This is a genomic window from Methyloceanibacter sp. (assembly GCF_050726195.1).
Taxonomy (GTDB): Bacteria; Pseudomonadota; Alphaproteobacteria; order Rhizobiales; family Methyloligellaceae; genus Methyloceanibacter.
This window is the reverse complement of record NZ_JBOHJC010000023.1, coordinates 1-45,586: the sequence shown is the minus strand read 5'-3', so window position 1 is coordinate 45,586 and position 45,586 is coordinate 1. Positions and strand designations below refer to the sequence as shown.

Sequence of the window (45,586 nt, the reverse complement as noted above, 5' to 3'; positions counted from 1 at the left end):
TAAAACGCTGAACGCCGTGGAGGACAAGGGTGACCTCGGCCTTGGCTACGGGAAAGTCGCCGTTATCTTGCGAAAGCAGAGAACCCCATAGCTTGGGGCTCACTGAGCCAAGTATATTAGTGCCCTCGCGAGGACGAGCGCGGCGGCCAAGCCATCGGCGGCCAATTGCTGGGCGATCACCGCGCCCATGGAATGACCGAGCAGGATGGGCTGCGGCGGCAGCGTCTTTAGAAATGCCGCCATCCGGGCGCGGTAGTCGGCCATGCCGGCATGCGCGAGGACGGCGTTCGCCTCGTCCTTGTCGGCGCCATGGCCGATGAGGTCCGGCGTATGGCAGGTGAAGCCGCGGGCCTCGAATACGGCTGCGAATTTCTCGAAGCACCAGCCGCCGCAATTGGCGCCATGCAACATGACGATGTCCCTGGCCATGGCCCGATCCCTGCCCTCATGAGGCGTCTCGGCCGCGCGGGCCGAGCGTCCCCCAAGCACCGGTAGCACGGCGAGGCCATTGCCGGAGCCCCCACCCTCACCCGCAGATTAAGCCCGCCTTTACCGTAGTCCGCCAGCATGAGGCCGTCCCGCCCCAGAAGCGGGCGCGTTCAGTTCTTGCGTAACAAGAGTGGTGACATGGGTGTGGGGGACACCGGGGGGGCGCGCCTTCCCCGCAACAAGATCATTGTCGGCGATTGCGTCGAAGAGCTATCGCGCTTGCCGGAGGCAAGCGTCGATCTCGTGTTCGCCGATCCGCCGTACAATCTTCAGCTCGCCGGCGAGTTGTTCCGCCCCGACAACAGCCGGGTCGACGCGGTCGACGACGACTGGGACAAGTTCGCGAGCTTCGCGTCCTACGACGCCTTCACCAGCGACTGGCTTGCCGCGTGCCGCCGGGTGCTGAAGCCCGCCGGCAGCCTGTGGGTGATCGGCTCCTATCACAATATCTTCCGGGTCGGCACCATCCTCCAGGATCTTGGCTTCTGGGTGCTCAACGACGTGATCTGGCGCAAGACGAACCCGATGCCGAATTTCAGGGGGCGCCGCTTCACCAACGCGCACGAGACGATGATCTGGGCGTCGATGGGACCCAAGGCGCGCTACACGTTCAATTACGAGTCGATGAAGGCGCTGAACGAGGATTTGCAGATGCGCTCCGACTGGCTGTTGCCGATCTGCTCCGGCGCGGAGCGGCTCAAGCAGGACTGCGGACGCAAGACCCATCCCACGCAAAAGCCGGAAGCGCTGCTCCATCGCGTGATTCTCGCCGCGAGCCATGCCGGCGATGTGGTGCTCGACCCGTTCCTCGGTTCGGGCACGACGGCGGTCGCGGCCAAGCGCTTGGGGCGCGCGTTCATCGGCATCGAGCGCGAAGCCTCATACGCCGAGGCAGCGCGCGCGCGGCTCAAGGATGCGGCCCCGCTCGATGCCGCTTCGCTCGAAGTCGCCAAGGGCAAGCGCGCCGAGGCGCGCGTTCCGTTCGGCGCGCTGGTCGAGCTTGGCCTGATCTCGCCGGGCACGGCGCTTTACGATCCCGCCGCACGCCACGAAGCGAAGGTGCGCGCCGACGGCTCGATCGCCTGCGCCGGGGCGCAAGGCTCCATCCACAAGATCGGTGCGCACGTACAAGGCGCGCTCGCTTGCAACGGCTGGACCTTCTGGCATTACGAGGCCGATGGCGCGCTCAAGCCGATCGACCATTTGCGCGAGGCGGCGCGGGCGAAGCTTTCGCCGCAATAACATTCGACCCCTCTATTTGGAAAACGCGTGGGCCAGCACTTTGCGCATGAGGCTCGGCAGCGCCGCATCGGCAAGATCGCGACGCATGAGCCAGCGGCAACGCTCCGGCTGAGCGGCCTCGGTTAAGGCGGCATCGGCGCCGACTTCGGTGCGATAGACGGCAAGCTCCAGGTGAAAATGCGTGAAGGTGTGCGTGACGAGACCTGGCACCTCCTCCCAATTTGCCTCGACCGGCGCGTGTTCGAGCGCCGCTCCGTTCGGTGCGGCCTCCACCCACGGCGTCGACGGCGTCTCCAGCATGCCGCCGAGCAGCCCGCGAAGCGGCCGCTCGCGCAGAAGCACCGCGCCGTCTTCGCGGAGCGCGACAAAGGCGGCGCCGCGTCGCACCGGCCGCTCACCCCTCTCTTCTTTATGGGGCAGCGCCTCGGCGAGCCCTGTCGCAAGCCCAAGGCAATCAGGCCTGAGCGGGCACAGCCCGCAAGCGGGACGGCGCGGCGTGCAGATCGTGGCGCCGAGATCCATCATGGCTTGCGCGAAGTCGCCAGGGCGGTCTTTCGGCGTCAGGCTCTCGGCGAGCGCCTCGATCTCGGACTTGGCGGCAGGGAGTGGCGTCTTAACGGCGAAGAGCCGCGCGACCACGCGCTCGATGTTGCCGTCGACCGGAGTGGCGCGTTCGCCGAAGGCGATTGCCGCGATCGCCGCCGCGGTGTAGCCGCCGATCCCTGGGAGCTTGCGCAACTCCGTCGCGGTCGTGGGGAATTTCCTGTTGTGCTCGCGCGATACGACGCGGGCGCAGGCATGGAGATTGCGGGCGCGGGCGTAGTAGCCGAGCCCGGCCCAGGCGGCGAGCACGTCACCAAGGGGTGCCGCGGCCAGCGCCATCACGTCGGGCCAGCGGCGCAAAAAAGCGGCGTAACGGGGAGCCACCGCCTTGACAGTGGTCTGCTGGAGCATGACCTCGCTGAGCCACACTTTATAAGGGTCGGGCTTCGTCCCCGGCGCGGCGCGCCACGGCAGGTCGCGGCGTTCGCGGTCGTACCAAGCAAACAGCGTCTCGGCGAGCCCGGTCCGGTCCCGCAGCGCACGCGCGCTCCCGCTCCTCTGCATAAGTTCCACTCCGGCCGCCCGTCACCCTGGCGCATGGTGTAGGCTCGGCCCACGCCAAGGCAAGAGAGCGGCGGAAGCTCTCCACCATTTGCGCGAGAGGACATGAACGAGAACCAGCGAAGGTTCGCCAAGGCCGGCGCGCGGGCGATCGGCACCTATGTGGCAAAGGCGCTCGATCCAGCGGCAAGGGCCAGGGGCTTCGCCACCACGGCGCTGCTCAGCGACTGGCCGGCCATTGTCGGGCGGGAGCTTGCCCAGTTCACCATGCCTGACCGGGTGATCTGGCCGCGGCGGCTGAAGGAGGCCGAGCTCGACCGTCCGAAGGAAGGGCGGCGCGCCGAGGGCGCTACCCTGGTGCTCAGAATCGAGGGCCCGCGCGCCATCGAGGTGCAGCACCGCGCGGGGCCGATCCTGGAGCGGATCAACGCCTATTTCGGCTACCGCGCCGTGACGGAGATGCGTTTCCTGCAGGCGCCGATTGCCCGCAAGGCCAAGCGCCCCAAGGCCCCGAAGCCGCCGCCGGGCCCCTTTGCCTTGCCCAAATCGGCCGGCATCGAGGACGAGGGCTTGGCCCGGGCGCTTTCGCGACTTGGCGCCGGCGCGAAGCGGGTCACGAGAGGTTGAGACATCTGGTCTCTTCCCGCTCTTGCCCGATTGAGGTCTATCAACGATGGTAGGCCGCGCGACGCGCCCCACGGCCCTAACGCAAAATCTCAAGCGGAGTAAATAATCGTGGCGAAACCCGAGAAAAAACCGACCGAAGCCTCAACCGTCGAGGCCGGAAGCAGTAAGACAGGCTTGATCGTCGCCGGCGCGGTTGCGGCGTTGGCGATCGTGGCAGGCGTCATCTATTTCGCCGGCTTCGGCACCGCCGATCCCAACGCGCCGAAGGGAGACCCCGACACCGCCGCGCTGATGCAGGAGGGGCCACTCAAGGACATCGTTATCGGCGAGGCTGACGCGCCCTACACCATCGTCGAATATGCCTCGATGACGTGCAGCCATTGCGCTCACTTCCACACCGACGTCTTTCCCGAGTTGAAGGAGAAATACATCGACACCGGGAAGGCGCGTTACATGTTGCGCGAGTTCCCCCTGGACGGGCTCGCGGTGGCGGCCTTCATGCTGGCGCGCTGCGCCGGCGACGACCGCTACTATCCGCTCGTCGGCGGCATGTTCGAAACACAGGAGACCTGGGCGGTCCCCGGTGATGAGGGCAAACAAAAGCTCCTGCTCATTGCCAAGCAGGCCGGCTTTTCTCAGGAAGCGTTCGATAAGTGCCTGGCCGACAAGGAACTTTTCGACAAGATCGTCGAGGTCCGCAAGCGCGCCCACGAGGAATTCGGCGTCGACGCCACGCCTGCCTTCTTCATCAACGGCAAGCGGCTGAAGGGCGGATACGAGCTCAAGAATTTCGAGGCCGTGATCGACGGCGGAAGCGCCGAGGACACGCCGCCCAGCGGCTAGGCAGCGCTGATGGCTCTTTCGCGAGCAGCAACGACGATCCTGATTGCCGCGGCGATCGGCCTTTTAGGCTGCGGCGGCGTGGTGGGGCCTTCGGACACGGTCAAAGACGTGCTCGACGCTCCGGTCAGAGAACAGGTGCTGCAACCCGGACCGCTTGGCGAACGGGAATACGGCAATCCGAACGCCCCTGTTACGATCGTCGAATATGCCTCCCTCACCTGCCCCCATTGCCGCAACTACCACGCCAACGTGTTCCCCAAGGTGAAGCGGGAGTACATCGATACGGGCAAAGTCCGGTATATCATCCGCGAATTCCCCATTGGGCGGACGGCAGGCACGGCGGCGATCGTCACGCGCTGCGCCCCCGAGGCGAAATATCTCTCTCTAACCGAGGCCTTTCTCGCCCGGCAAAGCGAATGGGTGAGCCAGGAAGTCCGCCCGGACGCCATATATTCGGTGGCAAAGTCGAGCGGAATGAGCCGGGAGACGTTTGACAAATGCCTATCGAATCAAGCCATTATCGACGGATTGACAGAGGTGAAGGAGCGGGGGCGGAAATACGGCGTCATCGGTACGCCGACCCTCTTTGTCAACGGCCGGAAAAGACAAGGTGAAGTCACCTTCGAGGAGATCAAGGCGCTGGTCGAGCCCCAGGCGTTTTGACCTGTTTGCGTTTACCGAATTGCGTCGAACCACTGCCAAGTTCCCGTATGAAAGTCCCCGTCCTAACCCGCGCGCGTAGCTCCACTTGAGGATCGCCACGTGAAGATCACCAGACTCCGCCTTCTCGGATTCAAGTCGTTCGTCGAGCCCACCGAGCTCCTGGTCGAGGAAGGATTGACCGGCGTCGTCGGCCCGAACGGCTGCGGCAAGTCGAACCTGCTCGAGGCGCTGCGCTGGGCCATGGGCGAGACCTCGTACAAGAGCATGCGCGGCGGGACCATGGAGGACGTGATCTTCGCCGGCTCACAGGACCGGCCGGCGCGGAATATGGCCGAGGTCACGTTGTTCATCGACAATACCTCCCGGAAGGCCCCGGCCGAGTTCAACGACTCCGACCTGCTCGAAGTGACCCGCCGCATCGAGCGCGAGGCAGGCTCGGCCTACAAGGTCAACGGCAAGGACGCGCGGGCGCGCGATATTCGCCTCCTGTTCGAGGACGCGGCAACCGGCGCGCGGTCGCCAGCCTTGGTGCGCCAGGGGCACATCGGCGAGATCGTCAATGCGCCGCCGCAGGAGCGCCGCAGGGTACTCGAGGATGCGGCAGGCATCGCCGGTCTGCATAGCCGGCGGCATGAGGCGGAGCTTCGGTTGAAGGCGACGGAGGCCAATCTCGCCCGCCTCGCCGATCTCATCGGTCAGATCGCAGCGCAATTGCAGGCGATGAAGCGCCAGGCCCGCCAGGCCCAGCGCTACCGCGAGCTTTCCGGCAAGATTCACGCGATGGAGGCGTTGCAGCATCATCTCCATTGGACTGCCGCTTGCGCGCAGGTCGAGCACGACGAGGCGGCCTTCCAGGAGGCGCTCGGTGCCGTGGCGCAAGAGACGAAGGCGGAGGGCGAGGCGCTGCGCCAGCAGGCGGAGGCGGCCGAGAAGCTCCAGCCCTTGCGCGACGAGGAGGCGGCGCGCGCGGCGGTGCTGCACCGCCTGAGCGTCGAGCGCGACGCACTCGAGCGCGAGGAGGCGCGGGCCAAGGCGCGTCAGGCCGAGCTTGAGACGCGGCTCGCCCAAGCTTCGCGCGACCTTGCACGCGAGGAGGAGCACATCGCCGAGGCCGAAGGCATGTTGCGCGGGCTCGGCGAGGAGAGTCGCAAGCTGGAAGCGGCCAGCTCCCGCGACAAGGAGGAGCCGCAGCTGCGCGCCGCCTCGGCCAAAGCCGCCGAGGCGCTTGCAGCCGCGGAAGCAGCTCTTCGCCAAGCCACCACTGCGCTCGCCGAGGCGAAGGCCGAACGCGGCCGCCTCGACGGCGAAAAGGCGAGGATCGCGGCGCGCATCGCGCAGCTTGAAACGCAAGGCGGCGAGATCGAGCAGGAGCTTGCCAAGTTCGAAGCCGAGAGCGGGCAAGGCAACCTCGCCAAGCTGAACCAAGACCTTGCCGAGGTGGTCGCCAGAGCCGAGCAGGCAGGGGCGCAGCTCTCCTCGGCGGAGGCCGAGGAGGCGCAAGCGCGCGCGCATGAGGCCAAGCAGCGCGATCTGGCCGCAGCTGCCAAGCTCAAGTCGCAGGAGCTGGAAACCGAGCTCGCCACCTTGAAGAAGCTGCTGGCGCCCGCCCATGACTGGGCGCCCATCGTCGAGCAGGTGAAGATCAAGTCCGGGTACGAGCAGGCGCTCGGCGCAGCACTTGGCGACGATCTCGACGCCGCACCCGAGGAGACCGCACCAGCCCATTGGCGAAAAGTCGCCGGCGGCACGGACGATCCGGCGCTGCCAAAGGGCGCGACCCCGCTCAGCAAATATGTGGAGGCGCCGGAGGCGCTGGCCCGCAGGCTCGCACAGATCGGCGTGGTGGAGGCCGGTAAGGGCAAGGAGCTGCAAGCGAAGCTGCAGCCGGGACAGCGGCTCGTGTCCACGCACGGCGATTTGTGGCGCTGGGACGGCTATAGCGTGAAGGCGGGGACGGCGACCGCGGCAGGCGCGCGCCTCATCGAGCGCGGCAGGCTTGCCGCCTTGAACGCCGACGCCGCCGAGGCCGAAATCCGCCTCGCCTCCGCCGAGACGGCGCTCGCCGAAGCTGCCCGCGAAACGCTCGTCAGTGGCGAAGCGCTGAAAGCCATTCGGCAAATCGTCAAGGATACGCACGCCGAGCTCGACCGCACCCGCGAGGCGATCGCCAGGGCCGAGCACGAGACGCAAGCCAACAGCAAGCGACTCGGCGCGCTGGCCGAGGCGCTGAGCCGTACCAAGGCCGCGCTCGCCGAGGCCAGCGATCTCAAAACGCAAGCCGAAGCGGCGCTGCTCGACTTCGCCGATCTCGCCGGGCTGGAAGCGGCACTCGAAGCGGCGCAAGCCGAGGCGGCGGCGGCGCGATCCGGCGCCGCCCGCGCCGAGGCCGCGCTCGAAGGCTTCGAGCGCGAGGTGCGCTTGCGGCAGGAGCGCGTGCAGGCGATCGCCGCCGAACAGGAGCTGTGGCAGAAGCGCATCGCCAATTCGCGCGAGCAGATCGAGACCTTGCGTGCCCGCAAAGAGGAAACCAGCGCCGACCTCGAGGCGCTTGCCAATCTTCCTGCCGAGATCGAGCTGCGGCGCGCCAAGCTGCTCGACGCCATCGCCGATGCCGAGCGCGAGCGCGCCAAGGCGGCGGATGATCTCGCCGTGGCCGAGACGGCGCTGAAGGCCCAGGACAAGGCCTTGCGCGCGGCACAGGAGCGGCTTGCGGAAGCGCGCGAGGGGCGCGCCGGCTGCGAGGCGCGGCTCGAAGGCGCGCGCGAGCGGCGGAGCGAAGTCGCCCGGCTGATCCGCGAGCAGCTCGACTGCGCGCCGGAGGAGTGCCTGGCGCGCGCCAATCTGAAGGCCGGCGCCGAGATTCCCGACCTGGCCGAAGTCGAGGCGCGGCTCGTCAAGCTCAAGGGCGACCGCGAGCGGCTCGGCGGCGTCAATCTCAGGGCCGAGGAGGAAGAGGCCGAGCTTTCGACGAGGCTCGAAGACATGGAGCGCGAGAAGGCCGACGTGGAGCAGGCGATCGCCAGGTTGCGTCAGGGCATCTCAAACTTGAACCGCGAAGGCCGCAAGCGGCTGCTCGACGCCTTCGAGTCGGTCAACGGCCATTTCGGCCGGCTGTTCAAGACGCTGTTCGGCGGCGGCACGGCCGAGTTGAAGCTCGTCGATTCCGACGATCCCTTGGAGTCGGGGCTCGAGATCTTCGCTCAGCCGCCCGGCAAGCGCACGCAGGCGCTAACCTTGCTCTCGGGCGGCGAGAAGGCGCTCACCGCGCTCGCCCTGATCTTCGCCGTGTTCCTCACCAACCCATCGCCCATCTGCGTGCTCGACGAGGTGGATGCGCCGCTCGACGACGCCAATGTGGAGCGCTTCTGCCGGCTGATGGAGGAGATGGCGAACGAGACCGACACCCGCTTCCTGATCATCACCCACCACCCGCTGACCATGGCGCGCATGAGCCGGCTGTTCGGCGTGACCATGGCCGAGCGCGGCGTGAGCCAGCTCGTGTCGGTGGACCTGGAGACGGCGGAGCGCCTGCGCGACGCGAGCTAGGTATCCGCCTCCTTCAGCCTAGTCCGCCAGCCTCTTGGCTCTCGATGTAGATGCGTTACGCCGAGCACAAGGATGATATCCGCCTGGCAGGCATAAATGACCGCGTAGGGGAAACGGTGCAGAAGGCATCTCCGAATGCCAAGCTCCAACTCCTGCCAAGCGTGGGGCTGGCCGGCCACACGACTGAGAGCTGAATCGACTTCGTCCAGGAAATTGAGGCCAAGTCCGGGAGAGACGCCTTCGTAGTAGGCAATTACCGAATCGAGCTCAGCCTCGGCAGCCGCCGCAAAGCGGATTGTCACGGTCTTTGATACTTCTTGAGTATCTCTTCAAAGGGCCGCGCCTTCAGCTCGCCGCGGCGATAGGCGTCGAGGCGGTCGCGCGCCTCTTCAGCCCAAAGCCGGTCGATCTCCGGATCGGTGGGATGGAGGCTGCTAAGCAGGTCCTCGACAAGCTCAAGCCGCTCTTCGAGCGTAAGCTGGCGGGCCTCTTCGCTCAGGGCCTTGACCTTTGCGTTCATCGTGCGCGCCTCTGAGTTCGTTTGGCACGTATAGCATAGCTGACGGGGCGCGTATTTTCTGCCCATTCCTGCGAGCGCGCACAGTGTGCCTCGCGGGCGGCTCCAACCGGAGCGATTCCTTTGAAATCCGAACATCGTTCGGCTGAAGCCGCCCTGGCCCAGGGGAGAGAGTGGCCTGTTAGGCCCTGGGCCAGTCCTGCCTTATAGTCGGGACGGCGGCGCGGCTCTGAGCTAGGTCAAGCCAGCAAAGAGCGTTGGCGGTCGAAGCTCACCGAGAAGCCCGGCCAAAGGCCACGGGCCGGGCTCCTCGTACGCTTTACTACGCCTCACTTCTCTTACGCATCTTACGCAGAATGGCGGCGCGTCGGGTGGCACCAAGGTACCCTCGCCCCGGACGCACCAACTCTCCAACGTCATGGAACTGCCATGGTTCCAGCCCGCTCGCGGCCGGAAGAAGGGCTCGTCGGAGGACGTTGCCGGCCTTGCGTTTCCCGGGTTTCCTGCGGCGCCTTGACTTCCTTGACAGGGGCGAATCCCCAACTAAAGTGCGCGCCAAGCTTGAGGACCAGCCGGTCCTTTAGGGCTCTCCCGGAACTTGAGCAGTGCCATGGCCGGAGCCGAAAAAGAGTCCGGCCGCCGCGCCAGTGGCCGCGACACGCAAGAGATTCGGCAGCGGCTCGACGCGCTTCACGGCAAGCTCGCCAAGGCGCAAGGCCGGAGCGGGCCGCCGCCCGAGGAGCCCGAAGGCCGCGGCAAGGCGATGGGCCAGGCGCTCAGGCTCGCGACCGAAATGGTCGCAGGGGTTGCCGTAGGGGGGTTCATCGGCTGGGCACTCGACCAGGTGTTCGGCACCGCGCCGTTCCTGATGGTGGCCTTTCTGTTCTTGGGCGGGGCCGCCGGCATCATGAACGTGGTGCGGACCGCCAAATCCATGCAGGGCGAGCCGATGCCGGGGCATCACCTGCGCCAGAAGGCGACGGACGACGACGACGATGACTAGGGGCATTTCGAAGTGATCGGGAGAGCTTACGCCGCGGAAGACGCAGAGCATCACGGGGGTGGCGGGACCGGCCTGCCCGACCCCATGCACCAGTTCGAGATCAAGCGCATCTTCGATCTCGAGCTGCTCGGCTTCGACGCCTCGTTCACCAACTCGGCGCTGTTCATGGTGATCGCGGCCTGCCTGATCACCCTGTTCACACTGTATGCCATGCGCAAGGGCGCGCTCGTGCCGAGCCGCCTGCAATCCACCGCTGAGATCTCCTACGAGTTCGTGGCCAATATGGTGCGCGACAATGTGGGCACCGCGGGGATGAAGTATTTCCCGTTCATCTTCACCCTCTTCATGTTCGTGCTGGCGCTGAACATGCTCGGCATGGTGCCCTACGCCTTCACAGTGACGAGCCATATCATCGTTACGTTCGCGCTCGCCGCTTTCATCTTCATCGGCGTCACGCTGATCGGCTTCTGGAAGCACGGCATCAAGTTCCTAAAGTTCTTCGTGCCGTCGGGCGTGCCGTTCGTCATGCTGCCGCTGCTCGTGGTGATCGAGGTGATCTCCTATCTGACGCGGCCGTTGAGCCTGTCGGTGCGCCTGTTTGCCAACATGATGGCCGGCCACACCATGCTGAAAGTGTTCGGCTCGTTCGTGGTGGCGCTCGGGCTGCTCGGCGGCTGGGCGGCGCTTGCCTTCATGGTGGCATTCACGGGCCTCGAACTGCTGGTGGCGTTCCTTCAGGCTTACGTGTTCGCCATCCTGACGTGCATCTATCTCAACGACGCACTTCACATGCATCACTAACCTCACTCTATCGTTCCAAGGAGAAACGTCATGGGACCAGAAGCAGCAAAGCTGATCGGGGCAGGACTTGCCTCGATCGCCCTCGTCGGCGCCGGCGTCGGCATCGGCACCATCTTCGGCAATTATCTGCAAGGGGCGCTGCGCAACCCGTCAGCCGCACCCTCGCAGTTCGCGAACCTGTTGCTCGGCTTCGCGCTGGCCGAGGCCACCGGCCTGTTCGGCCTCGTGGTGGCGCTGATCATCCTGTTCGTGTTCTAGTCAGAGCCGTAGGGCTCCGCTTAAGGACGCGACCATGCCGCAACTCAATCCGCTCGATTGGGCGCCACAGCTGATCTGGCTGGTGATCACGTTCGGCGTGCTCTACCTGCTGATGATGCGAGTGGCGCTGCCGCGCATCGGCGCGGTGATCGAGGCGCGCGCGGCGCATATCGCCAAGGACCTCGCCACGGCCGACAAGCTCCGGCGCGACACCGAGGAGGCGATCGCCGCCTACGAGCAGGCGCTGGTCGAGGCCAAGCAGAAGGCGCACGCCATCGTCGAGGAAGGCCGCGCCAAGCTGAAGGCGGAGACCGAGGCCGAGCGGGCGAAGCTCGACAAGGAGCTTGCGGCGCGCAGCGCCGAGGCGGAGGCGCGCATCGACAAGGCCAAGGCTTCGGCGATGAAAGACGTGAACGCCGTCGCCGCCGACGTCGCCGCCGATATCGTGCGCCAGCTGATCGGCACGGCGCCCGCCAAGGGCGAGATCGACCAGGCCGTCGCCGCGGCGCGGAAGGCGTGAGCGTCATGGATATCCTCGCCACGCCGGAATTCTGGGTCGCCGTCTCGTTCTTCTTGTTCCTCGGGCTCGTGTTCTATTTCGGGGTACACAAGAAGATCGGCACCGCACTTGATGCGCGCGCCGCGGCAATCGCCAAGGAAATTGCCGAGGCGAAGGCGTTGCGCGAGGAAGCAGAGAAGGTGCTCGCCGACTATCGCCGCAAGCAGGGCGACGCGGACAAGGAAGCGCAAGACATCATCACGCTTGCCGGCAAGGAAGCCGAGATGTTCACCGCCGAGACGCGCCGTTCGATGCAGGAGCATTTCGAGCGGCGCATGAAGCTCGCCGAGGACAAGATCGGCCGCGCCGAGGCCGACGCCTTGCGCGAGGTGCGCGCCGCCGCGGCAGAGGCGGCGGTCGCCGCGGCCCAAGCCGTCATCACCGCAAAGCTGACGCCGGAAATGGCCGACAAGCTCGTCAAGCAGGGCATCGACGCGCTGAAGAGCAAGCTGAACTAGGCCCTCCTACTCCACCACGGCAATGATGGGGCCATAGCCGCCATGGGATGGCGGGTCGTTGCGCCCGAGCTCGGGCGCGTAGAGGCCAGGCGCCGTGCCGCCATCCAAGAACAGCGCATTCTTGACGCCCAGGCCATCGCGGAAGAAGCGAGCAAATTCGTAGAAGCTCACGCTGCCGCGCGTGATGACGAAGTGAACCTGGTTTGGGCCAGAGACGCCGACTCCGTTCCTGGGCTTCAAGTCCTTCGAGTTGACGATGAAGGATGGATGAATGTCGCCGTCGATGACGAGCATGGGGCCGGACTGGGTTGCATATGCGGCCTTAGGTTTGCGGGCGAGGAACCGCTCGGTCGTCAACACCCCTGCCCTCCCCCCTCCGAGATAAAAGACGCCGTTCGGCTTCTTGTAGAAGTTCGGAATCTGGCCCGGTGGGCCTTTGACGGTCGCCGTATTGGCCTTGGCCAGCTCCTTGCCGTTCTCGACATGGAGACCGACGGGGCGCAAGTCCTCCTCGTACATCCCGCCATTCATGGCGAAGCGCAGCGATCTGCCGTTGTTGGCTTCAAGCGCGGCGGCAAGAGAATCGAAGGTGCGGTAGGGTTCGCCATCGGCGCCGCGCCAGACGATGCGCAAGTCGTCTTTGGAGGGATCGAAGCTACAAACGATGTAGGACGCGCCGTTGAAGGATTCGCTGCGGCACGGCCCGGCTTCCGCGGCCGTGGACAGCGCGAGACAGAGCGAAATCACAAAAGAGAGCAGGATCGAGTTGGCGGTCATCGGGTGATCCAGCGGGTCGAGGCGCCTGCAGCCTACCAGCTGACGCGCATTCCCGCCCGGGCGCCGACGCCTTCGAGGTCCTCGCCAAACGTAACGTCGACCTTGGCGAACACGGCGGTGTTGGCGCTCGGGTTGAAGAGGTTCACGCCGGCCGAGACCTCGCCCCATATTTCCTCGGGGTCGTCCTCGAAATTGAAGGTCTCGCCGCTCGAAACAAGTGTGGCCTCACGCGCGTCGCCGAGATCGCTCCACAGGCTGGCGATGAGGAAGGGCTCCAAAGTGACGCCGGTCCAGGGTTGATAGCCCGTACCGACGCGCAGGCCGACGCGTCCTCGCCAGTTGGGATCGTCGCCGAAGGACACCTGGTTGCCGCCAAGGGCAAAGTCCTCCAACTCGCTCCACACCACGCCGATCGTTGCCAGTGGCTCGATGAAAGGACCACTGCGGAAGCTGCCAAAGCGATAACCGGCGTCGGTGCGCACGCCCAAGCTGGTCGCGTCGAAGCCATCCGGGAAGCCGAGCAGGTCCTGCTCATGGTCGAGGATGTCGGCCTTGAACAGAGTGTCGACGAACAGTCCGCCCCGAAGATAGGTGGCGTATGCGCCGACCTGAGTACCGTCCACGTCGAAATGCCGGGCCACGGCATCGTATTCGAGATCGGATTGCACCCACCCGCCGAGAATGCCGAACACGAGCGCGTCGCCCGGCGCCAGGAGATCGCGACTGCCGAGGTCGAGGCCCATCTGAAAGCCCGTGATCCTGGCGTCGCGGTGGAGCTTGTACTCATAGGTGCGGCTGAAGGCTTCCGCCGTCTCCGTGGCCTCCCGGCTGAGCCAATCGCCCGAGCCGCGCGCCCACACCGCGGGGGTCAGGCCGCGGCCCGGCGACCCGTCCGCATGTCGGCCCTCAGGGTCGTAGGCGGCGGGGGGGGGCGCCCCCGTTGAGCAGCACGCGCAAGTCCGCGGTGCGGTCGAACCAGGTGTCCGTCGTGGTGAAGAAGATATCGTGCGTGTTGCTCACCAGGTGCGGCAGGATATGGGCGCTCGGCGCGGTCACCGTCCTCAGCTCGAACACACCGCTGCCGGTGGGCCTGAAGACGAGGTCGTAGGCGAAGAAGCCGGTGTCGATCGGTTGTGCGAGGAAGAAGGCGTCACTCTTCACTTCGCCGTTGACGAACACCACCGCGATGCCAGCGGGATGGTGTACGCCATGTTGGGGATTTGTGTTGCTCACCTTTAGCGCGGTGCGTCCCGACACGTTGCCGTCGATGATGAATCTGTCCGCGGCCGAGCCTGGCCCGCCAAGGAAGGCGTCAACAGCGAGTGTGGACTGGCCTGAGGCAACAAATTTGAGGTCCGCACCGCCGGTGATATTGGCGATATGGAAGACGTCCCCCGCGCCGCCGTCCTGGAGCGAAATCAGACCGCGGTTCTCGAAGCGCTCGAGATTGACGAGGGAGGTGAACTCGGCGGCATTGCCTTTGCCGGCGGCATGCACGGTGCCCCCGGCCTGGTTGCGGAACAGGTCGTTGCCGGGTCCGAAATCGCTGGTCAGCCGCGCTTCGAAAGTGCCTCCGTCCTGATTGATGAAGGCGTCGTCGGCGTCGAGCACCACAAAGCCCGTGATCACCCCGGAATTGGTGATTTGTGCGTTCCCCGGCCCGTAGCTGTGGATGGCGAGAAGGGACTCTGCCGATAGGGCACCCGAATTGTTGATGGTCGTCTTGTTGGGGCTTGTGACATAGACGCCGGTCGTGCCGCCAAAGACGCTGCCTGAATTGACGATCTGCACGGTGCCGCTGCCGCCGTCCACGACCGCACGAACGCCATCGCCGGCAACCATGATCGTGCCGCTGTTGTCGATCGTAATCGAGCCGCTGTCGCCACCCGTGCCGGCGCCTCCGCTCCCGCCGTCGGCTCGCCCAATGCCGCCGGCGCCGCCCGCCGCAGGTGGAAAGCCCGATGTGCCATTTACCGCAGCGCCATCGGCGCCGCCGGCGCCGTTGATACCAGCGCCAGTGGATGTCCGCGCGTAAATGCCGTGGGCGCCAGCGCCGGAGGTCCAGATGTGGTCGCTGTTGACTATTGAAATTTTGCCGGCGTCGCCACCAATTCCATTGCCCCCGTTACCGCCATTGGCGCCGGCATTTCCGCCGTCGCCGCCGATGCCGCCGGCATCGGCGTAAGCAAGCCCGCCGCCATTGCCGCCCGTCGCGGTCCCACGAGCGCCACCGTTGCCGCCGGTGCCGTCTCCGGCAAAAGCACTAACGTAGATCGCATGGGCGATACGTCCGGCGGTTGTGACATGTCCTTGGTTGATGACGACGACATCGCCACCAGCGCCGCCTATGCCGGCGCCGCCGGCGCCGGCATTGCTGCTGGCATTCCCGCCGTCCCCGCCAAAGCCGGCGGCTTGAACATTAGCGCCGTCGCCCGCGGCCGCGATACCGCCATCTGCCCCGCCACCGCCCGTACCGCGACCGGCGAAAGAGCGCACGCGAATGCCGTGGGCATTATCGCCGGCCGTGACGATATGACCGTCATTGGTGACAGTCGTCATGCCGCCAGCGCCGCCCACGCCGTCGCCGCCCGCGCCGCCCTCGATTCCGGCATTGCCACCTGGGCCGCCCGCGGCGTTCGTGTAGTAGCCGAAATTGTAGCCGCCATAACCGCCGGTCGCGGTTCCACCAGCGCCGCCGGCGCCGCCTATGCCAGTTCCACCAGAGCTGTTGACGACGATGCCGTGAGAGTAACTCCCGGAGGTGGTAATGCGACCGGAATGAGTCACGCTAACATCACCGCCGCCTAGGCTCTCGGCATCGCCGCCCGTTCCGCCATCGGCGGTGGCAGAACCGCCCGCCCCTCCGTAGCCGCCATAATCCGCTCCACCGCCGGCCCCGCCCGTTGCTTCGCCCCCATTGCCGCCAGAGCCGCCTAAGGCCGCGCGGGACCGGGTGCCGACCTCAATGCCATTCGCGTAAGTGCCTTTCGTTACAATGTCGCCGCGATTTACGATTTGGACCGTTCCATTGGCCCCGCCGTAAGCATCTCCGCCCGCGCCGCCGGCGCTGCGTGCGCTGCCGCCGTCGCCGCCGCTATAGCGGCTGTACCCATATCCGCCATAGCCGTACCCATATCCGCCGGCGCCACCGAGTGCGACCCCCCCATTGCCGCCGTTGCCGCCAGCGACAGCCGAGCCATCGACAGCAGCATAGATGCCAGCGGCAAATGTTGCGCCGGTCGCGATTTCGGCTCTGTTGATGATAACGACGCCACGGCCCGGTCCACCGAACCCATTGCCGCCGGCACCGCCGTTGGCACCAGCATTGCCGCCAGCGCCACCATTGGCGCCGTAGTAGCCGGTGAAGTCGGCGTCACCCCCGGCACCGCCCGTCGCGTCGTTGCCATTCCCGCCACCGCCGCCTTGGCCGCCGCCATTGAAAGACTCGGCAAGAATGCCAATCCCCGAATTACCGGATGTGGTGATGCTGGCAGCATTGACGATGCGGATCCCGCCGTTCCCCACACCGGAGACCGCTGCACCGTCAGCCCCATTGTTGTAGACGCTGAGGCCATCTGCCCCGTTTGTGGTGCCGCTCGCATCACCGCCTGGGTCGCCGTTAGCAGGGCCGCCACCGCCGCCGCCGCCGGTTCCCCCAGGGACCGTCGTATAGGCTCTGATGCCTTCGGCCGCGTAGCCATTGGTCGTGATCGCGCCGGAATTGCTGATGAAGATGGATGCGGCAGGCCCGTAGGTCGCAGCGATAATGCCGCTATTGGCGTATCCGGACGTGGTAAGCGGACCGCTATTGTCCAGGTTGATGTCATTGCCGCCGCCGGTCGTAACAAGAACGATTGCGCCACTTACGACCCCGACGCGGGGCTCGGCGTTCACGCAGATGATCTCGTCGGCGACGTTTAAGATGATCGGGTTGGGTGAGGCCGGTTGAGGGCAAACGAGGGCACTGGCGGGCACCGGCGCAACCACGCTTGCAAACAGCATCGAAGATACGAGCGCCGTACCGGCAAGCAGCGCTTTTCGGTCGGCACATTTGAGCGGCAGAGCTAGCTGAGACTTCGGCGGATGGAGCTGCCCGGAACCGGCCCGGCGCGCGGTACGCACAGGCGCGAACCCCCGTCGACGTTGCGCCCGTCTCACTGGTCGACTTCCCTGGGTGGCGCGCGGCACTGGGCCTTGCGAGCTCAGCATTCCTTTAAGTGCATCAGGAGTTTAGAGGTTTACCGGCAACAGAGGCTAGTGCAGTGCGGCCACAGGCTCCGGGAATCGGGGCGGCCGTCCCTAACCTTATTTGGCGAGGCCGACGAAGATCTTATAGTCCTCGGGCCGCGTGCCGATCTGGATGGGGAACGAAATCTCCCGCACCATGGAGAAATAGCCGACCGGCTGGCCTTGGGGGATGGTCGCGGTGATCGACATCCGGTCGGTGGCGAGGGTTTGCTTGTCGGCGCCGGCGGCGCGGATGGTGACCGGCATGGTCACGGTGCCGGGCTTGCCCTTGGGTCCGAGCAGCACGCGGCCGGCGAAGCCGTATTTGACGACGACCTGACCCGAGAAATACTGGCACTCACGGGACAGCTTGGTGATCTCGCCGCGATGGACCACCGACATGGTGTCGCCGTTATGGCCCTCCTGGTAGACGGTGAGGAGCCGCTCATTGGGCCAGGCCACCACCTGTGGACAGCCGCGAACGCTACCACCGTGGGTGGGACTGCTGGTCTCAGCTGAGGCCATCTCCGGCAGCCTATCGTCGTCGGCCAGCGAGGAGGCGCTCTCCTCGCTGCCGGCCCCGAAGGGATTGGACAATTTGGGAACGCCGCAGCCCAAGACGAGGACCGGGCTCACGAGGAGCGCGCTTAAGGCGCAAGCGCGCAGCCATCGAAGAACAGCGATACGCCTCACCTCACCCCCGTCCTCGGCTTGACATGCCAGGCATCCCCGCCTGATATGCCCGGGCTCGATGCGAAAAATGGCTGAAATGCCACGAGCTTCCGGACCCTCGATGGGGCCAAACTATCCGCCGTGGATAGGCCCGACAAGGCCAGACTTGAGCCCGTTGCGGCCCGGAAAGAGCCGATTCTGGAGCGTCGATGACCGGCATGGACTACGCCCAAGGGCGGCATCGCCACCGTCCTCCTCTCACCATCTATCTCGCCAGCCCACGCGGATTCTGCGCAGGCGTCGACCGGGCCATCCAAATCGTCGAGCTCGCGCTCGAGAAATACGGCGCCCCGGTCTATGTCCGCCACGCCATCGTCCATAACCGTTACGTGGTGGAGACGCTGAAGGCGAAGGGCGCCATCTTCGTGGAGAAATTGGACGAAATCCCGGATACCGGCGCGCCGATCGTGTTCTCGGCCCACGGCGTGCCGAAGGCCGTGCCGCAAGCGGCGCGGCACCGGCGCCTGTTCGTGCTCGACGCCACCTGCCCGCTCGTCTCCAAGGTACATATCGAGGCCGAACGGCTCCACGGCGAAGGCCGCGAGATCCTGCTAATCGGCCATGCGGGGCATCCGGAGGTGATTGGCACGATGGGGCAGCTCCCGGCGGGCGCCGTGCGGCTGATCGAGACGATCGGCGACGCCCTCGCCTTCACGCCGAAGAACCCCGACAAGCTCGCGATCATCACCCAGACCACGCTGTCGGTGGACGACACCAGGGAAATCCTAGACGTGCTCAGGGCCCGCTTCCCGCGCATGGCCGTGCCGCGCAAGGACGACATCTGCTACGCCACGACGAACCGGCAAGACGCGGTGAAGCGAATCGCGCCAAAATGCGACCGCATGATCGTGGTCGGCTCACCCAACAGCTCAAACTCGCTCCGCCTCGTGGAAGTGGCCGAGCGCGCCGGCTGTCCTTACGCCCTGCTGGTGGAGCGCGCGGGCGAGATCGACTGGGCCCAGTTCGATGGGATCAGCCGGCTAGGCATCACGGCCGGCGCCTCGGCGCCCGAGGTTCTGGTCGACGACATCATCGACGCGTTCAAGGCGCGCTTCGACGCCCACGTCGAGACCGTTACCACGGCGGAAGAGAGCATCGCCTTCAAGCTCCCGCGTGAGCTCAGAGACATGCCGGCGCTCTAGATGGCGGTCTATACGGACGTCTCTGACGAGGAACTCGAAGCCTTCATCGGAAGCTACGCGATCGGCGCGCTGACCTCGTTCAAAGGCATTGCCGAGGGCGTCGAGAATTCCAACTATCTGGTCCATACCGAGGCAGGACCCTTCATTCTCACTCTGTACGAGAAGCGGGTGCGGCGCGAGGACCTGCCCTATTTCCTCGCGCTGATGGAGCATCTCGCCGCGCGCGGCATTTCCTGCCCGCTGCCGGTGCATGACCGCGATGGGCGCACCTTGAAGGAGCTCGCCGGGCGGCCGGCGGCGTTGATCAGCTTTCTCGAAGGCTTGTGGGTGCGGCGCCCCGGCATCGCACATTGCGCCGGACTTGGCCGGGTGCTGGCGCAATTTCATCTCGCCGGCCAGGATTTTTCCATGAGCCGTGCCAACGATCTGTCGCTGCCCGGATGGCAGGCGCTTTACCGCGACGTGAGCGCCAGCGCCGACGAGGTCATCGCGGGTCTGAAAGACGAAATCGGGCGCGAGCTTCAGCATCTCGAGACGCATTGGACGACGGACCTGCCGAAGGGCGTGATCCACGCCGATTTGTTTCCCGACAACGTGTTCTTTCTCGACGACAAAGTGTCGGGCCTCATCGACTTTTATTTCGCCTGCAACGACATGCTCGCCTATGACGTTGCGGTTTGCCTCAACGCCTGGTGCTTCGAGCCGGATGCCTCGTTCAACATCACCAAGGCGCGGGCAATGCTCCAGGCCTACGAGCAGGAGCGCAAGCTGACCGACGCGGAGCTTGCGAATTTGCCGATGCTGGCGCGCGGCGCGGCGCTCCGTTTCCTGCTGACCCGCACCTACGACTGGCTCAACACCGACGAGAACGCGCTGGTGAAGTTCAAGGACCCGAACGAGTACCTGCGCAAACTCAGGTTCCATCAGCGGGTCAAGTCGTACCGGGACTACGGGCTCGGGAAGCACTGACCATGGCCGACCGACCCAAGGTGGTGATCCATACCGACGGCGCCTGCTCGGGCAATCCGGGGCCAGGCGGCTGGGGCGCGATCCTGGAATCGGGCGCGCACCGCAAGGAGATCAAGGGCGGCGAGGCCATGAGCACGAACAACCGCATGGAGCTGACCGCGGCTATCGAAGCGCTGGAGGCGCTGAAGGCGCCGTCCGACGTCGACCTCTATACCGACTCGAATTATTTGCGCGGAGGCATCACCAGCTGGATCAAAGGCTGGAAGCGGAACGGCTGGCGGACGGCGGAGCGAAAGCCGGTGAAGAACGCCGAGCTGTGGCAGCGGCTGGAGCAGGCCGAAGCGCGGCACAAAGTGCGCTGGCACTGGGTCAAGGGCCATGTCGGCCATGATGACAACGAGCGGGCGGACGAACTTGCCCGCGAGGGCATGGCGCCGTTTCTCACGCGCCGCTGAGGCGACTAAACGTCTATCCCATACAAGTTTGCTTGACGCTGAACTTGTAACTACATTATTGTAGTTACAATGCGCTGGACGTGGGACCCGGACAAGGCTGCGGGAAACCGTGCCGAGCATGGCGTGTCGTTCGAGACAGCAAAGGCCGTATTCGACGACCCGCTCCACCTTTCGATACCGGACCCATATCCAGACGGCGATCGTTGGCAGACAGTCGGAAGAGTTGGGCCAGCGCTGCTTCTTGTAGTTCACACATGGCCCGAAGGTGACGATCCGGTCGGGCGGATCATCAGCGCGCGAAAGGCCACCGCGCACGAAAGGAAAGCCTATGAAGAAGAAGACTTCTAGATCGCTGACTCGTGAACAGCTTGCGGAATTGAAGGCGGTTGCTGCGCTCGCTGACAGCGCTATCGACACGTCCGACGCGCCGGAGGTTGCCGATTGGTCAGATGCGAAGCGGGGTCTCTTCTACCGCCCCGTGAAAAAGCAGATAACTCTTCGACTCGATGCGGATTTGGTTTCTTGGTTCAAGAGCCATACCAAGTCGGTGAAGGGTTACCAGACACGAATTAACGAGGCGCTGCGCGAGTACGTGCAGTGGAAGGAAAAAGGGACTCGACGCCGGGCAAGCTCCTAAAGCTCCTCGAGGACCTTGGCGGCGGTCGAGACGTCGGCGACGCCGGGCGACTCTTCGGTGTTCAGCACCTTGACCACGCCGTCGTCGACGAACATGGCGTAGCGCTTGGAGCGGGTGCCAAGCCCGATGCCCGAGCCGTCGAAATCCATGCCGATGGCGCGCGTGAACTCGGCATTGCCGTCCGACAGGAACAGGACCTTGCCCTTGCCGCCGGATTTTTCCTCCCAGGCGGCGAGTACGAAGGGATCGTTGACGGCGACGCAGGCCACAGTGTCGACGCCCATCTTCTTGAACTTGCCGGCGCTCTCGATGAAGCCGGGGAGATGCTTGAGGTGACAGGTGGGCGTGAAGGCGCCGGGGACGGCGAACAGCACCACCTTCTTGCCGGCGAACAAATCGTCGGTGGTCAACGTGTCGATGCCCTCCGGTCCCATGACCCTGAAGGTGGCCTCGGGCAGGCTGTCTCCTTTGGCGATGGTCATCGGCGCCTCCTCGCTTGCGGTCTCGCGCCGGCACCATAACGGCTTCCCCTGCCGGGGCCAAGCCGGACGCCAAGGTGGAACCACTGTGCGGGCCGCTACGTTCCGACACTGGACGCAGGAACCTCAGGGGGCATCATGAAGGGAATTGCTGCCATGGCCGCCGTGACGACCGCACTCCTTGTTGGAGCTTGCACGACGACGCAGCAGCGCGTCAGCGGCGCGGCGGTTGGCGGAGTGTTCGGCGCTGCAGTGGCCGGTCCGGTCGGCGCGGCGGCAGGCGCCGCCGCCGGGGCTTGGAGTGCGCCGAGTATCGCCCGCTAGGCTCCAATAGTCAGTCGACGGTCCAAGTGGTCTCCGTCGTGCCTTGGTCCGACACGAGGGTGAAGAGCAGCGGCTTGCCCTTGATGGCGGCCGCCTCCTCGGGCGACATGAAAGCGACCGTGAAGCGCTGCCTGCCGCCGTCGAGCGGCCCGAGCGCCTTCGGTACCGGTACGGGCACATCCGGGCTGCTGACAAACAGGTCGGTCTCCGACGCGCCGTGTGGAAACAGTGCCTCGACCTCGAGCCCGGGCGCAGGACCGTCGAGAGTTGCGGTGACGCGTTCGATGCGCGGCAGCGCGTCGAACGCGGCGGGAAGCGGAACTTGGGCGAGCGCCGTATCGAGCAAGGCCGCATCCCCTTTGCCCAGACCGGGCGGAAGCGCCGCGCGCAGTTCCGCTTCGTTCGGGATGCACAGATCCTTGCACAGGCCGTAGTCGAAGTTGAGGGCAAGCTCCACGGGGTCGCCTTCTCGCTCCGGCGTGATCCTCACGGGGAACACCACCTCATCGGAGTATCCGATCGCCGTGCCGCCGGCATCGACAAAGCGGTGGGGTGCGGGGTACAGCACGTCGGCGCTCTTGAGATTCTTCGAGCCCGACCAATCGAAGGTAGGCGGCACGCCGGAGTCGCCGGGGTTGCGCCAATAGGTCTTCCAGCCCGGTGCCATACGCAGCTGCACGCCGGCAAACGGGGCGGGGTTTCCCGCGCGCTCGACCGTGCCGCTGACGAGTCTCACCTTGGAATTCGTCTGATCGACCCAGGGCGATTCGCCGACGGGCGTGGCAAGGCCCGCGCCACCAGACACGATGCCCAGCAAAGCGCCGATTGCCAGCCAGGTGGGAACCGTCACAATTCGGCGCTCGCAAATTCTCCTCACGTTCACTCCGTCCTGCTCATGCAATGAATGACTCTTAGCGGCAAATCTAGTGGCGAGCCCAGCCCGGCGCGACCTCTTGCAAGCGCGTCGTGGGTCACTCTTTTGTGAGCCCACGGGAGTTAACCCGGCACTGCCTTAATTCATCGCTGCCCCTTCCCTCATAGCAGAGTTGCTGTAGCATGGACCAATGGCAGGTCGAACACGCCTAGAGGACGAAGGCTATCTCGATGGCCAACTCCTCATCGCCATGCCGGCGATGGGCGATCCGCAGTTCTCGCGATCGGTGATTTATCTCTGCGCCCATTCCTCCGAGGGCGCCATGGGCATCATCATCAATCAGCGAGCGCCGAACATCAGCTTCACCGAACTTCTCGAGCAGCTCAACATCGTGCCGCCGCAGGATCGCATCGCGCTGCCCACCGGCTTGAGCGCCATGGCCGTGTATCTCGGCGGCCCGGTCGAGACCGGCCGAGGCTTCGTGCTGCACAGCGCCGACTACTTCAAGGCAGAGAGCACGCTCCCCATCGACGAGAGCGTCTGCCTCACCGCCACCATCGACATCTTGCGGGACATCGCCAAGGGCAGCGGACCCGACAAGGCGCTGCTCGCGCTCGGCTATGCCGGTTGGGCGCCGGGGCAACTGGAAAACGAGATTCAGGCCAATGGCTGGCTCAACTGTCCTGCCGATCCCGATCTGATCTTCGATCCTGAGGTCGACAGGAAGTACAGCCGCGCGCTGAACAGCCTCGGGATCGACCCGATCCGCCTCGTCAACGACTCAGGTCACGCCTGAGTCAGGGGACAGAAATCAGAAATCAGAAATCAGACCTCTCGTGTCTGACTTCTGATTTCTGATCCCTGATCACGCGGTGCTTGGCCCGGTAAGCGCGGGCAACGCCGGCTGGCTCGGCGCATTGACTTCCAGACCTGACGGCGCTTGCGGCTCGGCTGGCGCTCGGGCCCGCTCGCGCTGCTTGCGCTTGCGGTGGCTCGCAAGCGCGGCAAGCAGAGTGGCCACGTCCTTGGCCGACATCGGCTCCCCATAGTAGAAGCCCTGGCCGAATTCGCAGCCGATCGAGCGCAGGTAGCTCGCGTCGGCCGCCGTCTCCACGCCCTCGGCCACCACCTCCTTGCCGAGCTCATGGGCAAGCGCCACGACAGAACGAAGGATGAGCGGCGTCTGGCCGTTGAGCGTGCTTTCGCGGACGAGCGAACGGTCGACCTTGATGACGTCGAACGGGAAACGATGCAAGTAGCTCAGCGAGCTATAGCCGGTGCCGAAATCGTCGAGCGCAAGGCCTGCGCCGAAGGTCTTGAGCCAGGTGAGGATCTCGACGGCGCGCTCTGGATTCTCCATGACCAGCGACTCGGTGATCTCGAGCTTCAGGGTGCCGCGCGGCACGGCCTCCCGCGCCAGCATCAGCCTGATCTCCTGCACCATGTCCTGGCGGAACAGCTGCCGACTCGATACGTTGACACTGACGAACAGAGGATCGCGATCGCGGGGCAGGACCTTGTGCCAGCTCGCCGCCTGCTCCAAAGCCTGGCCCAGCACATAGCTGCCAAGCTCGACGATCAGCCCCGACTCCTCGGCAAGCGGGATGAAATCCTCAGGCGCGAGCCGACCGCGGGTCGGATGGTCCCAGCGCAGAAGCGCCTCGAAGCCGGCGAGCTGGTTCGACGCAAGTCTCGTAATCGGCTGATAGAGGACCGATATTTGCTGCCGGTCCAACGCCATACGGAGCTCGCTCTCGAGCGGCAGGCGGCTCTCGTCCTCGCCGCGCATGGCGGGGTTGAAAATCTCGATGCGGTCGGCGCCGCCGCGCTTCGCCCTAAGCATGGCGATCTCGCCCTCGCGCAGCATGTCCTGCGCCGTGGTCTGGCTGCCATCATGGACAACGATGCCGATCGACGCGGTGAGGATGATCTCCTTGGCGCTGATCTTCATCGGCGTGCGAAGCGCCCGCCTGACCCGCTCGGCGAGGGTCGCCACGTGATGCGGGTCGCTCTCGGAGATGAGCAGGATGGCGAACTGATCGCCGCCGAGGCGGGCGAGGGTGTCTTGCGGGTTGAGGTGGCGCCCGAGACGTCGCCCGAGCGTCAGCAGCATCGAGTCGCCGATGACGAGGCCGAAGCTCTTGTTGACGTTCTTGAAGCGGTCGATGTCGATGAACATCAAGGTGGGGCGGTGGGACTGACCTTCGGCGGCGCGGGTGATGGCGCCTTGCAGGCGGTCCATGAACAGCTCGCGGTTTGGCAGTCCGGTCAGGCTGTCGTGCACCGCGTCGTGCATCAGCCGCTCATGCGAACGCTTGAGGCTGGTCACGTCGCGCATCAGCCCGACGCAGCGCAACAGCCGAACATTCTCGTTCGGCGCGGCATGCGCTTTGAGGTCGTACCAGAGATAGGTGCCGTCGTGCCGCCGCAGGCGGAAATCGATCTGGAGGTCACCGCCCTGCTTCTCCTGCAGCGACCATAGCATGAGGCGGAAGCGCTCGCGGTCGGAAGCGTGCATGTGTTGGAGGAATTCATCGACCGGCACGCTGAGGCTGCCAGGATCGAGGCCGAGCTCCGTTTCGACCTCGCTCGCAACGGTGATCATGTCCCTGCCGGCGTGCCACTGAAACACGTGTGTGCCCGAGCCGTCGACGGCGAGCGACTTCATCTGCACGAGGCTCGGCGGCCCGAGACTGACGGCGCCGCCGCCGGTGCGGAAGGCGAACTGGGTGACGGTGAAGCCGAGCAGCACGACGATAAGCACGAGGCCGGCGACGAGGCCCGAAACCACGACCTCGCCAGAGAGTTTGCCGATCACGATCATGGAGGCGCCGAGCAGCCAGACGATGAGCAGCATCCAGCTCGGGATCAGTGACATGGCGCGGTCCTGTCCGCGCAGCGCGAAGTAGGCGATGAGGCCGGTGCCGACGCCGGCGATCACAAGAGTGGAGGCGCGGGCCAGCCCCGCGGCGGTCTGCGGGTCGATGATGGCAACGGCGACCAGTGCGAACTGCGCGGCGATCCACACCCAGAAGGCGGTCTTGATCCACACATGCCACAGCCCGATGCGCAGGAAGGTGTAGAGAAACAGCACGAGGCTCGCGGCAAGCCCGGCCTCAGCGGCGGCGCGATAGACCGCGGTGCGGTCCGGTCCCACTGGGAACAGCTTGTTCCAGAATCCGAAGTCGACGCAGAAATAGACGAGCGCGGCCCAGGCGACCAGGGCCGTGGCGGGAAAGATGGCGCGGTGGTTGGCGGCAAAGATCGCGGTCAAGAAGATGGCGAGCAGCCCGGTGATGCCTAGAAGCACGCCGTTGAACAACATGCGGTCCTGCTGCTTCGCCTGATAAATGTTGGGATCCCAGAGCGAGAGCCGCGGCACGTGGGCGGAACTCAGTTCCGCCGCGTAGGTGACCGTCTGCCCGGGCTCCAGATTGAGACGGAACATATCGGCGCGGTCGCTCTTTAAGGGTTCCGGGCGGAAGCCGAGCGAGGGCGTGACCGCGGCGATGCGCGGCGCGTCGAGCTCGGGCCGCAGCACGCCTGAATTGGCCAGGGTGTAGCGCGGTGCTACGAGCCAGCGCACGATGCGCTCCTCGGTGGGGTTCGACAGGGCGAAGACGAGCCAACCCGGATTGGTGCCGGGGGTTGAGGCCTGAACGGCCATGCGGCCGATATAGCCGTCGGGTCCCGGCGCCGTCTCGATCTGCAGCCGGTCGCCACGTCCTTCGTAGAGCTCGCCCTTGGTGGTGATGTCGATCCTGGGCTGATCCGGCTCGACCGGGATCGCTTCGATGGCGCGGGCGAGCCCCGGCGCCATCATGGCAAGGACGAGAAAGACGACGCAGGCAACGCGGAATCCGGCGCCGGGGCGTTTCCGCCAAAAGGCAGCCGCTTCTTCCCGTGATGCGGCGTTCGTCTTCGCCATTCCTCCCCCGTCCAGCCGTTACCGAGCCGCCGCTAACAACGCGGGTCCGTGTCGAGCAGCGCGTAAAGCAGATGATCCTGCCACACGCCGTTGATCCGCAAATAGCGGCGCGCCAATCCTTCGCGCTTGAAGCCCGTCTTCTCCAAAAGCCGTATCGAGGCCGCGTTGGTCGGCAGGCACGCCGCCTCGAGCCGGTGCAACTCGAGCGTATCGAAAACGAAGGGTTCGACGGCGCGGACCGCAGCCGTCATATAGCCTTGCTGCGCATATTTGGCGCCGATCCAATAGCCGAGCGTGCACGATTGGGTCACGCCGCGGCGCACGTTGCAGAGCGTGAGGCCGCCGACCAGCGCGCCTGAGGCGGCGGCATAGATGAACAGGGCATAGCCGACGTCCTCGCGGAGATCGCGCTGATAGTGGCGCACGCGGCGCCGGAACGAGGCGCGAGACAATTCGTCGGTAGCCCAAAGCGGCTCCCACGGCATCAGGAATTCGCGGCTTGAGGCCCTGAGCTCGGCCCAGGCTGGGTAGTCGGACATTTGCGGTGTGCGCAGCATGACCCGCTCCGACTCGATGACCGGCCCAAAGTCACTCGCGGATGCAGTTCGCAACAACGCCATCGACGAAGACCCCCTTTAGGCCGCTTTGCTCGCCGGAACGGTGAATTTTTCAGCCACGGCCTCGAACCTTGCAACATGAAGAATGGGCCCTACCGTGGCAAGGCTAAGCGGCGAGACCAATAGGCACTCAACCAGCGATTGTAGATCGGCGGCCTCGACCGTTTCCACCTTGTCGATCAGCTCCTCGGTGGTCAGCACCCGGCCATGAACGAGTATCTGCCGGGCGAGCTGCTCGGCACGCATGGCGGAGCTTTCGAGCCCGGCGAGGAGCCCCATCTTGAGCTGGGCCTTTACTCGGGCAAGCTCCTTGGCGTCAAAACCCCCTTCGGCGGCGCGCTCAAGCTCGACGCGGATCACGGCGAACAGGTCGTGGGCTCGGTCGGGCGCACCGGCCGCATGGATCGCGAACATGCCGGTGTCGGAGAGGCCGGTCGAAAAGGCGTAGACCGAGTAGCAAAGCCCGCGCCGCTCGCGCACCTCTTGGAACAGCCGCGACGACATGCCGCCGCCGAGCGCGCCCGCGAGGATCTGCGCCGCGAAATAATCCGGGTGGCGGTAGTGCGGCGCCTGGAAGGCAAGCACGAGATGGGTCTGCTCGAAGGGCTTGGCGGAACGCCTGAACCCGCCGGAATAGGCCGCACTTTCCGGCTGCGGCGTCGTCGTCGCGATTAGGCCGGCGAGCCGCCGCTCGGCTTCCGCCACCAGCGCCGCATGGTCGACGGCACCCGCCGCGGCGAGGACCATGTTGGGCGCATGATAATGCGCGGCGAGATAGGCGCCGAGATGCGCGCGGTCGAAGCCGCTCACACTTTGTGCCGTGCCGAGGATCGGCCGGCCAACAGGCTGATCCGGAAATGCCGCCTCGGAGACGAGATCGAAGACTATGTCGTCGGGTGAATCCTGGGAGGCGGCGATCTCTTGCAGGATGACGTCACGCTCGCGGGCGAGTTCGTTGTGGTCGAAGATCGGCGCGAGGATGATGTCGCTCAAGATGTCGAGGGCAAGCGGCATGTCCTTGCGCATGACGCGCGCGTAATAGGCGGTCGCGTCGACGCTGGTCGCGGCGTTGAGGTCGCCGCCAACCGCCTCGATTTCCTCGGCGATGTCGCGGGCGCTGCGCCGCGCCGTGCCCTTGAAGGCCATGTGCTCGAGAAAATGAGCCACACCGTGCTCAGCCTGGCCCTCAGAGCGGCTGCCGGCGCCGATCCAGATGCCGAGGGACACCGTCTCGACCTCGGGCATGGCGTGGCTGACGACCGTCAAGCCATTGGCGAGCTGTGACCGCTCGACGCTCACGCCCGCACCTCCGCACGCGCCGGCACGGCGCGGCTGTGGCTGGCAATGAACTCAGCGACGGCGCCGAAATCGTTGGGCAAGGTCGTGCAGCGTTCGTGCTGGCCGAGCCTGAGCCGCAGGCGCTCGGGCTGCTCCGGCACGCGGCCGGTAGCGCGCTCGACGGCGCCAGGGAACTTGGCCGGGTGCGCGGTCGACAGCACGACCATGGGCGCTGGGCCGATCCCCTCCTCGCGGCGCGACGCGGCGATGCCGACCGCGGTGTGCGGGTCAACCAGCACGCCGGTCTCTTCGAAAATCCCCCGAATGGTCATCTCCGTATCGTGCTCGCCGATCGCATGCGCACCGAACAGATCGCGCAATCGACCGAGCTCCCCCTCACGCAAACGGAACGCGCCGGCGTTGCGCAGCTCCGCCATCAGCCCCCTCACCCGGGCAGCATCGCGGCCGGCAAGCTCGAACAACAGGCGCTCGAAATTGCTCGCAAGCTGGATGTCCATGCTCGGGCTTGAGGTGGCAACCACGCCTTGCGGCTCGTAGATTCCCGAGCCGAGCGCACGCGGTAAACTGTCGTTTAGGTTCGTGGCAATAACGAGGCGCGAGACCGGCAAGCCCATGGCGCGGGCGGCGTAACCTGCGAAAATATCTCCGAAATTTCCGGTGGGCACGGTGAAGGCGAGCGGCCGGTGCGGCGCGCCAAGACTGACGCCAGCGGTGAAATAATAGGGAATCTGCGCGAGAACCCGTGCGAAATTTATGGAGTTTACGCCGGTTAATGCGAGTCTATTGCGCAAGTCCTGAGCGTTGAACAGCGCCTTCAGAATCGCCTGGCAGTCGTCGAAGGTCCCCTCCACGGCGATGTTGTGGACGTTCGCCTCGGTGGCGGTGGTCATCTGCCGCCGTTGCACGTCGCTGATGCGGCCCTTGGGGTGGAGGATGAATACGTCGATGGCGTCGAGCCCGCGAAACGCCTCGATGGCCGCGGCGCCGGTGTCGCCGGAGGTGGCGCCGACCACGGTGGCGCGAGCGCCTTTGCGCAGCAGCGCGCGGTTCATCAGCCGCGACACCACCTGCATGGCGAGGTCCTTGAAGGCGAGGGTCGGACCGTGGAACAGCTCAAGCACGAAGGTGTTCGGCCCGATCTGGCGCAGCGGCGCTACGGCGGGATGGTGGAAGCTCTCATAGGCCTCCTGGAGCACCGGGCCGAGGTCGGCGGAGCAAGGATCGCCTTCGAGATAGGGGCTCATGACCCGGTAGGCGGCGTCTGCATAGTCGAGACCGGCGAGCGCGGCGATGTCAGCCGGCTCGAGCCGCGGCCACGCCTCCGGCATGAACAGCCCCCCGTCGCGGGCAAGCGCGGCCATCAGCGCTCCCTCGAAGGAGAGCGCCGGCGCCTCGCCGCGCGTTGAGATGAACTTCAAGATTTGCCTCTCACCGGGAAAAATGGGGGCTTTCGAGGCTGAACCCTAACGGCCGGAGGGTTCGCAAGCAACCAGGCCAAAGTGGGCTCGTTAAGACCGGTCGCCGCGGTAAGCGCCCCATACATAAACGCCGTAGACCGCGATAAGGCAGACCGCCAGGCCGAGCCAGGTGAGCGCGTATTGCAAATGGTTATTGACGAGCTTGAGCCTAGTCTGGCCGCCCTCGGGCCAGCCGCCGGGCACCTCACTCGCCTCGGCCTCCAGGAAGAACGGGGCAACCTCGACGGTGCCGCTGGGAAACATGGCGCGCGCCATGCCCGGCAAATCGCGCGTGAACCAGATATTCTTGTCAGGCTCGTTGTCCGGGATGAAGAGGCTTGGACTTTCCGGCGTGCGCACGAGCCCGGTCACGGTCACCACCTCCTGGATCTGGCCGAGCGCCCTCGAGGATGGATCGCGCAAAGCATCCGGCACGAAACCGCGATCGACCAGCACCACGGTACCGTCGACGGTCTCCAACGGGGTAACAACGTGCCACCCCTGCTTGCCGTCGAGCGACAGAGCGTAAAGATATTGCTCCCTGGCATGGTGGAAGCGGCCCTCGGCGCGTACACGATGGTAGCTCATGTTGCCCCCCTGGCCGGCGAGCGCGATCGCCCGGTCGAGGCGCATGGGCTTGGCGTTGGCGCGCGCCTCGATGCGGGCGATCAGCGCCTCCTTCCACTCGAGGCGCTCAAGCTGCCAAACGCCTAGCCCAATGAGGAGCGCAAGCGCCGCAAGGGCAAAGATCGTAAGCCTGATAAGTCCCGGTGTCCGCATCGCGAGCTCTAGTCGGAGGCGAACTTGGTCTCTTCGGCCTTGTGCCTGTACTGGAGGGCAATGAGCACGCCCTTGAAAGACCGAAGCAGGAGGAGAGGCAGGGCGACGGCTAGGCTGCCCCAGAGAAGTGCGTGTAGCCAATAAGGGGGCTTGTAGAAGACTTCCGCCAAGAGAGCGGCACCGACGACGATGAACCCGGTCACCAGAATGACGAAGACGGCAGGTCCGTCGCCGGAATCGGCGAAATCATAGTCGAGGCCGCAAACGTCGCAGCGCGGGGCGAGCGTGAGGTAGCCCGTGAGCAGCCTGCCGCGGTGGCACGCGGGACAGCGACCGATGAGGCCCGCCAAAATTGTGGAGCCAAGAGAATGCTGCTGGGTCTGTCTGTCGTCCATGAAACAAGTCTGTCCAAAATGAAAAGGGGGCGGCCGGCCGGCCGCCCCCGTGCAAGACGGTGTTCCGCCGCTAGTGCGCAGGATAGCTGGTGCCCGCTCCCCACACATAGATGCAGGTGAACAGGAACAGCCACACCACGTCGACGAAGTGCCAATACCACGCCGCCGCCTCGAAGCCAAAATGCTGCTTCGGCGAGAAGTGGCCCTGGAGCGCCCTGAACAGGCAGACGATCAGGAAGATCGTGCCGACGATCACATGGAAGCCGTGGAAGCCGGTCGCCATGAAGAAGGTCGAGCCGTAGATGTGGTGGGCGAAACCAAAGCCCGCATGCATGTACTCATAGGCCTGGAGCGCGGTGAACATGATGCCGAGCACGACGGTGCAGGCAAGCCCCCAGGCAAGGCCCTTGCGATCGTTGTGCAGCATGGCGTGATGCGCCCAAGTCACCGTCGTGCCCGACGTGAGCAGGATCAGCGTGTTGACGAATGGCAGGCTCCACGGATTGAAGGTGTGCCCGAAATAGCCAAGCCCCGAGACGCCGGTCTCGTCGCTCGGGATCGGAGGCCATTGCCCGCCGAGCACTTCGGTGCGTGCGTAGGTGACGGCATCGTCAGGAAACAGGGCGACGTCGAAATACGCCCAGAACCACGCCACGAAGAACATCACCTCGGAGGCGATGAATAGGATCATGCCGTAGCGGAGATGTAGCTGCACGACCGGCGTTTGGTAATGCTCGTGCGCCTCCCTGATGACGTCGCGCCACCAGCCGAACATGGTGAGGACGACAAGGGCGAAGCCCGGCAGCACATACCAGAGCTGCGGGTCGCCGGCCTTCTTCGACATGAAGTACATGAGGACGCCGATGGCGAGGGTGATCGCCCCGACCGCGCCGACGATGGGCCACGGGCTCGGATCAACGAGATGGTAGTCGTGTTGCGGTTTAGCGTGGGCGTCGGCCATCTTTGCGGTCCCCTTCTTCCCCAATCTCTCCTAGAGGCGCCTCTCTCGCGCCACTTGGCTCACGAACCCGATTTCTGACCCTGCGCCGCTGCGACGCCCGGAGGGTCGTCGTTGCGATAGAACGTGTAGGACAGGGTAATCTCGGAAATATTCCTGGTGCTCTCGTCCTCGACGATCTTCGGGTCGATGAAGAACGTCACCGGCATGTCGATGCTCTGACCCGCGGCAAGCGTCTGCTGCTTGAAGCAGAAACATTCGATCTTGGTGAAGTAACGCCCGGCGATCTCGGGCACGACGTTGAAGCCGGCGGTGCCGGTCACCGGCTTATCGGTCTCATTGCTCGCCTGGAAGAAAGCGAGCGCCGATTCGCCGATCTTCACCTCTACCGTCCGGTCGACGGGAGCGAACTTCCACGGCAGGGCGCGGTCGACATTGGCGTCGAAGTGGACGGTGATGGTGCGGTCGAGCACCTCGTCAGGCGCCATTTCGGCCTGCTGCGGAACGCCGCCATAGCCGGTCGCTTGGCAGAACATGCGGTACAGCGGCACGGCGGCGAAGGACAGGCCAACCATGGCGGCGACGAGGCCGGCCAGCGACAGGGCGACGAGGCCCTTGCGGTCTCGCTTATCGTTATGAGGCGTGTTGCCGGTCATGCCGCCCGCTCAGAGTCAAATGCTGCGAAGGGCGACGTTGCCGCCAAGCCGCACAATGGTGACGATAAAGAACAGCACAACGAGCGCCACGAGGATCCAGGCGATGGCCACCGATCTCCTGCGTTGACGGCGTTTGCGCTCGGCTTCCGCATCTTGCATCACGACGTCCAGTTAAGCGGCAGAGCGCCGCCGTCGATACCGAAGCCGTGCTCGATCAAAAGCGCGGCGAAGAGCAGGAAAAGGTATAGCACCGAATAGGCGAACAGGTGCTTTGCCGCCCGGTCCCCCGCCTCACCCTGCCGCTCGCGATAGCAATCGACGGCGAAGACGACGAAGAAGGCGCCGAGGATCGACGCCATGACGGTGTAGAGCAGGCCGCCAAGCCCGATGACGGCGGGCGCCATGCCGAGCGGCGCCAGGATCAGGCTATAAATCAGGATTTGCCGCCTGGTTTCGTCCGCACCATGCACGACGGGAAGCATGGGGACGCCGGCGCGGGCATAGTCGCGCGTGCGGAGCAGCGCCAAGGCCCAGAAATGCGGCGGGGTCCACATGAAGATAATGAGGAACAGGACGAAGGGCTCGAGGCCGATGCTGCCGGTGGCGGCCGCCCAGCCGATCATGGGCGGCACGGCGCCGGCGGCGCCGCCGATGACGATGTTCTGGGGCGTCGTCCGCTTCAGCCACATGGTGTAGACGAACACGTAGAAGGCGATGGTCAGCGCCAGCAGACCGCCGGCGACCCAATTCACCATCAAGCCGAGACAGAGCACCGAGCCCACGGCGAGCACGGCGCCGAAGCCGAGCGCCTCCTCCGGCGTGACGGCGCCTTGCGGCAGGGGCCGCGACGCGGTGCGCGCCATCGCCGCGTCGATATCGGCGTCGTACCACATGTTCAGCGCGCCGGAGGCGCCGGCGCCGACGGCGGTGCAGGCGAGCGCGGCGATGGCCAGGACCGGATGCATATCTCCGGGTGCGGCGACCAGGCCGACGAGCGCCGTGAACACCACGAGAAACATGACCCGAGGCTTCAGCAGCGCGACATAGTCGGCGATGTCGCCGCCGGTGGCGGCATCGAACCTGCCTGCAATCGCTGGGGCCGTCGCGTCGGACATCAACCTACCCACAAAGCGCCTCTACCCGAGCCATCCCGGTCATTTGACGCGCGGAAGCGTCTCGAAGGTGTGGAACGGCGGCGGCGATGGCAACGTCCACTCCAGGGTGGTGGCTCCCACGCCCCATGGATTGGCCCCGGCCGGCACCTTCCGGGCGAACTGCGCGGCGATGCCGTAGAGGAACACGAGGAAGCCGGCGAAGGCGATATACGAGCCGATCGACGAGACCATGTTCCAGCCGGCGTACGCATCCGGATAGTCGGCGTAGCGGCGCGGCATGCCGGCGAGGCCGAGGAAATGCTGCGGGAAGAAGGCGAGGTTCGCGCCGATGAACATCAGCCAGAAGTGCAGCTTACCGATCGCCTCGGAATACATGTAGCCGGTCATCTTCGGCGACCAGTAGTACCAAGCGCCGAAGACGGAGAACACGGCGCCGAGCGACAGCACGTAGTGGAAGTGCGCCACGACATAGTAGGTGTCGTGGAACGAGCGGTCGACGCCGGCATTCGACAGCACGACGCCGGTCACGCCGCCGATGGTGAACAGGAAGATGAAGCCGAGCGCCCACAGCATCGGCGTCTTGAACGACAGCGAGCCGCCCCACATGGTGGCGATCCACGAGAAGATCTTCACGCCGGTGGGCACGGCGATCACCATGGTGGCGAACACGAAATAGGCCTGCGTGTTCACGTCGATGCCGGCCGCGTACATGTGGTGGGCCCAAACCACGAAGCCGATCAGGCCGATCGCTACCATGGCGTAGGCCATGCCGAGATAGCCGAACACGGGTTTCTTCGAGAAGGTGGCAACGATCTGGCTAACCATACCGAAGCCCGGCAGAATTAAAATGTACACCTCGGGATGGCCGAAGAACCAAAACAGGTGTTGCCACAGCAGCGGATCGCCGCCACGGGCGGAATCGAAGAACGCCGTGCCGAAATTGCGGTCGGTCAGCAGCATGGTTATGGCGCCCGCCAGCACCGGCAGCGACAAGAGGAGCAGGAAGGCCGTCACCAGGACGGACCAAACGAACAGCGGCATCTTGTGCAGGGTCATGCCCGGCGCGCGCATGTTGAGGATGGTGGTGATGAAGTTGATGGCGCCGAGGATCGAGGAGGCGCCGGCGAGATGCAGCGCCAGAATGGCAAAATCCATGGCGATGCCGGGCGTGCCGCTGGTGGAGAGCGGCGCGTAGATGGTCCAGCCGCCGCCTACGCCGGAGGCGCCGGGAGCGCCCGGCATGAACAGCGACAGGACGAGAAGCGTGAAGGCCGCCGCCAGCAGCCAGAACGAGATGTTGTTGAGGCGCGGGAAGGCCATGTCCGGCGCGCCGATCATCAGCGGCACCATCCAGTTGCCGAACCCGCCCATAGTGGCCGGCATCACCATGAAGAACACCATGATCAGGCCGTGGGCGGTGACGAAGACGTTGAACATTTCCGGGTTGCCGAAGATCTGCATGCCCGGCTCCATGAGCTCGGCGCGCATGGCCATCGACAGCAGGCCGCCGATGACGCCGCCGACCAGCGCCAGCACGAGGTACATCGTGCCGATGTCTTTGTGATTGGTGGAGAACAGCCAGCGACCGATGCCGTACGGACGGTGGTCGTGATGGGCGGCTTCTGCGTGGGCGCTCTTTGCCATGACTGTTTTCCCTTATCGTCCTTGCTTTTCAGATCGCGGCCGATGCGGCCGGATGCTCATGCGATATTCCGATCCTAGTCGCGGACGGCGGCAACTTTTCCGTCGGTCTCAACCGCGGCCGACTTGTTCTTGGCGACCCACTCGGCGTACTCCGCTTCCGAGACCACGCGCACGGCTATCGGCATGAAGGCGTGATTGCGGCCGCACAGCTCGGAGCATTGGCCGTAGTAGACGCCTTCGCGCTCGGCGCGGAACCAGGTCTGTTGCAGGCGGCCCGGCACCGCGTCGAGCTTGACGCCGAACGACGGCACGGCCCAGTCGTGAATCACGTCGTTGGACTTGAGGCCGACGACCACGTTCTTGTTCACCGGCACGACCACCTCGCGGTTCACGGCAAGGAGGCGCGGCTGACCCTCTTTCAGGTCGGCCTCGGGCACCATGATCGAATCGAAGCGGATGCCCTCGTCGGGATATTCGTAGGTCCAGTACCACTGGCTGCCGGTGGCGGTGATGGAGACGTCGGCCTTGGGGAAGTCGTACTGGGCGAACAACAGCCGGAACGACGGGATGGCGATGGCGACGAGAATGAGGATCGGCAGCACCGTCCAGATGACCTCGAGCGGCGTGTTGTGCGAGGTGCGGGAGGGATTGGGGTTACGCTTCTCGTTGAAGCGCGCCATGACAAACACGAGGAGCGCGAGGACGAACACCGCGATCAGGGTGATGATGATGTTGACGTAGGTATGGAAGTCGGTGATCTGCGACATGACCGGGGTGGCGGATTCCTGGAAGGTTATCTGCCAGGGGCTCGGCTGGCCGTCGCCGGCCATCGCAGGGCCGGCCAAGGCAAGACTGCCAAGCGCAGCAAGAACCGTCAGCGTGCGGTGGAACATCGCCATCCCTTCACTCCTCGCCTGCTCCCTGGCCTTCCTCGCAAGACGAGGTCCGGCTCGATTGGTCGGGCATGGGCAGGCTCGCCCACGCCGCTCTGTCGAAAGGGGCGGCGCGCAATTCTTCGTCGCGAGTAAGGGCGTCGCCCCCAGATTTCATTGTTGCGCCGGTCCCCGCTGAATGCGGCGGGCCGGAGGTTGTTTTGTGTTTTTCAAATCATAAAGGATATAGATTGGCAACACTCATGATTTCAGGCGCCCGTGCGGCATATGCACGCTTGACGCACGACTTTTAGGCGCTTGCCGCGCCGGCTTGGCAGGCCCCGGGATATTTCCCAGCGGGAGTACCGTCGAAATTTGGCCCCAATACTCGGCGATGGCGGTTTTCCATGCTGCGCAGCGCCGCTTCACGCCGCCTCGGCTTGGGATTTATTGCGCATCGCTCCTATTCGCCCTTGAAAAGGCGGGAGCGGCCGGTTTTTGTGGTGCCCATGGCTGAAACGCCCCAATTGCCCCGCCCCGCGCCAAAATCGCGGCCGCTCGCCAAGCTCGGCCTGGCGCTTGCGCTAGCGGTCGGCCTTGGCAGCCATGTGGGGGCGCAAGGGGCATCGCCCGACGTGGTACCCGGCGCCACCGGCCCTGGCAGCGTGGTGCGCGAGACCCACGGCGCCTGGCAGGTGTCCTGCCGCACGCCCCCCGGCGCCAAGGAGGAGAAATGCGCGCTGGTGCAGAGCGTCACCGCTGAGGACCGGCCCAATGTCGGGCTGACCGTGGTGTTCTATAAAGCCATCGGCGAGAACAAGAAGCTGCTGCGCGTGGTGGTACCGCTCGGCGTGCTCTTGCCGACCGGGCTCGGCCTCAAGATCGACAATCAGGACGTGGGCAACGCGCCGTTCCTCAAATGCGGCAAGCGCGGCTGCGTGGCCGAGGTGGTGCTGCAGGACGAGGTGATCGGCAAGCTCAAGTCCGGCGAGACGGCGATGTTCATCATCTTCGACACGCCGGAAGCCGGCATCGGCATCCCCGTCTCCCTGCAAGGCTTCTCCGACGCCTTCGCCAGCCTGAAATAGCCGCGGCCCCTTCAGCGCAAAAAAATCGGCGGCAGAAAAGGAGAGATCTGCCGCCGATCCATCCGTCTTGGGGGACGGACAAACGTCCCATTCCGTGCAGGGTCGCGGAAAGGACGAGACTTGGCCATTATATGGTTAGCCCCTGCCGGCTTTCAAGATTGGGGTAGGCGCGCGGGCCGCCTCTTCTTCGGACCCGTCTCATTCTCGACGCCGTTCGGAGTAGACTGGCAGCGGTTAGACGATGGGAGGGTCCCGGATGGGGTGGAGGCGGTACGGCCCAATCATCGCCGTTCTGCTGCTTGCAGGCGTTGCGCCTGATCGCAGCGGCGGCGAGGCGGCGCCTCCCGGACCGGGCAAGATCGTTGCGACCTATGATACCGCCCTTGGGGGCGTCAGCCTCGGCACGTTCCAGGTGACCGCGACGTTCAAGGGGGGCGCCTACGAGATGGCGGCGGACGGCAAGTTCTCGCTGCTCGCGGGGCTGCTCTATAGCGTATCCGGCAAGACGACGAGCCGCGGCGAGCTCACGGAAGCGGCGCCGCAACCGGCGAGGTTCACCCTCGAGTACAAGGGCGACAAGAAACGCGAGCAGCGCCGCTTGAGCTTCCGCGACGGCACTGTCAGCGACGTCATTATCGTGCCCAAGAAGAGGCGGAAGCGCGACGTCCCCATCAGCGCGAAGCAGCTCAAGAACGTGCTCGACCCGCTCACGGCCGCGTTCCTCGCCCTGCGCTCCGACGCGCCTGCCGGGAATCAACAGGTCTGCAATCAGACCATCCCGATATTCGACGGCAGGCAGCGCTTCGACATCGTTCTTTCGCCAAAGCGGATCGAAAGCCTCAAGGACGCGTCGTCCGGCGCGCTGCCCGGTCCCGCCGCGGTTTGCCAAGTGCAGTACCAGCCGATCGGCGGCTACCGGCCTGACCATCCCGGCGTGCAGTTCATGACCAAAACCGAAGACATCGAAGCCTGGCTCGTGCCCGTCCCGCGTACGGGCTTCCACTTTCCCTACAAGATCCTCATACCGACGGCCTGGGGCACAGGTTCGATCACGCTCACCAGCATCAGCGCCAAGCTCGGTGAACCGCAACGCGCCTCGGCGCCTTAGCGCGTCTCACAAGTTCCCTTCTAGTACGGCGTGCCCTTCGCCTCCCGTTGCGCTTTCAGCGCCTCGGCGTACCAGACGAACTCATTCAGGAAGCGGTCGGCGGCCTTGTCGATCCATGCCTCGTTGACCGATCCGTCGTCATTGAGCGCGCTGCCGATAGTTGGAATCGCGAGCGTCGATGGCACGCTCGGCATGCCCATCTCGGCAAGGATGGTCCTTAGTGCTACGGCCGCCCGCACGCCGCCAAAGCGTCCGGCCGAATAGGCGACGATGGCCGAGGGACGCCAGAAATATTCTTCGAGAAAGTGGTCGAGCAGATTTTTCAGGGCGGGCGGCACCGACTGATTGTACTCGCCGGTGACAATGACAAAGCCGTCGGCACGGCGGAAAAGGTCGGCCAGTTCCTCAAGCAGAGGCGGCGCCTCGCCCTTGGGATGCTCCTTGTACATGCGGTCGAGCAGCGGCAGCTCCTTCTCGCAAGGATCGACCAGGACCGGCGCGTCGTGGCGCGCCTTTAGCTTCCCAATGATGTAGCGCGCCGCCTTGATGCCTTGGCGATCGCGGCGCACCGAGCCCAGTATGACGGGAAACAGAAGTGGCACGAGCCGCGTCTCCTTTAGAGCGCCTGAGTCTCGAACAGACGATCGATGTTTCCTTGCCACGGGCCGCGATAGGCGGTGAGCAGCTCGTCGGCCGGAGATTGTCCGTCTTCGAGGATCTCCCACAGGCGCTTGAGTGCGCGGGTCTCGTCCTCGCCGCTATCGCTCAGACGCGCGCGGCGCTTCAGGCCGTCTTGCGCCAAGGTCAGCATCTCGCGCGCGACATGGCGGAGCGTGCGATCCCTGAACGGCGTGGCAAGGCCGAGCCGCGGGACGGCGTCGCGCATGGCCTGGCGCTCTTTCGCCGTCCAGTTGGCGATGAGGTCGGAGGCGCCGTCGAGCGCCGTCTTATCGTAGAGAAGTCCGGCCCACAGCGCCGGCAAAGCCAGAAGCTCGCGAAACTGGCCGGCGTCGGCGCCGCGCATTTCGAGGAAGCGCTTGAGGCGGACCTCGGGGAACAGAGTCGTCAGATGATCGACCCAGTCGTTCATGGTGGCGCGCACGCCGGGCAACGCGGCAAGCTTGCCAGCCATAAAGTCGCGGAACGAGGCGCCGGCGACGTCGATGTAACGGCCGTCGCGGTAAACGAAATACATCGGCACGCCGAGGGCGTAGTCCACGTAGCGCTCGAAGCCCATGCCGTCCTCGAAGGCGAAAGGCAGCATGCCGGTGCGGTCAGGGTCGGTGTCGCGCCACATTTCGGCGCGGTAGGACTGGAAGCCGTTTGGCTTGCCGTCGGTGAAGGGCGAGTTGGCGAACAGCGCCGTGACCACCGGCTGGAGCGCAAGGCCGACACGAAGCTTCTTGACCATGTCGGCTTCGTCGCTGAAATCCATGTTCACCTGGACGGTGGCGGTGCGGAACATCATGTCGAGGCCATGGCCGCCGCGCTTCGGCATGTAGCGCATCATGATGCGGTAGCGCTCCTTGGGCATGAGCGGCGTCTCGTCGAGCGTCCATTTCGGCGAGAAGCCGAGACCAAGGAAGCCGATGCCAAGCTCGCGCGCTACCTCGCCGACTTGCGAGAGATGCTGACGAAGCTCCTCCTCGGTCTCGTGAATAGTGGCGAGAGGCGCGCCGGACAGTTCGAGCTGGCCGCCCGGCTCGAGGCTGATGGCCCCGCCCTTGGGACAATCGAGGCAAGAGAGCGCGATGATGTTGCCGTCCTCGCGGATCGGCTCCCAGCCGAAGCGCTTATGGTGCGCCTCGAGCAACGCGGCGATGCCGCGCTCGCCGAGATAGGGGACGGGAGAGCGATCCTTGACGTTGAAGCCGAACTTCTCGTGCTCGGTGCCGATCGCCCATTGGGCCTCCGGCTTGGACCCCGTCTCGAGATAAGCGACAAGCTCGTCCCGCGACTCGATGACGGGGCTCTGCGGCCCACTCACTCGTGTCGACATCGAGAGAACTCCGCTTGGATCGAGGGAACGTGGCTCGGGATTTGGGAGGCTAAGGTCCCGACGGGGCACTCTATATCGCGCGGGGCCCCCTGCCCGGCAAGGGGCACTTGCAATCAATCACATATTGCTGATCTGCCCCCACGTACAGGCCTCACACCATCATCCGGTAGTAGAGGTCGAACATGATCCAGAAGCTGCCGCCGAGCATGATGCAGATGAGCACGGCGGCGAAGGCGAGCGCGATCAGGTTCTCGCGCGGCGTGGAGACGAAGCCGATATGCAGGAAGAAGCGCAAGTGTACCAGGATCTGGAGGAGCGCGGCCACGGCGATGATCACGAGGGTGGTGAACCGGGGCAGAGCTCCCATGGCGACCAAGGTGAAGGGAATCGCGGTCAGGAGAAGGGCGAGCCCGAGACCGATCAGATAGGGCCTGATGCTGCGTTCGACGGGAAAACCGCTGGCGTCCATCACAATATCCCCGGCAGGTAGACGACGGAAAAGATGGCGACCCAGATGATGTCGAGGAAGTGCCAGAACAGCCCGAGCCGGGCGAGCCGCGAGATGACGGGCGTGGTCAGGCCCTTGACCAGAACCTGTCCGATCATCACCAGGATCCAAAGGATGCCAATGCTCACGTGAAGGCCGTGGGTGCCGACGAGAGTGAAGAAGGCGGAGAGGAAGCCGCTGCGGTCGGGCCCTGCGCCTTGCGCGATCATACCCCAGAACTCGCCGATCTCGAGCGCGATGAAGCAAAGGCCGAGCGCCACGGTCACGGCGAGCCAGAGCAGCACGCGCGATCTGTCGCCCAAGGCCATGGCCACGGCGGCGACGCCGAACGTGGTGCTGGAGAGGAGCAGCACGAGGGTCTCGGCGGCGGCGCGCTCAAGGCTGAACAACTCCTTGCCTGTCGGACCGCCCGCGGTGTTGCCCAGCATCACCACATAGGTGGCGAACAGCAGCGCGAAGATGATGGCGTCGCTCATGAGATAGAGCCAGAAGCCGAACGCCTTTTCTTCGTACCTGGCGGCGGGAACCGGCACAGGCGCCGCGTCGGTCATGGTCGATGCCCCCGCGGTCATGTTGAGGCCTCCGGCACCGGCGCCCCGGCAAAGCCGGGGTCGGTCTCCATTTCGTTCTTCGGCGCCTTGGCCAATTGCGCGAAGCGCGCATCCTCGATGGCCTTCACCTTGCTCGCCGGCATGACGTAATCGCTGTCGTCGTCGGAGGCGCGGACGATGATGGCGAGCGCGATCGCCGCGAGGCAGAGAATGGCGAGCCACCAGATGTACCAGACCACGGCGAAGCCGAACACGAAGGCGGTGCCGCCGATGAAGGCGCCGATGAAGGTGTTCTTGGGGATGACGATGTCGTCGTAGCGGTCAGGGCGCTCATAGGCGAGCCCGCGCTGCTTCATGTCCCACCACGCATCGACGCTCTCGACCTGCGGCAGTACGGCGAAGTTATAGGGTGCGGGCGGCGACGAGGTGGCCCACTCCAGGGAGCGGCCGTTCCACGGATCGCCGGTCAGATCGAGGGCCAGCCGCCGGTCCCTGACGCTGACCCAGAGCTGCACGACGAGACAGACGATGCCGAGGAAGATGATGAAGGCGCCGATGGCCGCGACGATGAGATGCGGCTGCCAAGCGGCGATGTCGTAGTGCTCCATGCGGCGCGGCATGCCGAGCAGGCCGAGCACATAGAGCGGCATGAAGGCGAGATAGAAGCCGACGATCCAGCACCAGAACGACCACGCGCCCCATTTGGCGTCGAGCTTGAAGCCGAACGCCTTGGGGAACCAGAACATGTAGCCGGCGAGATAGCCGAACAGCACGCCCGGGATGATCATGTTGTGGAAATGAGCGATCAGGAACGTGGTGTTGTGCATCAGATAGTCGACCGGCGGCAGCGCAAGCAGCACGCCCGACAACCCGCCGATGACGAAGGTGACGATGAAGCCGATGGTGAACAGCATCGGCGGCCGGAAGATGATGCGGCCGCGATACATGGTCAAAAGCCAGTCGAACACCTTAACGCCGGTGGGCACGGCGATGATGGTGGTCATGATGCCGAAGAACGAATTGACCTCGGCGCTCGAGCCCATGGTGAAGAAGTGATGCAGCCAGACGCTGAACGACAAGATGCCAATGGCCATGGTGGCGAGCACGAGCGAGACATAGCCGAACAGGCGCTTCTGGCTGAACGTGGCCACGACCTCGGAGAATACGCCGAAGGCCGGCAGGATGAGGATGTAGACCTCGGGATGACCCCACAACCAGAACAGGTTGATGTAGTTCATCATGTTGCCGCCCATGGCGTTGGTGAAGAAGTGCATGCCGAAGGTGCGGTCGAGCGCCAGCATGCCGCAGACCACGGTCAGCGCCGGAAAGGCGAAGATCATCAGCACGCTGGTGACGAACACCGTCCAGGTGAACAGCGGCATGCGGAACAGGGTCATGCCCGGCGCGCGGCATTTGATGATGGTGACGAGGAAGTTGATGCCGCTCATGGTCGAGCCGATGCCCGAGATGAGCACCGCCCACAGCCAATAGTCGACGCCGACACCGGGGTTGTATTCGGCGCCGGAGTAAGGCGGATAGCCGGACCAGCCGGCAGTGGAGAACTTGCCGATGACCAGCGACACCAGCACGAGGCCGGCGCCAGCGCTGGTGAGCCATAGGCTCACCGCATTCATGAAGGGAAAGGCCACGTCGCGCGAGCCGATCTGCTGCGGCATGACGAGATTGATCAGCCCCGACAGGAACGGCATCGCCATGAAGAAGATCATGATGGTGCCGTGCGAGGAGAAGATCTGGTCGAAATGCTCGGGCGGCAGGTAGCCCTCGCTGTCGTAGGCGATGGCCTGCTGGCTGCGCATCATCGCGGCGTCGATGAAGCCGCGCGCCAGCATGACGAGCGCGACCATGATGTACATGATGCCGATCTTCTTGTGGTCGATGCTCGACACCCAGTCGAACAGCACGAGCCGCCAGGCGCCGAAATAAGTGATAACCGCCACGACGGAGAGCGCGCCGAGCACGGTGACGGCGGCGCCCGACGCGGCGATGGCGCTGTAGAACGGCAACGAATCGAGGGTCAGTCTGCCGAACAGGTCCACTGCTCCCCCCCTATTCGGCCCCGGCGCTCATGCCGGAGTGCGTGTCGCCGTGGGTGTATTTGGCGATGATGGAGTCGAACAGATTGGGCTCGACGCCGGAGTAATAGGTGACCGGCACTTTCTCGCTCGGCTTGGCGAGCTGGTCGTAGGTCGACGCATCGAGGGTATCGGAGGACTGCTTCACCTTCGCCACCCAGGCGGCGAAGTCGTCCTTGGTGGTGGCGATGGCGTCGAACTGCTGATCGGCGAAACCGCGCCCGCTATATTGGACGTTCCGGCCCCAGAAGCGCCCGGGCTCGTCGGCGAGGAGATTGAGCCGCGTCTGCATGCCGGCCATGGCGTAGATCTGGCCGCCGAGCGCCGGGATGACGAACGAGTTCATCACCGTGTCGGAGGTGATCCTGAGCGCTAGGGGCTGCCCTGCCGGAAACACCAGCTCGTTGACGACGGCGATGTTCTGGTCGGGATAGATGAACAGCCACTTCCAGTCCTGCGCCACCGCCTCGACATTTAGCGGGGCCACGCCGGGATCGACAGCCTTGTAGGGATCGAGCCGATGGGTGGCCGCGTAGAGATGGAAGCCGAGCCAGACGATGATCGCCGCCGGCACCGCCCAGACCAGGATCTCGACGGGCCAGTAATAAGCGAGGTTCGGCGTGTAGCGGGCGCCGCGGTTGGTGCCGCGATAGCGCCAGGTGAACAGCGCCGCCATGACGAACACCGGCACGATCACGATCATCATGATGACGATGGCGTCGAACATGAGATCGCGCTCGGCGAGCGTGACCGGACCTTTGGGGTCGAGAACGGGGCCGTCGAGCACACTGCAGCCGCCGCATAGCAGGGCCACGGCGAAGGTCAGCGCCACTCTCTGCGATCGATAGGCAAGCGTTCGTGTCACCATCACGCCTTGCGGTTCGATTGAGCAGTCGGTGTCTTTAGTCCAAGGCTAGTCGTTTATGAGCGATTCGGCGAGCGTAAATGGCCGCAAGCGGAGTCATTGTGAAAAATGCGTCATGGACTGTCTCAGAGCCTGATCAGCGCCAATCGCCGAGCACGGCGTTGACCAGCGCGAGGCAGGCGACGGCGGCGGTGTCGGCGCGCATCACGCGAGGCCCAAGCGAAATTGGCAGCACATGCGGCTGGCGCAGCAGGCGTGCACGTTCCTCCGGTTCGAAGCCGCCCTCGGGGCCGATCAGCACGGCGAGCGGACGCGGGGCTTCAGCGCGGAGCGTCTCGAGCGGCGAGGCGGCGGGCGCGGCCTCGTCGGCGAAGATGAGGAGGCGCTCCGCATCCCATTCGGCAAGCAGCCTGTCGAGCTTCAGCGGCTCGGCGACGTCAGGCACATTGAGAATGCCGCATTGCTCGGCGGCCTCGATGGCATTGGCGAGGAGGCGGCCGGTGTTGACCCGCTCGGCCACCGTGCGGCGGGTGATCACCGGCTGGAGCAAGCTCGCGCCCATCTCCGTCGCCTTCTGCGCCATATAGTCGAGGCGCCCGCGCTTGATCGGCGCGAAGAGGTAATGGAGGTCGGGGCCCCTCTCCTGCGGTCGCGTCTGATTCTCGATGGTGGCGATCGCCTTCTTCTTGCCGAGGGCGGTCAGAGATGCGCACCATTCGCCATCGGCGCCGTTGAACAGGAGCACGGGGTCGCCGGCCTTGAGGCGCAGCACATTGCCGAGATAGTGCGCCTGCTCCGCTTCGAGCGCGATCTCGGCGCCGGCGGCGAGCGGCGACTTGACGTAGAGGCGGTGGAGCTTGGTGGGCATCGTGACTACGTCATTAAAGGCTCCGCAGACCAGCAACAACACCTCTCCCCTGTGGGGAG

47 protein-coding genes are annotated in these 45,586 nt (G+C 65.1%); 19 read left to right on the top strand and 28 right to left on the bottom strand.

The features are described from left to right. Positions 1–99 precede the first annotated feature (99 nt). A complete protein-coding gene (locus tag ACRECX_RS14405; RefSeq protein WP_431559536.1) occupies positions 100–429 on the bottom strand; it encodes an alpha/beta hydrolase in 330 nt (109 codons plus the stop codon). Between the two features lie 198 nt (positions 430–627). On the opposite strand from ACRECX_RS14405, the gene ACRECX_RS14400 reads away from it, so the two are divergent. Continuing rightward, positions 628–1,731 carry a site-specific DNA-methyltransferase gene (locus ACRECX_RS14400; protein WP_431559535.1) on the top strand — a complete coding sequence of 368 codons (1,104 nt, stop codon included), beginning with the start codon at positions 628–630 and terminating at the stop codon, positions 1,729–1,731. 12 nt (positions 1,732–1,743) lie between these two features. Here the strand turns inward: ACRECX_RS14400 and mutY are convergent, their stop codons facing one another. Then, positions 1,744–2,838: an A/G-specific adenine glycosylase gene (gene mutY, locus ACRECX_RS14395; protein ID WP_431559534.1), complete on the bottom strand. Its 1,095-nt coding sequence runs from the start codon at positions 2,836–2,838 to the stop codon at positions 1,744–1,746. Positions 2,839–2,940: 102 nt separating this feature from the next. On the opposite strand from mutY, the gene ACRECX_RS14390 reads away from it, so the two are divergent. The 4 genes from ACRECX_RS14390 (at position 2,941) to smc (ending at position 8,514) form a co-directional block, all read left to right on the top strand. Beyond that, positions 2,941–3,462, top strand: a complete 522-nt coding sequence (locus ACRECX_RS14390; RefSeq protein WP_431559533.1) for a DUF721 domain-containing protein — start codon at positions 2,941–2,943, stop codon at positions 3,460–3,462. 108 nt (positions 3,463–3,570) lie between these two features. After that, positions 3,571–4,305: a DsbA family protein gene (locus ACRECX_RS14385; RefSeq protein ID WP_431559532.1), complete on the top strand. Its 735-nt coding sequence runs from the start codon at positions 3,571–3,573 to the stop codon at positions 4,303–4,305. Positions 4,306–4,314: 9 nt separating this feature from the next. Beyond that, positions 4,315–4,968, top strand: coding sequence for a DsbA family protein (locus ACRECX_RS14380; protein WP_431559531.1), 654 nt, complete (start codon positions 4,315–4,317; stop codon positions 4,966–4,968). Positions 4,969–5,067: 99 nt separating this feature from the next. Then, a complete protein-coding gene (gene smc, locus ACRECX_RS14375; RefSeq protein ID WP_431559530.1) occupies positions 5,068–8,514 on the top strand; it encodes a chromosome segregation protein SMC in 3,447 nt (1,148 codons plus the stop codon). Here smc and ACRECX_RS14370 read toward each other — a convergent pair. Both ACRECX_RS14370 and ACRECX_RS14365 read right to left on the bottom strand, forming a co-directional pair. Continuing rightward, positions 8,511–8,816: a type II toxin-antitoxin system RelE/ParE family toxin gene (locus ACRECX_RS14370; RefSeq protein ID WP_431559529.1), complete on the bottom strand. Its 306-nt coding sequence runs from the start codon at positions 8,814–8,816 to the stop codon at positions 8,511–8,513. The genes smc and ACRECX_RS14370 overlap by 4 nt on opposite strands. After that, positions 8,813–9,034, bottom strand: a complete 222-nt coding sequence (locus tag ACRECX_RS14365) for an addiction module protein (protein WP_431559528.1) — start codon at positions 9,032–9,034, stop codon at positions 8,813–8,815. Before ACRECX_RS14365 ends, ACRECX_RS14370 begins: the two co-directional genes overlap by 4 nt. Positions 9,035–9,641: 607 nt before the next feature. Between ACRECX_RS14365 and ACRECX_RS14360 the strand changes: the two genes are divergently transcribed. The 5 genes from ACRECX_RS14360 (at position 9,642) to ACRECX_RS14340 (ending at position 12,110) form a co-directional block, all read left to right on the top strand. After that, the gene (locus ACRECX_RS14360; RefSeq protein ID WP_431559527.1) at positions 9,642–10,034 is read left to right on the top strand and encodes an AtpZ/AtpI family protein; all 393 of its coding nucleotides are present in this window, start codon (positions 9,642–9,644) and stop codon (positions 10,032–10,034) included. Positions 10,035–10,118: 84 nt separating this feature from the next. Next, positions 10,119–10,835, top strand: coding sequence for a F0F1 ATP synthase subunit A (locus ACRECX_RS14355; protein ID WP_431559539.1), 717 nt, complete (start codon positions 10,119–10,121; stop codon positions 10,833–10,835). 30 nt (positions 10,836–10,865) lie between these two features. Beyond that, entirely contained in the window at positions 10,866–11,093 is a 228-nt protein-coding gene (locus ACRECX_RS14350; RefSeq protein ID WP_431559526.1) for a F0F1 ATP synthase subunit C, read from the top strand. A 34-nt stretch (positions 11,094–11,127) separates the two neighbouring features. After that, a complete protein-coding gene (locus ACRECX_RS14345; protein ID WP_431559525.1) occupies positions 11,128–11,613 on the top strand; it encodes a F0F1 ATP synthase subunit B in 486 nt (161 codons plus the stop codon). Positions 11,614–11,618: 5 nt separating this feature from the next. Further along, the gene (locus ACRECX_RS14340) at positions 11,619–12,110 is read left to right on the top strand and encodes an ATP F0F1 synthase subunit B (RefSeq protein WP_431559524.1); all 492 of its coding nucleotides are present in this window, start codon (positions 11,619–11,621) and stop codon (positions 12,108–12,110) included. 6 nt (positions 12,111–12,116) lie between these two features. Here the strand turns inward: ACRECX_RS14340 and ACRECX_RS14335 are convergent, their stop codons facing one another. The 4 genes from ACRECX_RS14335 to ACRECX_RS14320 form a co-directional block, all read right to left on the bottom strand. Then, positions 12,117–12,887 (bottom strand): phosphodiester glycosidase family protein, encoded by a 771-nt coding sequence (locus ACRECX_RS14335; RefSeq protein ID WP_431559523.1) that lies wholly within the window; start codon positions 12,885–12,887, stop codon positions 12,117–12,119. 32 nt (positions 12,888–12,919) lie between these two features. Further along, positions 12,920–13,747 carry an autotransporter outer membrane beta-barrel domain-containing protein gene (locus ACRECX_RS14330; protein WP_431559522.1) on the bottom strand — a complete coding sequence of 276 codons (828 nt, stop codon included), beginning with the start codon at positions 13,745–13,747 and terminating at the stop codon, positions 12,920–12,922. Positions 13,748–13,793: 46 nt separating this feature from the next. After that, complete coding sequence (locus tag ACRECX_RS14325; protein WP_431559521.1) at positions 13,794–16,889, bottom strand: hypothetical protein; 3,096 nt, start codon at positions 16,887–16,889, stop codon at positions 13,794–13,796. 303 nt (positions 16,890–17,192) lie between these two features. After that, entirely contained in the window at positions 17,193–17,750 is a 558-nt protein-coding gene (locus ACRECX_RS14320) for a hypothetical protein (RefSeq protein ID WP_431559520.1), read from the bottom strand. A 245-nt stretch (positions 17,751–17,995) separates the two neighbouring features. Between ACRECX_RS14320 and ispH the strand changes: the two genes are divergently transcribed. The 5 genes from ispH to ACRECX_RS14295 all read left to right on the top strand — a co-directional run bounded on the left by ispH (position 17,996) and on the right by ACRECX_RS14295 (position 21,049). Then, the gene (gene ispH / locus ACRECX_RS14315; protein ID WP_431559519.1) at positions 17,996–18,988 is read left to right on the top strand and encodes a 4-hydroxy-3-methylbut-2-enyl diphosphate reductase; all 993 of its coding nucleotides are present in this window, start codon (positions 17,996–17,998) and stop codon (positions 18,986–18,988) included. Beyond that, entirely contained in the window at positions 18,989–19,957 is a 969-nt protein-coding gene (locus ACRECX_RS14310; RefSeq protein ID WP_431559518.1) for a homoserine kinase, read from the top strand. It begins immediately after the preceding gene. Positions 19,958–19,959: 2 nt separating this feature from the next. Beyond that, positions 19,960–20,412 carry a ribonuclease HI gene (gene rnhA, locus ACRECX_RS14305; protein ID WP_431559517.1) on the top strand — a complete coding sequence of 151 codons (453 nt, stop codon included), beginning with the start codon at positions 19,960–19,962 and terminating at the stop codon, positions 20,410–20,412. Positions 20,413–20,481: 69 nt separating this feature from the next. After that, positions 20,482–20,760, top strand: coding sequence for a BrnT family toxin (locus ACRECX_RS14300; protein ID WP_431559516.1), 279 nt, complete (start codon positions 20,482–20,484; stop codon positions 20,758–20,760). Continuing rightward, on the top strand, positions 20,741–21,049 hold the full coding sequence (locus ACRECX_RS14295; protein ID WP_431559515.1) for a BrnA antitoxin family protein: 309 nt from the start codon (positions 20,741–20,743) through the stop codon (positions 21,047–21,049). Before ACRECX_RS14300 ends, ACRECX_RS14295 begins: the two co-directional genes overlap by 20 nt. On the opposite strand, the gene ACRECX_RS14290 is transcribed toward ACRECX_RS14295, so the two are convergent. Continuing rightward, positions 21,046–21,531 (bottom strand): peroxiredoxin, encoded by a 486-nt coding sequence (locus ACRECX_RS14290; RefSeq protein ID WP_431559514.1) that lies wholly within the window; start codon positions 21,529–21,531, stop codon positions 21,046–21,048. The two genes, ACRECX_RS14295 and ACRECX_RS14290, sit on opposite strands and share 4 nt — an antisense overlap. A 135-nt stretch (positions 21,532–21,666) precedes the next feature. Between ACRECX_RS14290 and ACRECX_RS14285 the strand changes: the two genes are divergently transcribed. Next, the gene (locus ACRECX_RS14285) at positions 21,667–21,852 is read left to right on the top strand and encodes a hypothetical protein (protein ID WP_431559513.1); all 186 of its coding nucleotides are present in this window, start codon (positions 21,667–21,669) and stop codon (positions 21,850–21,852) included. A 10-nt stretch (positions 21,853–21,862) separates the two neighbouring features. Here the strand turns inward: ACRECX_RS14285 and ACRECX_RS14280 are convergent, their stop codons facing one another. Beyond that, entirely contained in the window at positions 21,863–22,729 is an 867-nt protein-coding gene (locus ACRECX_RS14280; protein WP_431559512.1) for a protein-disulfide reductase DsbD domain-containing protein, read from the bottom strand. Positions 22,730–22,916: 187 nt separating this feature from the next. On the opposite strand from ACRECX_RS14280, the gene ACRECX_RS14275 reads away from it, so the two are divergent. Then, entirely contained in the window at positions 22,917–23,522 is a 606-nt protein-coding gene (locus tag ACRECX_RS14275; RefSeq protein ID WP_431559511.1) for a YqgE/AlgH family protein, read from the top strand. Between the two features lie 69 nt (positions 23,523–23,591). Here the strand turns inward: ACRECX_RS14275 and ACRECX_RS14270 are convergent, their stop codons facing one another. The 11 genes from ACRECX_RS14270 to coxB form a co-directional block, all read right to left on the bottom strand. Further along, positions 23,592–26,654, bottom strand: a complete 3,063-nt coding sequence (locus tag ACRECX_RS14270; RefSeq protein ID WP_431559510.1) for an EAL domain-containing protein — start codon at positions 26,652–26,654, stop codon at positions 23,592–23,594. A 32-nt stretch (positions 26,655–26,686) separates the two neighbouring features. Beyond that, positions 26,687–27,274: a GNAT family N-acetyltransferase gene (locus ACRECX_RS14265; RefSeq protein WP_431559509.1), complete on the bottom strand. Its 588-nt coding sequence runs from the start codon at positions 27,272–27,274 to the stop codon at positions 26,687–26,689. 15 nt (positions 27,275–27,289) lie between these two features. Beyond that, positions 27,290–28,570, bottom strand: coding sequence for a M16 family metallopeptidase (locus ACRECX_RS14260; protein WP_431559508.1), 1,281 nt, complete (start codon positions 28,568–28,570; stop codon positions 27,290–27,292). Further along, positions 28,567–29,988, bottom strand: a complete 1,422-nt coding sequence (gene thrC / locus ACRECX_RS14255) for a threonine synthase (RefSeq protein WP_431559507.1) — start codon at positions 29,986–29,988, stop codon at positions 28,567–28,569. Before thrC ends, ACRECX_RS14260 begins: the two co-directional genes overlap by 4 nt. A gap of 90 nt (positions 29,989–30,078) precedes the next feature. Beyond that, on the bottom strand, positions 30,079–30,807 hold the full coding sequence (locus ACRECX_RS14250; RefSeq protein WP_431559506.1) for an SURF1 family protein: 729 nt from the start codon (positions 30,805–30,807) through the stop codon (positions 30,079–30,081). Positions 30,808–30,815: 8 nt separating this feature from the next. Next, positions 30,816–31,202 (bottom strand): DUF983 domain-containing protein, encoded by a 387-nt coding sequence (locus ACRECX_RS14245; RefSeq protein WP_431559505.1) that lies wholly within the window; start codon positions 31,200–31,202, stop codon positions 30,816–30,818. Between the two features lie 70 nt (positions 31,203–31,272). Beyond that, positions 31,273–32,163, bottom strand: a complete 891-nt coding sequence (locus tag ACRECX_RS14240) for a cytochrome c oxidase subunit 3 (protein ID WP_431559504.1) — start codon at positions 32,161–32,163, stop codon at positions 31,273–31,275. A 59-nt stretch (positions 32,164–32,222) separates the two neighbouring features. Then, on the bottom strand, positions 32,223–32,816 hold the full coding sequence (locus tag ACRECX_RS14235; RefSeq protein ID WP_431559503.1) for a cytochrome c oxidase assembly protein: 594 nt from the start codon (positions 32,814–32,816) through the stop codon (positions 32,223–32,225). Between the two features lie 158 nt (positions 32,817–32,974). Next, positions 32,975–33,931, bottom strand: coding sequence for a heme o synthase (locus ACRECX_RS14230; protein WP_431559502.1), 957 nt, complete (start codon positions 33,929–33,931; stop codon positions 32,975–32,977). 39 nt (positions 33,932–33,970) lie between these two features. Further along, positions 33,971–35,575, bottom strand: coding sequence for a cytochrome c oxidase subunit I (gene ctaD / locus ACRECX_RS14225; RefSeq protein ID WP_431559501.1), 1,605 nt, complete (start codon positions 35,573–35,575; stop codon positions 33,971–33,973). Between the two features lie 74 nt (positions 35,576–35,649). Beyond that, positions 35,650–36,474 carry a cytochrome c oxidase subunit II gene (coxB, locus tag ACRECX_RS14220; RefSeq protein WP_431559500.1) on the bottom strand — a complete coding sequence of 275 codons (825 nt, stop codon included), beginning with the start codon at positions 36,472–36,474 and terminating at the stop codon, positions 35,650–35,652. Between the two features lie 482 nt (positions 36,475–36,956). On the opposite strand from coxB, the gene ACRECX_RS14215 reads away from it, so the two are divergent. Both ACRECX_RS14215 and ACRECX_RS14210 read left to right on the top strand, forming a co-directional pair. Further along, complete coding sequence (locus ACRECX_RS14215; protein ID WP_431559499.1) at positions 36,957–37,535, top strand: invasion associated locus B family protein; 579 nt, start codon at positions 36,957–36,959, stop codon at positions 37,533–37,535. Positions 37,536–37,791: 256 nt separating this feature from the next. Beyond that, entirely contained in the window at positions 37,792–38,643 is an 852-nt protein-coding gene (locus ACRECX_RS14210) for a DUF3108 domain-containing protein (RefSeq protein WP_431559498.1), read from the top strand. Positions 38,644–38,663: 20 nt separating this feature from the next. Here ACRECX_RS14210 and ACRECX_RS14205 read toward each other — a convergent pair whose 3' ends face one another. The 7 genes from ACRECX_RS14205 to ACRECX_RS14175 form a co-directional block, all read right to left on the bottom strand. Continuing rightward, on the bottom strand, positions 38,664–39,245 hold the full coding sequence (locus ACRECX_RS14205) for an NADPH-dependent FMN reductase (protein ID WP_431559497.1): 582 nt from the start codon (positions 39,243–39,245) through the stop codon (positions 38,664–38,666). A 14-nt stretch (positions 39,246–39,259) separates the two neighbouring features. Next, positions 39,260–40,642 (bottom strand): glutamate--cysteine ligase, encoded by a 1,383-nt coding sequence (locus ACRECX_RS14200; protein ID WP_431559496.1) that lies wholly within the window; start codon positions 40,640–40,642, stop codon positions 39,260–39,262. 151 nt (positions 40,643–40,793) lie between these two features. Further along, a complete protein-coding gene (gene cyoD / locus ACRECX_RS14195; RefSeq protein WP_431559495.1) occupies positions 40,794–41,111 on the bottom strand; it encodes a cytochrome o ubiquinol oxidase subunit IV in 318 nt (105 codons plus the stop codon). After that, a complete protein-coding gene (cyoC, locus tag ACRECX_RS14190; protein ID WP_431559494.1) occupies positions 41,111–41,722 on the bottom strand; it encodes a cytochrome o ubiquinol oxidase subunit III in 612 nt (203 codons plus the stop codon). Before cyoC ends, cyoD begins: the two co-directional genes overlap by 1 nt. Next, positions 41,719–43,752, bottom strand: a complete 2,034-nt coding sequence (locus tag ACRECX_RS14185; RefSeq protein WP_431559538.1) for a cbb3-type cytochrome c oxidase subunit I — start codon at positions 43,750–43,752, stop codon at positions 41,719–41,721. Before ACRECX_RS14185 ends, cyoC begins: the two co-directional genes overlap by 4 nt. Before the next feature lie 16 nt (positions 43,753–43,768). Further along, complete coding sequence (gene cyoA / locus ACRECX_RS14180) at positions 43,769–44,662, bottom strand: ubiquinol oxidase subunit II (RefSeq protein WP_431559493.1); 894 nt, start codon at positions 44,660–44,662, stop codon at positions 43,769–43,771. 133 nt (positions 44,663–44,795) lie between these two features. Beyond that, positions 44,796–45,527: a 16S rRNA (uracil(1498)-N(3))-methyltransferase gene (locus ACRECX_RS14175; RefSeq protein ID WP_431559537.1), complete on the bottom strand. Its 732-nt coding sequence runs from the start codon at positions 45,525–45,527 to the stop codon at positions 44,796–44,798. Between the last annotated feature and the right edge of the window lie 59 nt (positions 45,528–45,586).

What these genes read in the sequence shown, in the direction of transcription:
- ACRECX_RS14405 (WP_431559536.1), bottom strand. Translation starts at nt 429, where the DNA reads ATGGCCAGGGACATCGTCATGTTGCATGGCGCCAATTGCGGCGGCTGG.
- ACRECX_RS14400 (WP_431559535.1), top strand. Translation starts at nt 628, where the DNA reads ATGGGTGTGGGGGACACCGGGGGGGCGCGCCTTCCCCGCAACAAGATC.
- mutY (WP_431559534.1), bottom strand. Translation starts at nt 2,838, where the DNA reads ATGCAGAGGAGCGGGAGCGCGCGTGCGCTGCGGGACCGGACCGGGCTC.
- ACRECX_RS14390 (WP_431559533.1), top strand. Translation starts at nt 2,941, where the DNA reads ATGAACGAGAACCAGCGAAGGTTCGCCAAGGCCGGCGCGCGGGCGATC.
- ACRECX_RS14380 (WP_431559531.1), top strand. Translation starts at nt 4,315, where the DNA reads ATGGCTCTTTCGCGAGCAGCAACGACGATCCTGATTGCCGCGGCGATC.
- ACRECX_RS14365 (WP_431559528.1), bottom strand. Translation starts at nt 9,034, where the DNA reads ATGAACGCAAAGGTCAAGGCCCTGAGCGAAGAGGCCCGCCAGCTTACG.
- ACRECX_RS14360 (WP_431559527.1), top strand. Translation starts at nt 9,642, where the DNA reads ATGGCCGGAGCCGAAAAAGAGTCCGGCCGCCGCGCCAGTGGCCGCGAC.
- ACRECX_RS14355 (WP_431559539.1), top strand. Translation starts at nt 10,119, where the DNA reads ATGCACCAGTTCGAGATCAAGCGCATCTTCGATCTCGAGCTGCTCGGC.
- ACRECX_RS14350 (WP_431559526.1), top strand. Translation starts at nt 10,866, where the DNA reads ATGGGACCAGAAGCAGCAAAGCTGATCGGGGCAGGACTTGCCTCGATC.
- ACRECX_RS14345 (WP_431559525.1), top strand. Translation starts at nt 11,128, where the DNA reads ATGCCGCAACTCAATCCGCTCGATTGGGCGCCACAGCTGATCTGGCTG.
- ACRECX_RS14340 (WP_431559524.1), top strand. Translation starts at nt 11,619, where the DNA reads ATGGATATCCTCGCCACGCCGGAATTCTGGGTCGCCGTCTCGTTCTTC.
- ACRECX_RS14335 (WP_431559523.1), bottom strand. Translation starts at nt 12,887, where the DNA reads ATGACCGCCAACTCGATCCTGCTCTCTTTTGTGATTTCGCTCTGTCTC.
- ACRECX_RS14325 (WP_431559521.1), bottom strand. Translation starts at nt 16,889, where the DNA reads ATGCTGTTTGCAAGCGTGGTTGCGCCGGTGCCCGCCAGTGCCCTCGTT.
- ispH (WP_431559519.1), top strand. Translation starts at nt 17,996, where the DNA reads ATGACCGGCATGGACTACGCCCAAGGGCGGCATCGCCACCGTCCTCCT.
- ACRECX_RS14310 (WP_431559518.1), top strand. Translation starts at nt 18,989, where the DNA reads ATGGCGGTCTATACGGACGTCTCTGACGAGGAACTCGAAGCCTTCATC.
- rnhA (WP_431559517.1), top strand. Translation starts at nt 19,960, where the DNA reads ATGGCCGACCGACCCAAGGTGGTGATCCATACCGACGGCGCCTGCTCG.
- ACRECX_RS14300 (WP_431559516.1), top strand. Translation starts at nt 20,482, where the DNA reads ATGCGCTGGACGTGGGACCCGGACAAGGCTGCGGGAAACCGTGCCGAG.
- ACRECX_RS14295 (WP_431559515.1), top strand. Translation starts at nt 20,741, where the DNA reads ATGAAGAAGAAGACTTCTAGATCGCTGACTCGTGAACAGCTTGCGGAA.
- ACRECX_RS14290 (WP_431559514.1), bottom strand. Translation starts at nt 21,531, where the DNA reads ATGACCATCGCCAAAGGAGACAGCCTGCCCGAGGCCACCTTCAGGGTC.
- ACRECX_RS14285 (WP_431559513.1), top strand. Translation starts at nt 21,667, where the DNA reads ATGAAGGGAATTGCTGCCATGGCCGCCGTGACGACCGCACTCCTTGTT.
- ACRECX_RS14275 (WP_431559511.1), top strand. Translation starts at nt 22,917, where the DNA reads ATGGCAGGTCGAACACGCCTAGAGGACGAAGGCTATCTCGATGGCCAA.
- ACRECX_RS14270 (WP_431559510.1), bottom strand. Translation starts at nt 26,654, where the DNA reads ATGGCGAAGACGAACGCCGCATCACGGGAAGAAGCGGCTGCCTTTTGG.
- ACRECX_RS14265 (WP_431559509.1), bottom strand. Translation starts at nt 27,274, where the DNA reads ATGGCGTTGTTGCGAACTGCATCCGCGAGTGACTTTGGGCCGGTCATC.
- ACRECX_RS14250 (WP_431559506.1), bottom strand. Translation starts at nt 30,807, where the DNA reads ATGCGGACACCGGGACTTATCAGGCTTACGATCTTTGCCCTTGCGGCG.
- ACRECX_RS14245 (WP_431559505.1), bottom strand. Translation starts at nt 31,202, where the DNA reads ATGGACGACAGACAGACCCAGCAGCATTCTCTTGGCTCCACAATTTTG.
- ACRECX_RS14240 (WP_431559504.1), bottom strand. Translation starts at nt 32,163, where the DNA reads ATGGCCGACGCCCACGCTAAACCGCAACACGACTACCATCTCGTTGAT.
- ACRECX_RS14235 (WP_431559503.1), bottom strand. Translation starts at nt 32,816, where the DNA reads ATGACCGGCAACACGCCTCATAACGATAAGCGAGACCGCAAGGGCCTC.
- ACRECX_RS14230 (WP_431559502.1), bottom strand. Translation starts at nt 33,931, where the DNA reads ATGTCCGACGCGACGGCCCCAGCGATTGCAGGCAGGTTCGATGCCGCC.
- ctaD (WP_431559501.1), bottom strand. Translation starts at nt 35,575, where the DNA reads ATGGCAAAGAGCGCCCACGCAGAAGCCGCCCATCACGACCACCGTCCG.
- coxB (WP_431559500.1), bottom strand. Translation starts at nt 36,474, where the DNA reads ATGGCGATGTTCCACCGCACGCTGACGGTTCTTGCTGCGCTTGGCAGT.
- ACRECX_RS14215 (WP_431559499.1), top strand. Translation starts at nt 36,957, where the DNA reads ATGGCTGAAACGCCCCAATTGCCCCGCCCCGCGCCAAAATCGCGGCCG.
- ACRECX_RS14210 (WP_431559498.1), top strand. Translation starts at nt 37,792, where the DNA reads ATGGGGTGGAGGCGGTACGGCCCAATCATCGCCGTTCTGCTGCTTGCA.
- ACRECX_RS14200 (WP_431559496.1), bottom strand. Translation starts at nt 40,642, where the DNA reads ATGTCGACACGAGTGAGTGGGCCGCAGAGCCCCGTCATCGAGTCGCGG.
- cyoD (WP_431559495.1), bottom strand. Translation starts at nt 41,111, where the DNA reads ATGGACGCCAGCGGTTTTCCCGTCGAACGCAGCATCAGGCCCTATCTG.
- cyoC (WP_431559494.1), bottom strand. Translation starts at nt 41,722, where the DNA reads ATGACCGCGGGGGCATCGACCATGACCGACGCGGCGCCTGTGCCGGTT.
- cyoA (WP_431559493.1), bottom strand. Translation starts at nt 44,662, where the DNA reads ATGGTGACACGAACGCTTGCCTATCGATCGCAGAGAGTGGCGCTGACC.
- ACRECX_RS14175 (WP_431559537.1), bottom strand. Translation starts at nt 45,527, where the DNA reads ATGCCCACCAAGCTCCACCGCCTCTACGTCAAGTCGCCGCTCGCCGCC.